Raw genomic sequence first — 57,671 nt, 5'->3', positions numbered from 1 at the left:
CGTGGTGACCGATGACAATCCGCGCAACGAAGATCCATTGCAGATCCTCGACGAGATTCGTGCCGGCTTCAGCGATCCCGAACGCGCCACCTTTATTCCCGGTCGCGCCGAAGCGATTGCCAAGTGCATTGCTCACAGTGCAATGGACGACGTCGTGCTGCTGGCCGGCAAGGGGCATGAGGATTATCAGGAGATCAAGGGTGAGCGCCTGCCGTTCTCCGATCTCGACCAGGCCTCGATTGCCTTGGCTGCCTGGAGGGGGTCCGATGCTTGAAGCCATGCGCCTGAGTGACCTGATCGAGCCGCTATCGGCCAAATTGATCGATGCCAATGTGGCGTTCAGTTCGGTTAGCACCGACAGCCGCGCCATTGAGCCGGGACAGTTGTTCGTGGCCTTGACCGGTCCTCGTTTCGACGGTCATGCCTACCTGGCCGAAGTCGCGGCCAAAGGGGCCGTTGCCGCCTTGGTCGAGCGGCATGTGGAGAGTGTTGCATTGCCCCAGTTGGTCGTCGCGGATAGCCGCATAGCGTTGGGCCAATTAGGCGCACTGAACCGTGCCGGGTTTGCTGGCCCGGTCGCCGCGATCACCGGTTCCAGTGGCAAGACCAGCGTCAAGGAGCTGCTCGCCAGCATTCTGCGCGCGGCCTTTGGTGCCGATGCGGTATTGGCCACCCGCGGCAATCTCAACAACGATCTTGGCGCTCCGCTGACGCTGCTGGAACTGGCTCCCCAGCACAAGGCTGCGGTTATCGAACTGGGTGCGTCGCGTGTTGGAGAGATCGCCTATACCGTCAGCCTGACGCAGCCGGATGTCAGCTTGATTACCAATGCCGGCACTGCGCATGTGGGCGAGTTCGGCGGGCCTGAGAAAATCATCGAGGCCAAGGGCGAGATACTCGACGGGCTCGACGTCAATGGCGTCGCGGTGCTCAATCGCGACGATCGCGCCTATCCGACCTGGGAGCGGAGGGCGGCGGGCAAGCGTGTGGTGAGTTTCGCGATACAGAGTCCGCTGGCTGATTTCCATCCCGCTTCGATTGCCTATGATCAGCGTGGTTGCCCGAACTTCGTCCTGGCCGGCCCATCCGGGTCCGTGCGTATCCAGCTCAACTTGCTCGGCCGCCACAGTGTGGCCAATGCGCTTGCCGCTGCAGCCGCGGCGCATGCGCTGGGGGTCACGTGCGAGCACATCGTTGAAGGACTCGAAAATCTGCAGCCAGTCAAAGGCCGAGGCGTCGCGCAGATGCTCGGCAATGGCGTACGCCTCATCGATGACACCTATAACGCCAATCCGGCCTCCATTTGCGCGGCCATCGACGTGCTGGCCGGCTTTGCCGGACGCACCGTGCTGGCGCTGGGCGACATGGGCGAGCTGGGTGATTGGGCTGAACAGGGGCATCGCGAGGTGGGCAGTTACGCCGTCGGCAAGGTCAGCGCCTTGTTTGCGGTTGGGCCGTTGATGACGCACGCCGTCACTGCCTTTGGAGCCGGAGGCCGTCACTTCGCCGATCAGCAAAGCCTGATCGAAGCGCTGCGGCTGGAGCAGGGCAACGCCACCACCATTTTGATCAAGGGATCACGGAGCGCCGCGATGGACAAGGTCGTCGCAGCGCTTTCCGCGTCCGGCATGGAGAAACACTGATGCTGCTGCTACTCGCCGAGTATCTGCAACGATTCCACACGGGCTTCGCGGTCTTCCAGTACCTGTCGCTGCGTGGAATTCTCGGCGTACTGACGGCGCTGGTCCTCTCGCTGTGGATGGGACCGTGGCTGATCCGCACGCTGCAGCTGCGCCAGATCGGCCAGGCCGTACGGACTGACGGTCCGCAAACGCACCTGTCCAAATCCGGAACGCCAACCATGGGCGGTGCTCTGATCCTCAGCGCCATTGCCATCAGCACTTTGCTCTGGGCCGATCTGGCTAACCGCTATGTATGGGTGGTACTTGCCGTCACGCTGCTGTTCGGCGCGATCGGTTGGGTTGATGACTACCGCAAGGTGATCGAGAAGAACTCGCGTGGTCTGCCGAGCCGCTGGAAGTATTTCTGGCAATCGGTATTCGGTCTCGGCGCCGCAATCTTCCTTTATCTGACAGCGCAGACGCCGGTCGAGACCACTTTGATCCTGCCGCTGCTGAAAAACATTGAGATTCCGTTGGGAATCGGCTTCGTGGTGCTGACCTACTTCGTCATAGTCGGCTCCAGCAACGCGGTCAATCTCACCGATGGGCTCGACGGCCTGGCGATCATGCCTACGGTGATGGTCGGAGGCGCGCTCGGCATCTTCTGCTATCTGTCCGGCAACGTGAACTTCGCCGACTATCTGCTGATTCCCTACATCCCCGGCGCGGGTGAGCTGATCGTGTTCTGTGGGGCGCTGATCGGTGCCGGACTCGGCTTTCTCTGGTTCAACACCTACCCGGCGCAAGTATTCATGGGCGATGTCGGCGCTTTGGCGCTCGGTGCCGCGCTGGGAACCATTGCGGTGGTCGTTCGACAGGAAGTCGTGCTGTTCATCATGGGTGGCGTATTCGTGATGGAAACCCTGTCAGTGATCATCCAGGTGGCCTCTTTCAAGCTGACCGGTAAGCGGGTCTTCCGCATGGCGCCGATCCATCACCATTTCGAACTCAAAGGCTGGCCCGAACCTCGGGTAATCGTGCGCTTCTGGATCATTACGGTGATCTTGGTGCTGGTCGGTCTCGCTACGCTGAAATTGAGGTAATACAGAGTGCTCATCGCTTCCGATCAGTTCCGCATCGTCGTAGGTCTCGGCAAGAGCGGTATGTCCCTGGTTCGCTACCTGGCGAGCCGTGGGGTACCGTTTGCCGTTGCCGATACGCGCGCGAACCCACCGGAGCTGACCACTCTGCAGGCGCAATACCCGACCGTTGAAGTTCGTTGCGGCGAGCTCGATCCACAGTTTCTCTGCCGGGCCAGCGAACTGTTGGTCAGTCCCGGGTTGCCGATCAGCACACCGGCTCTGCAGGTCGCCGCATCGAAAGGCGTGAAGCTGGCCGGTGATATCGAGTTGTTCGCCCGCGAAGCCAAGGCGCCGATCATCGCGATCACTGGTTCGAACGCGAAAAGTACGGTGACCAGCCTTGTCGGTGAAATGGCAGCAGCTGCCGGTCGCAAGGTGGCCGTGGGGGGCAATCTGGGCACGCCGGCATTGGATCTGCTCGATGATGACGTCGAACTTTACGTGCTCGAGCTTTCTAGCTTCCAGCTGGAAACGACCGACCGCTTGAATGCTGAAGTCGCAACCTGCCTGAACGTCAGCGAAGATCACATGGATCGCTATGACGGATTGCCGGCCTATCACCAGGCCAAGCACCGAATTTTCCGCGGTGCGCGGCAGGTTGTGATCAACCGCGACGATCGCCTCAGCCGTCCTCTGATTGCTGATGATGTCCCAGCATGGTCGTTCGGCCTAGGCAAGCCCGACTTCAAGGGCTTCGGGTTGTTCGAGGAGAACGGCGAAAAATACCTCGCCTTCCAGTTCGACGCGTTAATGCCAGTTAATCAGTTGAAGATTCGCGGCGCCCACAATCAGTCCAACGCCCTGGCGGCCTTGGCTTTGGGGCACGCGGTGGGGCTGCCGTTCGAGCCGATGCTCGCTACTCTCCGTAATTTCGCCGGGCTCGCCCATCGCTGCCAGTGGGTCGGTGAACGCAAGGGCGTCAGTTATTACGACGACTCCAAGGCGACCAACGTCGGTGCTGCGCTCGCCGCCATTGATGGCTTGGGTAGCGATATCGGCGGCGAGTTGGTCCTGATCGCTGGAGGCGACGGCAAAGGCGCCGATTTTTCGGCATTACACAGCGCGGTCGCGCGTCATTGCCGGGAAGTCGTGCTGCTGGGACGCGATGCCGATCAGCTCGCAGCGGCACTTGACGGGGCTGCGCCGATTCATCGTGTCCAGACCCTTCAGCAAGCCGTGCAACTGGCATCCAAGCTGGCACAACACGGTGATGCGGTGCTGCTTTCGCCGGCCTGCGCCAGCTTTGACATGTTCGAAAACTTCGAAGATCGCGGACGCCAGTTCGCCGCTGCGGTGGGGGCGCTCAGCTGATGCTCTCGTTCCTGCGCAACGCACCATCGCCGCTGTTCGGCCGTCGAGGTGTGGATCTTGATTTTCCGATGCTCGCCGGCTGCTTGGCTCTTCTGGGCTTGGGTCTGGTCATGATCACCTCGGCATCTTCCGAAGTCGCCGCTGTAAATACCGGCAACTCGATGTATCACATGGTCCGTCATCTGGTGTATCTGCTGCTTGGTCTGGTCGCAGCCGCTGCTGTGCTGCTGGTGCCGCTGTCAGCCTGGCAACGGCTGGATTGGATGCTACTGCTGGGCGCTTTCGCGCTACTGATCCTTGTATTGATTCCGGGCATCGGCCGCGAGGTCAACGGCTCCATGCGCTGGATCGGCTTCGGCGCCTTCAACGTGCAGCCTTCCGAGCTGGCCAAGCTCTTCGTCGTGGTTTACCTCGCCGGCTACCTTGTGCGCCGACAACAGGAAGTGCGCGAGAGTATGTGGGGCTTCCTCAAGCCGTTTCTGGTGTTGCTGCCGATGGCAATGCTGCTTCTGCTCGAGCCAGATTTCGGTGCGACCGTTGTGATGATGGGCGCGGCGGTGGCGATGCTCTTTCTCGGCGGGGTCGGTTTGATCCGGTTCAGCCTGTTGGTCCTGCTGGCTGTCGGCGCGGTATTCATTCTGGTGCAGACTCAGGAATACCGCCTGCAGCGGCTGATTACCTTCACCGATCCCTGGGCCGACCAGTACGGCTCCGGCTATCAATTGACCCAGGCCCTGATCGCGTTCGGCCGTGGCGAATGGCTGGGCGTCGGGCTGGGCAACAGCGTCCAGAAGCAGTTCTATCTGCCCGAAGCCCATACCGATTTCGTCTTTTCCGTCCTGGCCGAGGAGCTGGGTATGGTTGGGGCGCTCCTGACCGTTCTGCTGTTCGCCTTTGTGGGGGTGCGCGCCTTGTACATCGGGCTGGCGGCCGAGCGAGCACGGCAGTTCTTCGCGGCTTATATCGCCTGGGGTGTGGCGTTCCTCTGGCTCGGACAGTTTCTGATCAATGTCGGTGTGAACATCGGTTTGTTGCCGACCAAGGGGCTCACCTTGCCGTTCCTCAGCTATGGCGGCAGCTCGCTGGTTGTCACCTGCGCCAGCGTGGCGTTGCTGCTGCGCATCGAGTGGGAGAGCCGCACCGTACTGGGCAGCGAAGACGCTGAGTTCAGCGAAGATGATTTTGCCGAAGTGCCTGTGCTGAAGGGCAAGGAGGCCATCCATGGGCGCTAATGTGCTGATCATGGCTGGCGGAACTGGTGGACACGTGTTCCCGGCTCTGGCCTGCGCCCACGAATTTCAAAGTCGCGGCTACAGCGTGCACTGGCTGGGAACGCCTCGCGGCATCGAAAACGAAGTGGTTCCCGCAGCAGGTTTGCCGTTGCATCTGATTCAAGTGAGTGGTCTGCGCGGCAAAGGCTTGGTTTCTCTACTCAAGGCGCCGTTCCAGCTGCTGCGTTCGCTCGGTCAGGCACGGCGCATCATGCGCGACATCAAGCCGGTCTGCGTGCTGGGGCTCGGTGGTTACGTGACCGGTCCCGGTGGCCTGGCAGCGAAGCTTGCCGGGGTGCCGCTGATCATCCATGAGCAGAACGCCGTCGCTGGAACCGCCAACCGTAGCCTGGTGCCTTTTGCGCAGCGGGTCTGCGAGGCTTTCCCGAATACCTTCAGCGAGAGCGCCAAGCGGCGTACGACCGGCAATCCGGTGCGTCACGAGCTGTTTCTCGAAACGCCCAGGCAGACGCTGCTCGGCCGTAGGCCTCGACTGTTGGTGCTGGGGGGCAGCCTGGGTGCCGAACCCTTGAACAAACTACTGCCGGAAGCGCTCGGCCAGATGCCAGAGGAGTTGCGTCCCGAAGTGTTCCATCAGGCCGGCAAGCAGCACGCCGATCTCACACGGGAGCGCTATGTCGCTGCGGGGATCGAGGCCGAAGTTGCCCCCTTCATCAAGGACATGGCACGTGCCTACGCCTGGGCCGATCTGGTGATCTGCCGCGCTGGCGCCCTGACCGTATGTGAACTGGCGGCGGCCGGATTGCCGGCTTTTCTGGTGCCGCTGCCGCATGCGATCGACGATCACCAGACCCGCAACGCCGAGTACCTGGCGAAGGAGGGCGCAGCCGTTCTTCTCCCCCAAGCAAAAACCGATGCTGCCGTGCTGGCCGCGCAGCTGACCGAGGTAATGATGCAGCCGGAAAAACTCAAAGCCATGGGAGCCACGGCACGTCGCCTGGCTCGACCGGATGCCACCCGCACTGTCGTCGATATCTGCCTGGAGGTGGCGCATGGCTAAGTCCCCAGCAGCGGTCAAGGCTGAAGTCCGGCGCATGCGCCGTATTCGCCGGATTCATTTCGTCGGGGTTGGCGGCGTCGGCATGTGCGGTATCGCCGAAGTGCTGCTCAACCTTGGATACGATGTCTCAGGTTCTGATCTGAAAGCCTCCGCGAGCACTGAGCGCCTGCAGAATTTCGGTGCGCAGATCTTTATCGGCCATCAGGCCGGCAACGTAGCCGGGGCTGATGTACTGGTGGTCTCCAGTGCGGTAAACGCGGCCAATCCCGAGGTAGCGTTCGCCCTTGAGCAGCGGGTTCCTGTGGTGCCTCGCGCCGAGATGCTCGCCGAATTGATGCGCTATCGTCACGGCATCGCTGTCGCCGGCACCCACGGCAAAACCACGACCACCAGCCTGCTGGCTTCGGTGTTCGCCGCCGGCGGGCTGGATCCGACGTTCGTCATTGGCGGTCGTCTGACCGCAGCGGGTACCAATGCCCAGCTTGGCACCAGCCGCTACCTGATTGCCGAAGCCGATGAGAGCGACGCCAGCTTCTTGCATCTACAGCCGATGGTCGCGGTCGTGACCAACATCGATGCCGACCACATGAGCACCTACGGCGGTGACTTCGGCAAGCTGAAGCGGACCTTTGTCGAATTCCTGCACAACTTGCCGTTCTACGGACTGGCTGTGCTTTGCGTGGATGATCCGGTGGTGCGCGAGATCATTCCTCAGGTGGGTCGACCCATCACCACCTACGGTACCCGTGAAGATGCTGACGTACGGGCCATCAATATCCGCCAGGAAGGGATGCGCACCTACTTCACCGTACTGCGCGATGGTTTCGATGCGCTCGATGTCTCGGTCAACATGCCAGGCAACCACAACGTGCTCAATGCCCTTGCCACCATCGCCATCGCAACCGATGAAGGCATCGACGACGAGGCCATCGTTCAAGGGTTGTCGCAGTTTGGTGGCGTCGGCCGGCGCTTCCAGGTTTATGGCGAGCTGCCGGTGGACGGCGGCAGCGTGATGCTGGTCGATGACTATGGCCATCACCCGCGTGAAGTGGCTGCCGTGATCCAGGCGGTTCGTGGCGGTTGGCCCGAGCGCCGACTGGTCATGGTCTATCAACCCCATCGCTTTAGCCGGACCCGCGATCTGTACGACGACTTCGTGCAAGTGCTGAACGACGCCAACGTGCTGCTGCTGATGGAGGTTTATCCGGCCGGCGAAGAGCCCATTCCGGGCGCCGACAGTCGTCATCTGGCGCACAGCATCCGTCAGCGCGGGCAACTCGACCCGATCTATATCGAGCGGGGTATCGAGCTCGCCCCGTTGGTCAAACCGCTGTTGCGCCCGGGCGACATCCTGCTTTGCCAGGGCGCTGGCGATATCGGCGGATTGGCCCCCCAACTCATCAAAAGCCCCCTGTTTGCTGGCGATACAAGCGCCACGAGGAAAAGCGAATGACTGCCCTGCAATCGACTCGTGATCCCCAGGCATTCGGCCGGGTTGCCGTGCTCTTCGGCGGCAAGAGCGCCGAGCGCGAGGTGTCCTTGAAATCTGGCGCCGCGGTGCTAGCTGCGTTGCAGGCTGCGGGCGTCGATGCGTTCGGCATCGATGTCGGTGAAGACCTGCTGACGCGCCTGAGCAGTGAGCACATCGACCGTGCATTCATCGTACTGCACGGGCGCGGCGGTGAGGACGGCAGCATGCAGGGCCTGCTCGAATGCGCCGGGATTCCCTATACCGGTAGCGGCATCCTCGCCTCGGCGCTGGCCATGGACAAACTGCGTACCAAGCAGGTTTGGCAGAGCCTCGGCCTGCCCACGCCGCGGCATGCCGTGCTGGCGAGCGAGGCTGATTGCCAAGCCGCAGCAGAAACGCTGGGCTTTCCATTGATCGTAAAGCCGGCGCATGAAGGCTCCAGCATCGGTATGGCGAAGGTTGGCGGCATCGCTGAGCTGATCGCTGCCTGGCGCGCAGCGAGTGCCTACGATGCTCAGGTGCTGGTCGAGCAATGGATCCAGGGGCCTGAATTTACCATCGCCACGCTGCGCGGCGCAGTACTTCCACCGATTGGTCTGGGCACCCCTCACACCTTCTACGACTACGACGCCAAGTACGTGGCCAACGATACCCAGTACCGCATTCCCTGCGGTTTGGACGTGGTCAAAGAGCAGGAACTCAAAGATCTCTCCGCGCGTGCCTGCGAAGCCGTAGGGGTCCAGGGCTGGGCCCGTGTCGATGTCATGCAGGACAGTGCCGGCGCTTTCTGGCTGCTGGAAGTGAACACCGTGCCGGGGATGACCGATCACAGCCTGGTGCCGATGGCGGCGCGTGCTGCGGGGCTGGATTTCCAGCAGCTGGTGCTGGCCATTCTTGATGCCAGCCTGACGGTAGGGAACTGAGCCATGATCACCACGCTGCGTCACTCGCAACCCACCACCGGCCGTGCGTCACGCAAGCCGGCGCAGCGGGGCGCGAGCCGCCTGGTGCAACGTGAGCCGCTTTCGGCGCGCTTGCCACGGCCCAGCCTGAGTTCCTTCAAGCGTGTCCTGTGGCCGGTATTGCTGGTGACCCTGGTCGTGGGGCTTTACGAGCTGGGTCAGCGTCTCGCGCCCTATGCTGATCGGCCGATCGCCAAGGTCAGTGTTCGGGGCGAACTGACCTATGTCGATCAGCAGGCTGTGCAGGCGCGCATGGCACCGTTCGTCGAGGCCAGTTTCTTCAAGGTTGATCTCGACGCATTGCGTCACGACCTTGAGCAGATGCCGTGGATTGCCCATGTCGAGGTGCGTCGGATTTGGCCGGATGAGGTCCTGGTGCGTCTCGACGAACAGCTACCGGTCGCTCGCTGGGGCGATGAGTCATTGTTGAACAACAATGGCCAGGCCTTTGCACCCAATGATCTGACTCAGTATGAACACTTGCCGCAATTGCATGGTCCGAAGCGGGCCCAGCAGCGGGTCATGCAGCAGTACCAGATGCTCAGCCAGATGCTGCGGCCGCTCGGTTTTTCCATCGCTCGCCTGGAGTTGCGAGCACGGGGCAGCTGGTTCGTGACGACCAAGCAGGGCGTCGAGCTGTTGCTGGGAAGAGACCAGATAATCGAAAAAATGCGGCGCTTCACTGCCATTTACCAGCAAGAGCTGGCGCAGGAGAGCGACAGAATTGCGCGGATCGACCTCCGCTACGCCAACGGCCTGGCTGTGGCATGGCGCGAGCCGAGTCCGACCACGACGGATGAACCCGTCGTTGCGAAGAATTGAGGAATGAAACACATGTCTAGCGTGCAAAGCGGCAAGATGATCGTCGGTCTCGATATCGGCACCTCCAAGGTGGTGGCGCTGGTGGGCGAAGTGACGCCGGACGGCGAGCTCGAGATCGTCGGGATCGGCACCCATCCATCGCGCGGGTTGAAGAAAGGCGTGGTGGTCAATATCGAATCGACCGTTCAGTCGATCCAGCGCGCTGTCGAGGAAGCCCAGCTGATGGCAGGCTGTCGTATCCATTCCGCGTTCGTCGGTCTGGCTGGCAATCACATACGCAGCCTCAATTCTCACGGAATCGTTGCCATCCGCGACCGCGAAGTCAGCAGCGCCGACCTCGAACGCGTGCTGGACGCCGCGCAAGCCGTGGCCATCCCGGCGGACCAACGGGTGCTACACACTCTGCCGCAGGATTATGTGATCGATAACCAGGAAGGCGTTCGCGAGCCGCTGGGCATGTCCGGCGTGCGTTTGGAAGCCAAGGTTCATGTGGTGACCTGCGCCGTCAATGCGGCACAGAACATCGAGAAATGCGTGCGTCGCTGTGGGCTCGAAGTGGATGACATCATCCTCGAGCAATTGGCCTCGGCGCATGCCGTGCTGACCGACGACGAGAAGGAGCTGGGCGTCTGCCTGGTGGATATCGGCGGCGGCACCACCGACATCTGCATCTTCACCGAAGGCGCGATCCGGCATACCGCGGTCATCCCAATTGCCGGTGACCAGGTCACCAATGACATCGCCATGGCGCTGCGTACGCCGACGCAGTACGCCGAGGAAATCAAGATCCGTTATGCCTGCGCACTGGCGAAGCTGGCCGGGCCAGGCGAAACCATCAAGGTACCGAGCGTCGGTGATCGTCCGCCTCGGGAACTCTCGCGCCAGGCACTAGCCGAAGTCGTGGAACCGCGTTACGACGAGCTCTTCACACTGATCCAGGCTGAACTGCGTCGCAGCGGCTACGAGGATCTGGTCCCGGCAGGGATCGTTCTCACCGGCGGCACAGCGAAGATGGAAGGTGCCGTCGAGCTGGCCGAGGAAATCTTTCACATGCCGGTGCGCCTGGGCGTACCGCACAGCGTCAATGGACTCACCGATGTAGTCCGCAACCCCATCTATTCAACGGGCGTGGGCCTGTTGCTGTACGGGATGCGTAAGCAGACCGATGGCGTCTCCATGTCCGGTCTCGGCCATTTCGCCGAAGAACCCAAAACATCTGTCGTGGACCGGCTCAAGAGCTGGATCCAGGGCAATTTCTGAGCAGTGCGGCTGTACCTAAAACTAGAAAGCTGGAAGGAGAGAGGGAAATGTTCGAACTCGTAGATCATACCCCGCAAAGTGCAGTGATTAAGGTCATTGGCGTAGGCGGAGGCGGCGGCAATGCCGTCAATCACATGGTGCGCAACAACGTTGAAGGCGTGGAATTCATCTGCGCCAACACCGATGCCCAGGCGCTGAAGAAAATCGAAGCACGAACCGTGCTGCAGTTGGGTTCCGCCATTACCAAGGGTTTGGGTGCAGGCACCAATCCCGACATCGGTCGTCAGGCCGCGATGGATGACCGCGAGCGCATCGCCGAGGTGCTGCAGGGCGCCGATATGGTGTTCATCACCACTGGCATGGGTGGCGGCACCGGCACCGGCGCCGCGCCGGTCATCGCTTCGGTTGCCAAGGAAATGGGCATTCTCACCGTTGCAGTCGTGACCCGTCCGTTCCCGTTCGAAGGCCGTCGTCGCATGCAGGTCGCCGACGAAGGCATCCGCCAGCTGTCGGAGTGCGTCGACTCGCTGATCACTATCCCCAACGAGAAGCTACTGACCATCCTGGGCAAGGATGCGAGCCTGCTGGCCGCCTTCGCCAAGGCGGACGACGTGCTCACCGGTGCTGTACGCGGCATCTCCGACATCATGCAGCGCCCCGGCCTGATGAACGTCGACTTTGCCGACGTGAAGACCGTTATGGGCGAGATGGGCATGGCCATGATGGGCACCGGCTGCGCAACCGGACCCAATCGCGCTCGCGAAGCGACCGAGGCGGCGATTCGCAACCCGCTGCTGGAAGACGTCAACCTGCAGGGCGCCCGCGGCATCCTCGTCAATATTACCGCCGGTCTGGATTTGTCCCTCGGTGAGTACGCTGCGGTGGGCGAGATCATCGAAGCCTTCGCGTCCGACGAGGCGACCGTCAAGGTCGGTGCCGTTATCGATCCGGATATGCTCGACGAGTTGCACGTTACCGTGGTCGCGACTGGCCTTGGTCCGCGCAACGAAAAGCCGGTCAAGGTCGTCGACAACACGTTGCAGACCGCTGCCGTAGCCCCTCAGGCCGCGCCCGCGCCGCGTCAGGATCAAGCAGCGGTGAACTACCGTGATCTGGATCGCCCGACCGTCATGCGCAATCAGGCTCATGCAGCGGCCACGGCGGCGAAAATGAACCCACAGGAGGACCTGGACTATCTCGATATTCCGGCTTTCCTGCGTCGTCAGGCTGATTGATTGAATGCATCGGCAGTATTGGGGTGATTGGTATTCAGCAAACAGGGGTTCTGCTATGATCGCCACCTTTGTTGGAAACCATTCGCAACAGCGCAATAGCGAAACCAAGCCATGATCAGACAACGCACCTTAAAGAACATCATTCGCGCCACTGGCGTCGGCCTGCATTCGGGGGAGAAGGTATACCTGACCCTGAAGCCGGCACCCGTGGACACCGGAATCGTGTTCTGTCGCACCGATCTCAACCCGCCGGTACAAATCGCCGCCCGGGCCGAGAACGTTGGCGAAACGACCATGTCGACAACGCTGGTCAGCGGCGAGGTCAAGGTCGACACGGTGGAGCATTTGCTGTCGGCGATGGCTGGACTTGGCATTGACAATGCTTATGTCGAGCTTTCAGCGTCGGAAGTGCCGATCATGGACGGTAGCGCTGGCCCCTTCGTATTCTTGATTCAATCGGCCGGCCTGCAGGAGCAGGACGCCCCCAAGAAGTTCATCCGTATCATTCGCGAAGTCTCGGTGGAGGATGGCGACAAGCGCGCTACGTTCCTGCCGTTCGAAGGTTTCAAGGTGAGTTTCGAGATCGATTTCGACCATCCGGTATTCCGTGGTCGCACCCAGACCGCCAGTGTGGACTTCTCCAGTACTTCCTTCGTCAAGGAAGTCAGCCGTGCGCGAACCTTCGGCTTCATGCGCGACATCGAATTCCTCCGCTCGCACAACCTGGCCTTGGGTGGCAGTGTCGAAAATGCGATCGTGGTCGATGAAGACCATGTGCTTAACGAAGACGGTCTGCGGTATGAGGACGAATTCGTGAAGCACAAGATTCTCGATGCAATCGGTGATCTCTACTTGTTGGGTACCAGCTTGATCGGCGAATTCCGCGGCTTTAAATCCGGACATGCATTGAACAATCGTTTGCTACGCGCCTTGATGGAACAGAAGGACGCGTGGGAAATGGTCACGTTCACTGACTCCCAGACCGCACCGATCTCCTACATGCGCCCGGCAGCTGCCGGCTGAGCAGTACTCTCTTTCCTTTTTAAGGCCACCCCAGGGTGGCCTTTTTTTTATCCAGTGTCCGCCGCGCTTGTGAACATGTCGAAGCGCTCAGTTCATGCCATCGAGCAGGCTGGCCATATCGTCGGCGTGCTCTTCTTCCTGGGCGAGGATATCTTCGAAGATCCGTCGCGTGGTTGGATCCTTGTCGCCAAGGTATTGAACGATTTCACGATAGCTGTCGATGGCGATGCGCTCGGAAACCAGATTTTCAAAGACCATGTCGCGTAGGCCGTTGCCCTCGGCATATTGGGCATGCGCGCGCTCGGATAGGCTGTCCGGGTTGAAGTCCGGTGCGCCGCCTAGCTGCACGATGCGTTCGGCGAGCCGGTCGGCATGCTCCTGCTCTTCATTGGCGTGCTCGAGAAACTCATCGGCGGCAACGCTTGATTTCAGGCCGGTGGCCATATAGTAGTGGCGTTTGTAGCGCAGGTAGCAGACCAGCTCGGTGGCCAGTGCCTCGTTGAGCAGATTGATCACGGTGTCGCGATCAGCCGAGTAGCTTTCAGTCACCGCACCATTTTCGACATGCTGGCGGGCGCGCTCGCGCAGAGTCTGTTTGTCGCTCAGTTGAACGTAGCTCATCACGGTCTCCTTAAAATATATAGGTAGTTATTGTCCAGCCACGCTGGTCGTTGCGCCTGTCGGCGTCTCGCTGGACCTAGAGCTCTATCCAATAGGAGTGGAGGTGGAGAGTTTTAGCCAGCCTCGCTTTTCTCCGGGCGCTCCGGCTTACCGGGTTCTTCGATGGGAACCGGCTCGCCAGGTTCCTTGCGCTCGGGTTCGGGAATCGGACTTGGCGTTCCGTCATCCCCTGGATCAGGATCTTGCATAGGAATTCCTTCAGCTGAGCGCCTTGATTAGCTCGTCCTTGCGCATTTTCGAACGACCGTGAACGTCACGCTCACGCGCTTTCTGCATCAGCTCGTCGCGGGTGAGGTCGGCGAGCGAAGTGCTGCCTGAGCGGTTACTGCGTGCCGAGCCTTTGTTCGGTGACTCGCCGGAACGAGCTTTAGCTGCCCGATGCGCCGAATCCTTGCGGTCGGCACGCTTGGTTGTCTCGCTTTTCTTTTGGCCAGAACCTCCCTTGCGCTCGCCACCGCCTGATTGCTTGTTGACCGTGGCCCAGGCTCGGGCTTCGGCTTCTTTCTCCGGTACCCCACGCTCCTCATAGCTCTCTTCGATATGTTCGGCTTTGCGTTGCTGTTTGTCGGTGTATTTGGACTTTTCACCTCTGGGCATGATGGCTTTCCTCGTGCCGGTAGAACGATGCGGGCCCGCAAGATCTCGCGCCGAGATGTTCTGCGCGACGACGCCTGTCCTGTTTGGTCCTCGTAGCAGGCCCTGAGTTTCACCCGTGCTAGCATTGCGCGTTTTGATCGCCACTGATGATGTCCGGCCCGCCAATAATTCTTAGTTTCACTTTGGCGGAACAAAATTCGTTTATGCTGGCCTGAACGAAGCATGGACCGCGCTATCTCGGTAGTTCTGGCGCGATTCACTGTGTTGAATCTGTTTTACAATCCATGCTTGCCGTTACCGATAAGCTTTGAATGAGGCGATAACCAGATGCGAATCCTTGTATGCGGAGCCGGTGGCCAGGTTGGTCACGAGTTGGTAGACCGTGCTCATGCGTATGGTCTCGAGGCGCTTGGCATGACTCGTGCGCAACTGGACATCACCGATGCTGATCAGATTGCGGGCGTTGTCGACCAGCTCAAGCCGGGGTTGATCATCAACGCGGCTGCCTACACCCACGTGGACAACGCCGAGACACACAGCGAGCAGGCTTACGCGGTCAACCGTGACGGTGCCGCGAGGCTTGCTGAAGCCGCCCGGCGACTCGCTATTCCCTTGCTGCATATTTCCACCGATTACGTGTTTTCCGGCGAAGCCCGTGAGCCTTATCGCGAAGAAGATCAGGTCTCACCAACAGGCGTTTACGGCGCCAGCAAGCTGGCAGGCGAAGCCGCCATCCAGGCTGTGTTGAATGAACATTTGATCCTGCGGACCAGTTGGGTATATGGCGCGCATGGCCACAACTTTGTCAAAACGATGCTGCGCCTGGCGCACCAACGCGACTCGCTCTCGGTCGTCGCTGATCAGTTTGGTTGTCCTACACAGGCCGGCGGTATTGCGGATGTACTACTGCAACTGGCCCAACGTTATTCACGGGAAGGCACGCTTGCTTGGGGGCTTTATCACTACAGCGGCCGATCACCTTGCACGTGGTTCGATTTCGCGGTGGAGATTTTTCGTCAGGCTGAGGCCAAAGGCATGCTGGCCAAGCAGCCGCAGGTGTCCTCGATCACGACGGCACAGTACCCGACGCCCGCGCGCCGACCCGCGTGGTCGGTGCTCGACTGCGGCAAGTTCGAAGCTACCTTCGGTATCGATACGCACGATTGGCGTGACGATCTGTCGGTTGTGCTCGATGTACTGGCGGCAGGAGAGACAGGTACCGCCGCTGGCACCGTGCAGCATTCTCAAGCCTGACTGGCAGAGGCCCTAAGGCCGATTGGCCTATGGCGCGATGGTCGCGCGCTATTGGGTGATCTGGATTGCGACTCGGAGTATTCTTTGCGGCCTTTTTTCGGGGCGGCATGACGTCGCGCCGGTTGCTGGAGAAGCCGCGTGGTCGTGTTCCAGGCAATTCTGCCGATCTTTGGCTTGATCATGCTCGGCTATCTGCTGGGCTGGCGACGCTGGCTCGCTGGCGAAGCGGCGACCGGGCTTGCCAATATCACCTTCAAACTTTTCATGCCGGCGGTCCTGTTCTCCGGTATCGCTCGGGCGCAGCTGAGCGACGGGATGTCGCCCATGCTGTTGCTGGGATATTTCGGGCCAGTGCTGGCCATCTTCGTACTCGTAGGGCTAGTTGCACACCGCCTGCTCGGGCGCGCATCACCGCTTGGACTGACGGCAGCCTACTCCAATAACGTGCTGGTCGGGATCCCACTGGTGACTACGCTGCTCGGGTCGGAAAGCCTGGTGTACGTGTTTGCCATTTTGGTGTTCCATAGCCTGATTTTGTTTTCACTGCAAAGCTTCTACAACGCTTTCGGCTCAGGTCAGAAAGTCAATGGCGCTGCGCTGCTGAAAAATCTTGCCAACCCGCTTATTGTGGGCCTCTCATTGGGCGCCTTGCTGAGCGTCTCGGGCCTCGAGTTGCCGCAACCGTTGTGGCGCGTGGCTGACTGGCTGGCCCAGGCGGCCTTGCCCTGTGCATTGATCGTGCTGGGCATCAGTCTGTCACGTTATCGCCTGCGCCCCAGCGGTACGGCATTGGCGCTCACCCTGGTCAAGTTAGGCCTGTTTCCGTTACTGGTGTGGTATCTGGGAGGACTGTTGCCCGGTCTGAACCACGAGGCGCGCAGCGTGCTGGTGCTGCTCGCGGCCTGCCCAAGTGGGGTCAATGTATTGGCCTTCGTGATCAATCAGGAAGATACCCGCGCGGTCAGCTCGACCGTGTTTCTCTCGACCCTGCTCGCGGCGATCAGCCTGCCATTGTGGATGCTGCTGATGTCGAGGTGAGCGGTCAGATATCTTTGTCAGGCCGATCGGCATGCGTATGGGCTGCGATGATGTCCTCGAGGCGCAGTCCGGTCAGACCATGGATGGTACGCCAGAGGTAGTAGAAGATGGCCATCATCATCGCCATACTCGGGATCGCGATCATCGGATAGCTGAGCAAGGTCATGCGTCCGAGCTCGGCATTGAACGCCTCGCTACCGGCCGGGCTGTTTACGATCCATTTGGCCAGCACGTAGTTCATGAAGGACGAAAAGAAAAAAGTGCCGCTAAGAAAGTAGGTGGCACGCAGCAGCCGTGTTTCGAAGTGAGCGGTCTGCCCGTTGCGTTCGAGCTGTTCGTGAACTTTCTCGACGTTGAGCACCTTGGGGTTGTAAAGCAGCGTGCGGATCAATGGAAAGCGAGTTCGGGTCGACGCTAACACGACGATGCCGATGACGCCGGGAATCATCGCCTCCTTGATGGCCAGCCATTGAGGGTCGAGCTGTAGCAGGCCGATGCCTCCGGTCAGCAGCACGCTGACCAGGCCCAGGAGCGCGATCCAGTTGAACTTGCGGTATTTCGCCAGCTCGAACAACCCCCAGCCGAGCGGAAAGGCCAGCGCCAGCAAGAGAGCACCGTCTGCGCCGAGACGATGTTCGCCGCTCAGTTTCATCAGAATCAATGACGGAATGACGATGCTTATAGCCAGGTCGATCAAGGGCCGAGGTTTGTGCTCGGCCGGCTGCTCGGGGCCGGGTGGGTTGGTACGGGTATCGGTCATGTGCTCGGTTTCGTTTCGGAAGAGGCCGAATGATCGCTCGGCAACGCACGCATAGCCATAGTGCAATGGTGGTGTTCGCGACAGCAGGTTATTGACCGACGGTAGCTTTGCGCCGTCGCTGCGACCATTGCGTCGTTTCGAATATCGCTACCACCATAATCGCAAGGGCAAATGGCACCAACAAGTAGAACGCCCTGAATACGATCAGCGCCGCCAGTACATCCGCGGTGGGCAGTTCCGGCAGGGCGGCGAGAAACGTCACCTCGAGCACGCCGAGCCCTCCAGGTGCGTGGGATAGCAACGCGAGCGAGAAGGAACCGAGAAACACCCCGAACACTACCAGGTAACCGGGGTTCTGCGCCTCGGGAAGGGCGAAGTAGATTATGGCAGCAGCGCAGGCGAGCTCCAGCGGTGCGGCGATCAACTGGCGACCGACGATTGGCAGGCGCGGATAAGTGATTCGCCACTTGCCTATGTGCATCGGCGCGAAGTGTCGCCAGGCGCCAATCACATAAAGGCCAACCAGGCACAACAGCGACGCGCCAATCGAGGTCGATAGCCATGGATCGGCCTCGATGAGCCTGTTCAGCAAGTCCGGCCGTAGGATCAATACAATCCCGCCCGCAATCAGAATGCCGAGGAGAAACGTCAGCGAACAGAACACGATCAGCACGCCGATTTCGTGGGGGGTAAGCCCTTTACTGCGGTACGCGCGGTAGCGCACGACCGCACCGGAAAACACCGATGCCCCTACGTTGTGCGCCAGGGCGTAGGTGGTGAACGAGCAGAGCGTGATGAACCACCATGAGATGCTCTTGCCGAGATGAGCGATGGCGATTCGGTCGTACCAGGCTAATGCACTGTAGGCGCCAAGTGTTGCAAGTCCTGCCAGCAGCCAGTTGCGATGACTGATGGCCTCAAGGCTGTCGGTGAGTTCAGCCAGCGAAAGATTACGTATCTCCTGATAGAGCAAATAGCCGGAAAGCAGTACCGCCATGATGCCGACAAGAGTCCAGGCGACATCGCTCCTCTTCATCATTGCATGGGCTCCTTGGCGACGGCATTTGCCTCGAAGCGAAGGTTCGGACAATTGGATGAAACACCCGTCGCGGAATAATTCGGCCGGTCTTTTATCGGCAGCGGACCGCGCGATTTGTTCATTCTCTTTCAATTGCGGGGCGCAAGGGCACCTGGGCAACCGTATGAGGTCCACCGACAAATCCAATCCATAGGGGTGTACTTATGCCGGATATCCCGCGCGACTCACAGGCGGAAAGTTCGCTGTCGTTGCTTGGCGAAGGTTACTCGTTCATTTCCAGCCGCTGCCAGCGGCTCGGATCGGACCTGTTCCAGGTTCGTCTACTGATGCAGAACACCATATGTATGCGAGGCGAGGAGGCGGCGAAACTGTTCTATGACGAGCAGCTTTTTCAACGTGAGCGCGCAGCGCCACGCATGCTGCAGAAAACGCTGTTCGGCCAGGGTGGCGTGCAGGGGCTCGATGACCAGGCTCATCGGCATCGCAAGCAGCTTTTCCTCTCGCTACTGACCGAGGCGGCGGTGGCCGATCTGGTGCGGCTGAGCGAGGCCAATTGGCAGGCAGCCATCGAGACTTGGCAACAGTGTGATCGCGTGGTGCTCATGCCCGAGGTGCAGGCGATTTTCACGCATGCTGCGTGCGACTGGGCAGGGGTGCCACTTGCGCAAGGCGAGCTAACGCATCGTCGTGATCAACTGGCTGCAATGATAGATGGGGCCGGTGGAGTCGGTGCGCGTCATTGGCGTGCGCGCAAGGCCCGTAAGGAGGCCGAAAGCTGGATGATTGATCTGGTCAGCCGTGTGCGCGCCGGAACGCTGGTGGTTGATGAGACCCGGCCGCTGGCAGTGGTCGCTCGGTACCTCGATCTTGACGGGGTGGCGCTGGAAGAGCGGGTCGCTGCAGTGGAAATGCTCAATCTCCTGCGTCCGATCGTGGCGGTGACACGATTCGTCATCTATGCGGCGCTGGAACTACTGGCACACCCTCAATGGCGTCAACGGCTTCAGCAAGAAAACGCTGCGCTGGAGCTCTTTGCACAGGAAGTCCGGCGGCTTCACGCCTTCTTCCCCTTCACGGCGGCGCGTGTGCGGAGGGATTTCGAATGGAAGGGCTACCATTTTCCGAAAGGCACGCGGGTGTTGCTGGATCTCTACGGTACCAATCGAGACGCACGACTCTGGGCGCAACCCGAGGCATTTCAACCCGAGCGCTTCGCCAATTGGGATGGCGGTGCATTCAATTTCATTACTCAGGGTGGCGGCGATGCCGCGAACGGGCATCGTTGCCCTGGGGAGCCTCTGGCAATCGCGTTGCTGACGAGTGCGCTGCGCATGCTGACCCGTCGAATGAGTTATGCGGTACCTGCTCAGGACTTGCGCCTGGATGTCTCACGAATGCCTGAGCAACCGGAAAGCCTGCTGATCATCAGCGACGTCCGGTCCATACCGTCGGGCAACTAGGGTTGCAATCATGAAGCGGCGCGCGTGGTTAGCGTTGGTACGGACTATCGATCTGCTGTCGCCTCCCTGATGCGGACCCAGTACTCGATCAGCTCGCGCAACTGGGACATCTCGACAGGTTTGGCCATGTGACCGTCCATCCCTGCATCGCGGGCACGCTCACGGTGTTCGCTGAGAATATGGGCGGTAAGAGCCACCACTGGCGTTCGCGGCCGGCCCTCGGACGCCTCCCAGGCACGTAGCCGCGCGGTGGCCTCGAAGCCGTCCATGATCGGCATTTCGCAATCCATCAGCACCAGATCATAGGGTTGCTCCTTGATCGCTGCGAGTGCCTCTTCTCCATTGCTGGCCGTATCCGGATTGAGGTTGAGCTTGCTCAACATGCCTCGAATGACCTTGGTGGAAATACTGTTGTCCTCTGCGACCAGGATGCGGAAGTCGTCCGGCACGGAAAGTGGCGTGCTGGCTTGGGTCGTCGCGGATCGCGCGATGGCGCTGGTGCGACGAGCCAGCTCATCCGCCAGGGTGGTCTTCAGAGTATAGCCGGCAACGGGTTTGGCCAGGATGCGCTTGATCCCGGCGTTACGCGCGATGATCTTGCTCGGCGCGTTGCTCATGCCGGTCAGCATGATCAGTAGAATGTCATGATTGAGGCTGAAGTCTTCCTTGATTCTGCTCGCCAGTTGCATGCCGGTCATGCCGGGCATGTCCTGATCGAGCAGGACCACGTCGAAATATTCGCGCAGATGCGCCTTGGTGCGCAGAAGCGCCAGCGCCTCCTTGCCCGAGGCCACCGCACTGACTTCGAATCCCCAGCTGCTGCACTGCTGACTGAGCACCTTTCGGCAGGTATCGTTGTCATCGACTACCAAGAGCCGCGAGCCTTTCAGCTGATTGTCCAGATCACTGCCGGGTTGCTCCGAAATGTCTGCGCCCAACGGCAGGCTGATCCATAACGTATTGCCGGCGATGCCACCGGTCTGGATGCCGAACTCGCCATCCATCAGGTGGACAAGCTGTCTGGCGATAATCAAGCCGAGGCGGCCACCGTGGCGGGTCGCGGCAAGGAAGTCGCGGCTATCCAGGGCGGCATTGAGCAGGGCATCGCGTTCTTGTGTTTCCAGCGGTCGTCCGCTGTCCTGTACGGTGATACGCAGCCGCGGCGCCTCCTCATGACCATCCACCGCCGCTATCAACAGCACCTCGCCTTCTTCGGTCTGCTTGAAGGCATTTTCCAACAGGTTCAGCAGGGCCTGGCGCAAGCGGGTTGGGTCGCCTTCAACGACGTGCGGCATCTGCGGCTGGACGAAGCTGATCAGCTCGACTTTCTGCTGCTCGGCCTTGGCGCGGAAGATGCTCAGGCAGTCTTCGATCAATGCGTTGAGGTCGAATTGCACGTCGTCCAGTTCGATCTGCCCGGACTCCAGTTTAGAGATGTCGAGAATCTCGTTGATCAGGTTGAGCAATTCGTTGCCGGAGCTATGAATCGTCTGCACATAGTCGCGCTGCTTGGCCGACAGCGAGGTGCTGAGCAATAGCTCGCTCATGCCGAGTACCCCGTTCATCGGGGTACGAATTTCATGGCTGATCTTTGCCAGGAAATCCGCCTTGGTCCGTAGCTCGGCACTGGTGACCGCTTCGGCAGTGTGCTGATTGCGGCTGTCGGATTGGATCTGACGCTGCCGCTCGAGCAGTGCGAAGCTGAGAATCAATCCGGAGCACGTGGCCACGCTGAACATGATGCCGGTCAGCCAATCCGGATCGAATTGATTGAAACCCAGCAGGATCGGCAGAACGAAGACGAAGCCGCCATTGAACAACAGCATCCCGGCGACGAGCAGGCGGGCTGGGTCATAGCGCTGCCGCCAATGGTGGATAGCCACCGCGGTGACGCTGACGGCGGTGGCCAGCACCATGGCGTAGATCAGCCAGCTGAACCAGAGCTGACCGGTAAGCAGTATGGTCGCCGCCAACGCGCTGACGAGACCCGCTTGCAATGCGAGCAGCCAGGTAATCCAGGGTGTCCTGCGATGATGAAAGAAGCCGAACGTGAAGGCCAGCAGCGAAAGACTGGTCGCCAATGCCGCGATGTCGGCAATCAGGGGTTGGCTGTAGATCAGTTTTGGCGACCACACCGCCAGCAGTCCGAGGTTCGCCACGGCACAGGTCAGCAGCGCCCCGTGCAGCAGGGCGAGCCACACATGGCAGTAATTGAAGGTATAGGCGAAGCGCAGCAGGTTGTAGATCATCAGCAAGGCGAGGGCGCCGAACAGCGCCCCGAACAGGTAGGCCGGGCGCGTCTGCTTGACCAGCCCAATCTCATCTACCGTGTGGAACCAGGCCATGATTGGGTGTGACGACTGCAACCGGATATAGGCTTCGCGAGGCACGTTGTCGTTGGGCAGGGAAAACAGGTACGCGCGGGTAGGCAAGGGGCGGGATTCCAGCGGCCGCAACTCGCCGGTTTCCACATGGCGCTCGACCTGGCCGTCACGTAGTAGATAAAAATCGAGATATTGCACGCGTGGGGCAAAAATCCACAGCCAGTTCGGCTGGGCGAAGGCGGGCAAACTCACCTGTAGCCAGACGGCGTTGTCGCTCGCCGGAGCGGCGTACGAGCGTTGGTCGATTCGCTGGAACAGAGTGCGTTGTTCCAGGATTTCCGCAAGGGTGAGCCGGTTTGATTGGTCGATGAGCAATCGCCAGTTGGGCTCTGTCCCCTGCGTGGCGTCAATGACTGCCGAAGGCGAGGATGGCTCGGTGATCGCGGCGGATGCGCTCAACGCAGCCAGTAATAGACTGAAGGTAAAAGCAATGGCGACCCAGAGTCGACGCACGATTGAAGTCCCTTCATCTGTGTGACGATGGATTATAGCCATCGCAAAGACCCCCGGTAATGTGCGCAACGAAAGATAAGCTCGACCGTTGCGCGCATTGCGGCGATCTTCTCGCTCAGCTCTCGCCTTGTTCGCGCGCAATGGCACGATATCCGATGTCGTGGCGATAGAAGTGGCCGTCCCACTCAATGCGAGCGGCCAGCGCATAGGCATTCTGCTGGGCTGCTGACACGGTGTCGCCCATGGCCGTTGCGCAGAGCACGCGGCCGCCGGAGGTGGTGACCGCTCCGTCTTTCAGAGCCGTACCGGCATGGAAGACCTTGCCTTGCAACTGGGCGGCGGATTCAAGGCCGCGAATCGCTGCGCCTTTGCCGTAGTCACCAGGATAGCCACCTGCGGCAAGTACGACGCCCAGGCTCGGGCGCGGATCCCACTGCGCTTCAATCTTGTCCAGCGCCTTGGCCAGCGCTGCTTCGACCAGCAGCACCAGGCTGGATTGCAGGCGCAACATGATCGGCTGGGTTTCAGGATCACCGAAGCGGCAATTGAACTCGATTACCTTGGGCGCGCCATGGCGGTCGATCATCAGGCCTGCATAGAGAAAGCCCGTGTAGACATTGCCCTCTGCCGCCATGCCCTCGACGGTTGGCCAGATGACCTCGTCCATGACGCGCTGATGAATCTCATCGGTAACCACCGGGGCCGGAGAATAGGCGCCCATGCCGCCAGTGTTCGGGCCGGTGTCGCCGTCCCCTACGCGTTTGTGGTCCTGGCTGGTGGCCATTGGCAGCACATTGGCGCCGTCGACCATGACGATAAAGCTGGCTTCCTCGCCGTCGAGGAATTCTTCGATTACCACCCGTGCACCCGCATCGCCAAAGGCATTGCCGGAGAGCATATCGCGCACGGCGTCCTCGGCTTCTGCCAGCGTCATGGCGACGATCACACCTTTGCCAGCCGCCAGGCCGTCGGCCTTGATCACGATCGGCGCGCCTTTCTCCTGGAGATAGGCGAGAGCCGGTTCGATCTCGGTGAAGTTCTGGTAGTCCGCCGTGGGAATCTTGTGGCGGGCCAGAAAATCTTTGGTGAAGGCCTTGGAACCTTCCAGCTGCGCGGCAGCGGCGGTCGGCCCGAAGCAGTCGAGACCGCGTGCGCGGAACAGGTCGACCACGCCTTTGACCAGCGGGGCTTCGGGGCCGACGATCGTCAGTTGTACGTTTTGCTCGGCGAAGTCTGCCAGCTGTTCGATGGCAAGCACGTCGATGGCGACGTTTTCGCACTTCGCTTCGGTTGCGGTGCCGGCATTACCCGGGGCAACGAAAACTTTCTCGACGCGTGGATCCTGTGCAACTTTCCACGCCAGCGCATGCTCCCGGCCGCCGCTGCCGATGATCAGTACGTTCATTTCTCTCTCCCAATGGAGGCGGGCCGGTAGCCCGCTTGGTGGATAAGCGAAGCGTTATCCACCCTACGAATACCGAGGTCGCGATCGGGCTGGTAGATGCAAGGCGCCCGATTCTTCACCCAGCGGAGTTGCCTTCTGGCAATGAGCATGGGGGAAGAATTGGGCAACGCCGCAGATGCCTGTCCGAGTGCGGCCGATTTTAGTGCCTAAAGTGGCGCATGCCGGTGAATACCATGGCAATGCCGGCTTCGTCTGCAGCGGCGATCACTTCGGCGTCGCGCATCGAACCGCCGGGCTGGATCACCGCGGTGACGCCGGCCTTGGCAGCGTTGTCGATGCCATCGCGGAAGGGGAAAAAGGCATCGCTGGCCATTACCGCGCCCGGAACCGGCAGCCCGGCATGCTCAGCTTTGATCGCGGCAATACGGGCGGAGTTGACACGGCTCATCTGGCCAGCACCAACGCCTACGGTCTGACGGTTCTTGGCATAAACGATAGCGTTGGATTTGACGAACTTGGCTACTTTCCAGGCGAAGATCAGATCATGAATTTCCTGCTCGCTGGGTGTGCGCTTGGTCACGACCTTGAGGTCGGCTTCGCTGATCATTCCGATGTCTCGGCTCTGTACCAACAGCCCACCATTGACGCGCTTGAAGTCCCAGCCAGGCGCGCGCTCGGCTGGCCATTGACCGCATGCAAGCAAACGTATATTCGCTTTGCTCGCGACCACGTCGCGGGCCTCGGCAGAAATGCTCGGTGCGATGATCACCTCGACGAACTGACGCTCGACGATGGCCTTGGCTGTTTCACCGTCCAGCTCTCGGTTGAACGCGATGATGCCGCCGAAAGCCGATTCGCTGTCGGTGGCGTAGGCCAGTTCGTAAGCTTGGCGAATGCCGCCTTCGTCGTCCGGTACCACGGCAACGCCGCAGGGATTGGCGTGCTTGACGATGACACAGGCCGGCTTGACGAAACTCTTCACGCATTCCAGGGCGGCGTCGGTGTCGGCGACGTTGTTGAAGGACAGCTCCTTGCCCTGCAACTGGCGGGCCGTGGCGACACAGGCTTCATCGGCCGTTTCGACGTAGAACGCCGCGATTTGATGCGGATTCTCCCCATAGCGCATGTCCTGCGCCTTGACGAACTGGGTGGTGAAAGTGCGCGGCAGGAGACTACGGCCTTCGGTGGAAAGCGTTTCGGCGCTTTGGTCGACGGTGCCCAGGTAGTTGGCAATCATGCCGTCGTAGGATGCGGTGTGCTCGAAGGCCTTGAGCGCCAGGTCGAAGCGCTGGGCATAGGTCAGGCCGCCGCTCTGCAGGTTCTCGATGACATTGGCGTAGTCATCGGCATTGACCACGATGGCGACGTCCTTGTGGTTCTTCGCGGCGCTGCGCACCATGGTCGGCCCGCCAATGTCGATGTTCTCGATGGCATCTGGCAGGGAGCAACCAGGCTTGGCGACGGTAGCAGCGAAGGGGTAGAGATTGACTGCGACCAGGTCGATGGGGTTGATGCCATGCTCGGCCATGACCGCCCCGTCCATATCGCGCCGGCCAAGAATTCCGCCGTGGATTTTGGGGTGCAGGGTCTTCACCCGGCCATCCATCATTTCCGGGAAGCCGGTGTAGTCGGCGACTTCTACCGCAGCGATGTCGTTCTCACGCAGCAGCTTGAAGGTGCCGCCGGTGGACAGGATCTCGACGCCGAGCGCGACGAGCTCGCGGGCGAATTCAACGACGCCGGTCTTGTCGGACACGCTGATCAGCGCGCGGCGGACGGGGAGGCGAGTGCTTTGGTCGGTCATAGACATTTCCTAGGAGCTACAGGCTGCTGCGGGAAGCCCCAGGTGGAACGGCTTGCTACCGTTCCTTCGGAGCTTGCCGCTGTGTCAGAGAAGATCGTACTGCTTGAGTTTCTTGCGCAGGGTGCCGCGGTTCAGGCCCAGCAGCTCGGAGGCTTTGGTCTGGTTGCCTTTTACGTAATTCATCACGGTTTCGAGCAGCGGCGCCTCTACTTCGGAAAGCACCAGGTTGTAAACGTCTGTGACGTCTGCGCCTTCAAGGTGGGCGAAATAGTTGTGCAACGCCTTTTCCACACTACCGCGCAGGGTCTGGCCTGCTTCGCTCGGTGTGTTGAGGTGTTGCTTGAGGTTCACGTTGTCGCTCACGGATGATGTTCCAGTTACCAGTGTTTCGTTCAACAGCGTCATGCAGCCACCCCTTTTCCATCCCCTGAATCAGGGCCTGTTCGGCGTTCGGCCAGAAATGCCCGAACACTGGCGCATTGCGCGTCCCTGTCTTCCAAACCATTGAACCGGCCACGGTATTCGCGCGCGCCGGGTTGTGTTGCGAGGTACCAACTGACGTGCTTGCGCGCGATCCGCACGCCCATGACCTCGCCGTAGAACGTGTGAAGCGCACCCAGGTGCTCCAGCAGGATGCTTTCGACTTCGGCCAGATCCGGCGGAGCCAACAGCTCTCCGGTGGCGAGGTAGTGATTGATCTCGCGGAATATCCAGGGCCGCCCCTGGGCCGCACGACCAATCAGCAGTGCGTCGGCACCTGTGGCTTTAAGAACCTGACTTGCCTTAAAGGGTGTATCGATATCGCCATTGGCGAACACCGGAATCGATACCGCCTGTTTGATCGCCGCGATGGTGTCGTATTCCGCGTCGCCCGTATAAAGATCGGCACGTGTACGGCCATGCACCGCCAACGCTGCGATTCCGCATTGCTCGGCGATCTTTGCCACCGTAAGTCCATTCTTGTTTTGCCTGTCCCACCCGGTGCGGATCTTCAGCGTCACCGGTACATCAACCGCTTCGACCACGGCCTCGAGTATCTCGCGGACCAGTCGCTCATCTTTCATCAGCGCCGATCCAGCGGCCTTGTTGCAGACCTTCTTCGCTGGGCATCCCATGTTGATGTCGATGATCTGCGCACCCAGCTCGACGTTACGAACGGCAGCCTCGGCCAGCATCTGAGGATCACCCCCGGCGATCTGCACCGACCGCGGCTCAGGATCGCCCTCGTGCAGCAAGCGTAGACGCGACTTGCGACTGTTCCACAGGCGTACATCACTGGTCACCATTTCCGAAACCACCATGCCGGCACCGAGGCGCCGGCACAACTGGCGGAACGGCTGATCGGTCACGCCAGCCATGGGCGCTAGTATCAACCGATTTGGAAGGGTGTAGGGGCCGATGCGTACCGCTGACATGAAGATTCCCTGCTTGGAGCCTGCTTGTTAGGTCGATCGGGACAGCAAAAAAGGGTGTGCATAATACCCGCTCCGGATGACGGGTTAAAGGCTGTTCTGAACAAATTCTGAACAGCCTCTGGCATATAACCCGCCGTGATAGAGGCGCCGATGCGACCGGTGGCAGCGTGCGACATGGCGTTTTGGAGGAAGGGATGGTTAGTCGGGCGAGCGGAAACTCAGGCTGTAATTTACCGCTTTGGTACCTGGATCGAGAATATCCAGCGCGATGTGGATGGGAATCTGCGAGGGCATTTCTCGCTGGCCGGCGAGCTCTCCGGAGAGGTACTCGCCGGGTTTGAAGGTGCGCTGTGCCAGCGTCTGCCCCTGGATATCGGCGAAGCGGACTTCCAGCAGCGGGAATGGTTGAGTGAAAGACGCGCGGTTGTAGATGATCGCATCGACAACCAGCGCTCCAGCGAAATCTGGATGGCTGCGCACCACCAGATTGCTGCTCTTTATCTGGCTGATATCGACCCTGGGCGGCAATTCACAACCCAATGCAGGGCAGAGGCGCTCGAGCCACGGGCGGTATTCGTTTTGCCGCGCTATCTCGTCGAAGTTGTAGGCCACGTACTGGCTCGCGAGCGCAAGCAGGGCGATCAGGTTCAAGAGCCCCCACCCCAGCCAGCGTCCCCAGGGATGCTTATGCTCTTCCCAGTCGAGCTGCAATGGCTCGTCGTCGAGTTCGAATAAAGGTTCTTCGCGCTCTTTATCTGACGAGCGTCTCGGTTCGGACTCGTGTTCAGCCTTGGCGTGGTTCGCAAACGTAGGGCTCAGTGTCTCCTCGTCGGGCTCGATTAGACCGTCGAGGACGGGCTCGACGCGTTCCTGTGAATCGAGTCGCTCGTTTAGCGGGCCGCGAGGGGCCGCGAGCGGGCTTGGCGGAGCAGGTCGCTCATCGCTAACGGGAGTGAACCGCAAATCCGCTGCATAAGAGCTCGGCTTGACGGAGGGCGGCTCCGTCTGCGTCCGGTGGTTCGCCGTCGGTGTGTCGGTTTCCGCGCTCAACAGCCGCTCAGCCCAGACCTCGTCGTCGGCGGCTGATGGGCCTTGGCGTCGCAGGTCGTTGCCGGTTTGCGGCTGAAGCTCGAGGAACTCGCGCGACAGCTCCAGCTCCTGCCGTTCGAGCTTTGCCAATTCCTCATCCAGATCCAGGCTGTCCAAGTCCAGATCATCGTGGATCCACAGCGTGCTCTCGTCTGCCGTGGAACTTGTCAGTGGCGTTTGGGCTCGCAGGGGCTGATGCTCAGCGACCGCTGAGCCTGAGTTCAGGTCACTGGCCGTATCGCCCCCCTGTAGATGGCGAGCAGCATTGAAGAGCTCCATGCATGCTCCGCAACGCACCACGCCACGGGCGGCGGCGAGCTGGGCGCGGCTGACGCGGAAGCTGGTGCGACAATGCGGGCACTGGGTGACGAAGCTGGTCATGCGTTGGTCCGGCGGAAATGCCGGTATTCTAGCGCATGCGCACCGATGAGCGGCAGTGGCGACACGCGTCGCACATCGAGGCATCGCGGTAATGCTAGCGCGATGCCTCCTTTGTCTCAGGGGCGGCGGATACCGGTGATGCGTACCCAGCCGTCCTTCTCCGCGGTTGGGTCGAGGTCGAACTGGTCCGAGTAGGCGGCACGGACTTCTTCGGCCTGTTCGGCCAGAATTCCGGACAAGGCCAGCCGGCCACCGGGTTTGACCCGCTCGATGATCCGTGGTGCCAGCGCCACCAGGGGGCCGGCGAGGATATTGGCGACAACCACGTCGGCCTGGCCCTCCGGTAACTGCTCGGGTAGATACAGTGGAAAGCGTGCCGGGTCGATAGCGTTGCGCCCGGCGTTGTCACGTGAAGCCTCGATGGCCTGTACGTCGATGTCGGTGCCCACCGCCTGCTTGGCGCCCAGCAGCAGAGCGGCGATGGCTAGAATCCCCGAACCACAACCGAAATCCAGGACCTGCGCGCCTTCAAGCGACTGTGCATCCAGCCACTCCAGGCAAAGCGCGGTGGTGGGGTGGGTGCCGGTGCCGAAGGCCAGCCCAGGGTCGAGCAGCAGATTCACCGCGTCCGGCTCGGGCGCGGCGTGCCAGCTGGGTACGATCCACAGCCGGCGGCCAAAACGCATCGGATGGAAGTTGTCCATCCAGCTGCGCTCCCAGTCCTGGTCTTCGATGCGCTCCAGCTGGTGCGCGGGCAATTCGCCTTCGATCAATAGCTGTAGGTGGGCGAGTAGGTTGACTTCGTCGACATCGCCTTCAAACAACGCCAGCAGGTGGGTATGCGACCACAACGGCGTGGTGCCGAGATCAGGCTCGAATATAGGCTGGTCTTCAGCATCCATGAAGGTGACCGAGACCGCGCCGACGCCCAACAGCGCGTCTTCGAGAGCTTGCGCCTGTTCCGGAGAGATGGCGAGACGAAGTTGTAACCAGGACATGAAAGACCTCATGGAGTAGCGACCGCCATTGCGCTGCGGTCCGAAAAAGTGGGCGAGCTTACTGCGTAGCTGCGCCGGCATCCAATATTGAGCGTGGCAGAAACGACAAGGGCTGCCATTGGCAGCCCTTGTCGACGCAGCACCGAATCAGTGCTTGTCCATTCCCAGCTTCTTTTCCAGGTAATGGATGTTCACGCCGCCCTTGCAGAAACCAGGGTCGCGAACCAGATCCCGGTGCAGCGGGATATTGGTCTTGATGCCATCGACCACAATTTCGTCCAATGCGTTGCGCATTCTCGCCATGGCCTCGTCCCGCGTGGCCCCGTAGGTGATCAGCTTGCCGATCAGCGAGTCGTAGTTCGGTGGTACCGAATAGCCGCTGTACAGATGCGAGTCGACCCGTACGCCATTGCCGCCTGGTGCATGGAAATGCTTGACCTTACCCGGGCTGGGTAGGAAGTTCGACGGATCTTCGGCATTGATTCGGCATTCCAGCGAATGGCCGCGAATGACAACGTCTTCTTGGCGAATCGACAGTTTGTTGCCGGCGGCGATGCTGAGCATTTCCTTGACAATGTCCACTCCAGTGACCATTTCGGTTACCGGGTGTTCGACCTGCACGCGGGTGTTCATTTCGATGAAGTAAAACCGGCCATCTTCATAGAGGAACTCGAAGGTGCCGGCTCCACGGTAGCCGATTTCGACGCACGCATCGGTACACCGCTTGAGCACTTCCGCGCGTGCCTTTTCGTCGATGTAAGGGGCTGGCGCCTCTTCCAAGACCTTCTGATGGCGGCGCTGCAGCGAACAGTCCCGGTCGCCCAGATGAATGGCGTTACCCTGGCCATCGGAGAGTACCTGGACTTCCACGTGACGAGGATTGCCGAGGAACTTCTCCAGATAGACCATCGGGTTGCCGAATGCCGCGCCCGCTTCGGTGCGGGTCAGCTTCGCCGACTTGATCAGGTCTTCTTCTTCGTAGACAACGCGCATGCCGCGCCCACCGCCGCCTCCGGCTGCCTTGATGATGACCGGGTAACCCACCTCACGGGCAATCGCCAGTGCCTTTTGCTCGTCTTCTGGCAGTGGCCCGTCAGAGCCGGGCACCACGGGCACGCCAGCTTTGATCATGGCGTCCTTGGCTGACACCTTGTCACCCATCAGGCGAATGGTTTCGGCTCTCGGCCCGACGAAGGCAAAGCCAGAGTTTTCCACCTGCTCGGCGAAGTCGGCGTTCTCGGCGAGAAATCCATAGCCTGGATGAATCGCTGTCGCGCCGGTCACTTCCGCCGCGGCGATGATCGCTGGAATGTGCAGATAGGAGTTGGTCGCAATGGCCGGGCCGATGCAGACGGACTCATCCGCCAGGGCCAGGTGCATCAGCTCGCGATCGGCGGTGGAGTGCACCGCGACGGTCTTGATACCCAGCTCTTTGCAGGCTCGCAAAATCCGCAGAGCGATTTCACCGCGGTTGGCGATTAGTACTTTTTCCAACATCGCTGGCTCTCCGCGGTTCAAACGATGGTGAACAGCGGCTGGTCGTATTCGACCGGCTGACCATTCTCCACCAGGATGGATTCGATGGTGCCGCTGGTTTCGGCCTCGATGTGGTTCATCATCTTCATGGCTTCGACGATGCAGAGAATGTCGCCCTTCTTAACGCTCTGGCCGACTTCAACGAAGCTGGCCGACTCCGGCGAGGAGGCGCGGTAGAAGGTGCCGACCATCGGCGAGCGAACCACGGTGCCGTTGAGCTTAGGTTGCGCCGGCGCGGCGTCGGCGGCTGCGGGGGCAGCTGCCGGAGCAGCGGCAGCAGGAGCGGCCATCGGTGCTTGAGCGTAGTAGGGCTGCTGCATCGCCACTTGCTTGCTGTGGCGGCTGATGCGGACGGATTCCTCGCCCTCGTGAATTTCCAGCTCGTCGATCCCGGACTCCTCCAGCAGTTCGATCAGTTTCTTGACTTTGCGAATATCCATGAAGCGGTGACTCCCAAGTAAGTTCAAAGGGCATTGCTGCTCGCTCTTCGGGGCCGGGCGCGTGACGCGCGTGGTCCTGTCAGGAAGCAGCGAGTTGTTCCAGGGCGGCCTCCAATGCCAGGCGGTAGCCGCTGGCGCCAAGACCGCAGATCACTCCTACCGCGACGTCCGAGAAGTAGGAGTGATGGCGGAAAGGTTCACGCTTGTGCACGTTTGAGAGGTGCACTTCGATGAATGGGATGCTCACCGCCAGCAACGCGTCACGTAACGCAACGCTGGTATGCGTAAAAGCGGCGGGATTGATCAGAATGAAATCCACGCCTTCGCTGCGGGCGGCATGGATACGTTCGATAAGCTCGTACTCGGCATTGGATTGAAGGTGCAACAGGTGATGCCCCGCATCGCGGGCCCGCTGTTCCAGATCCTGGTTGATCTGCGCCAGCGTGACTGCACCATAGACGCCGGGTTCGCGGGTGCCGAGCATATTCAGATTCGGGCCGTGGAGGACCAGAAGCGTCGCCATGAGTATTCCTTGTTGTTCTGTCCGATCAGCGTCCTCGACGGCCGCAGATGGGTGAAGGGAAAAACTATGCACGAAGCGAGGGCTGACTGTCCAGTCATGTCTCAATCGGCGTAAATGCCGGCATTATGACTGGAGATTGCCGCAATGATCCTTTGTCAGAGCGACGCCTCGGCGCGGTTGAGTCGTTCAGCGAACTGACTCGCGTCGATTTCGCCGACGACCCTTATGTCGGCCAGTTCCTGCCCGCTTCGACCAAAGAACAGAATCGCAGGAGGGCCGAAAAGAGAATAGCGGTCGAGCAGCGCGCGCTGTTCCGGATTGCTGTCGGTGATATCGAAGCGAATCAGGCGGTAGTTCGCCAGGCGGGGAGCGATCTGCGGATCGGCGAATACCTCACGCTCGATCACTTTGCAGCTGATACACCAATCGGCATACCAGTCGAGCATCAAGGGTTGCCCTGCTACACGAGCCGCGGCGAGTTGGGCGTCGAGCTCAGCAGGTGTGGAGACCGTGTGCCAGCCTTCGGTTGCGCGGGTCATGCTGTCATCGGCCATTGATGGCATGCGTGGCAGCGGCCGCAGCGGATCGGAGCCTCCTTGCAACGCGCCGATCCAGGCGGCCAGCGCATAGACCAGCAAGGCCAGGCCAAGCAACTGAGCAAGTTTTTGCCGCGGCGCCTTCTGGGTGAACTCCAGCGTGCCGAGAAACAACGCCGTACCGGCGGCCAGCAAGCCCCACAGTGCAAGGGCCGCAGAGCCAGGCAGGACGCGCTCGAGCATCCACACTGCAACCGCCAGCAGCAAGACGCCGAAGACGTTGCGCACGGTAACCATCCAGGGACCGCTCTTGGGCAGTAAAGCGCCACCGCCGACCGCGAACAGGATCAGGGGCGTGCCCATGCCGAGGCCGAGCGCGAACAGCTTCAGGCCGCCGCCCAGGGCGTCGCCGCTAGCGCTGATGTACAACAGTGCCCCCGCCAGAGGCGCCGAGACGCATGGCGAGACAAGCAGGCTGGACACGGTGCCCAGTAGCGCCGCGCCCATGAAGGAGCCGCCCTTGGCGCTGCTGGCAATGCGCTCCAGGCGCGAGCTCATGACCTGGGGCAGACGAAATTCGAACAGACCGAACATTGCCAAGGCAAAAGCGACGAAGAACAGTGCGAAGGGCACCAGAATCCAGGGAGATTGCAGCCGTGCCTGCAGATTCAGCTCCGCTCCGAACACGCCCATCAGCGCGCCCAGCAGGGCGAAGCCGGCGGCCATGGGCAGCACGTAGGCGAGTGACAGGAAGAAACTACGGGTACCGCCGATCTGCCCGCGAAGGACCACCCCAGAGAGGATTGGCAACATCGGCAGCACACAAGGCGTGAAAGTCAGACCCAGACCGGCGAGGAAGAACAATGCCACCGAGCGCCAGGACAACGGGGCGCTGCCATCAGCCTCCCCATTGAGAGCGGGAGGTGCGGAAGCGGTAGGCGTTGAGGTGCCGCCAACCGTGAGTGACTCCGTTTCCGGCGGATAACACAGGCCTTTGTCGGCGCACCCCTGGTAGGTGATCTGCAGCGTAAAAGGGTGGCTCCCGGAGTTCTGCACCGGGAGTTCGACGTCGAGCACGCCGTAATAGACCTCGACCTCACCGAAGTAGTCGTCGGTCTTCTGCTTGCCGGCCGGTAGTTTCGCCTCTCCAATGGTTATGCTGGGGTCATTGGCTTTGAATTGAAATCGGTGCCGGTAGAGGTAATAGCCCTCCGCGGCGACGAATCGGAGCTTGACCTGCTCGGGCGTCGCGTCCACTAGGCTCAGGCGAAAGGCCTCGCGGACCGGAAGAAAATCCGCGCTGTTGTTCAGTCCGCCCAGAGTGGAGCTGGGGCGGCTATCGAACAGGCCTGCAGCGGCAGGAAGGGCGAACAACAGGGTCAGCAGACTCAGCAAACGGCGCATGGTCATCTCACAGGGTGCAGTGGCGCCATGATACCCAACGCGGCGGATCGTCGCTCGGGCGCAACGTCGCACTAGTGCTCGTTTTGCAACCAGATAATGCCGTCGCGTTCAACGCTTGTCAGAGCGCGCAGGGCTTGCCCGGCGCAGGGGCCGGCCACACATTCGCCGCTATCGATGAGAAACAGCGCGCCATGAGTGGCGCACTGGATCAGGCTGCCACTGCTGTCCAGAAATTGATCTGGAAGCCATTCCAGCGGTATGCCGCGGTGTGGGCAACGATTCTCGTAGAGATGCAAGACTCCATCCTTGCGCACGGCGAGCAGGCGCTGGCCCTGTATTTCGAAGCCCTTACTCTGACCTTCTTTAATGTCGCCCGTGGCGCACAATCGAATCATATTCCCCCCTTGAACGCTCGGATTATCGCCCAGGCGTCCTGTTTAGCGTAGAGCTGGGGCCGATTAGAACTGGCGGACTGATTGGCTGGCTTTTATCCTTCGCGTCGAACCTCGACTGGCGGCATTTCGATGAGCCCAGTGCTATCTGCACGCTCCCTTTTTCTTTCGCTGGGCCTGTTATGGCTGATTGCGTTCTGGCTGGCACTGGCGCTGGGGCCGGTCAGTCTGTCATTCGGCGAGACGTTGAACGCCATGCTTCGCCTGCTTGGCGTTCCGTTGGGCGGCGAAGACATCGGCCAAGCCGAACTCATCCTGGGGCAGATACGCTTACCGCGTGCGTTGCTAGGAGTGAGCGTGGGTGCGGTGCTGGCTCTGTCCGGGGCCGCCATGCAGGGCTTGTTTCGCAATCCGCTGGCGGATCCTGGCTTGATCGGCGTATCCAGCGGCGCCGCGCTGGGCGCGGCGGTGACAATTGTTGGCAGCGAACTGATGGGCGGCGTCCCCTCATCGCTTGAGCCTTATCTGTTGTCGCTGAGCGCATTCGTCGGCGGTCTCGGCGTTACCGCTCTGGTCTATCGCCTCGGCCGACGCGATGGCCGCACCCATGTGGCCACGATGCTGCTCGCCGGTATCGCGCTGACAGCCTTGGCGGGCGCCGCGATCGGACTCTTTACCTATATCGCCGACGACAGCACGCTGCGCACCCTGACGTTCTGGAACCTCGGCAGCCTCAATGGCGCCAGCTATGCGCGGCTCTGGCCGCTGCTGCTGGTGACCTTAATGGTCAGTTTCTGGTTGCCGCGCCGCGCTCGCGCGCTGAATGCGCTACTGCTCGGCGAGTCGGAAGCACGGCACCTGGGGTTCGATGTCGAACGGCTCAAGCGTGAGCTGGTGTTCTGCACCGCGCTGGGGGTGGGGGTGGCGGTGGCGGCGGCCGGCATGATCGGTTTCGTAGGATTGGTGGTCCCGCATCTGGTGCGGCTGCTGGTCGGGCCCGATCATCGCCTGCTGCTCCCTGCCTCGGCCCTGGCCGGAGGAAGCCTGTTGTTGCTGGCCGATTTGCTGGCGCGGCTCATGCTGGCACCTGCGGAGTTGCCTATCGGAATCGTCACTGCGCTGCTGGGCGCGCCTTTCTTTCTTTACCTGCTGCAGCGAGGGCGCCGGTGATGTTGCGAGCCCAAGGGATTACGGTGCGCCGTGGTGCTAAGACAGTGCTCGCCGAGATCGATTTGCAGCTGGCGTCTGGCGAGGTGTTGGGGGTGCTGGGCCCCAACGGGGCGGGCAAGAGCACTTTGCTAGGAGCACTGAGTGGCGAGCTGCCGGTCAGCGCTGGAGCGGTGTTGCTACATCAGAAGCCGTTGCACAACTGGAGCGGCCCTGAGCGCGCGCGTTGCCTAGCGGTGCTGCCACAGCATTCGACGCTGAGTTTTGGTTTCCGAGTCGATGAAGTGGTAAGCCTGGGCCGCCTTCCTCACGCCAGCGGTCATGTGCACGACACGGCGATCGTCACGGCTGCGCTGCAGGCTGCCGATGTAGCGCATTTGGCCCCGCGCAGCTATTTAGCCCTGTCTGGAGGCGAGCAGCAGCGCGTGCATCTGGCTCGGGTTCTTGCGCAGCTGTGGCCGGGCAGCACAGGGCAAGTACTATTGCTCGACGAGCCCACGGCGATGCTCGACCCGTTGCATCAGCACGGTATCTTGCAAGCGGTTCGGCTGTTCGCGGGGCAGGGCGGCGCGGTGCTAGTGATCCTTCATGATCTGAATCTTGCGGCACGCTATTGTGATCGCCTGTTGTTGCTCTCCGATGGACGCGCCCGCCTGACCGGCACGCCAGCACAGGTGTTACGCGCTGAGCCGCTGAAGTCCGTGTTCGGTCTCGACGTGCTGATTCAGCAGCACCCTGATCGGGGCCATCCGCTGGTCATTGCCCGCTGAGGAACTACTGATGCGATGTCTGCTATTTATCACTGCGGTCCTGCTCGCTGCCTGTCAAGCGGTGCCCCCCGTACCGCCATGGCAGAGCCCAGAGGGTCTGAAACATCCTGATCTAGGGCAGATCATCGACCTCCGTCACGGTACGAGGATTTCGGTTCGACAGCTGATTCAGGAACTGGCCGGCGCGGATCGCGTACTGGTGGGTGAACGCCATGACAATCCCGACCATCATGCCCTGCAGCTCTGGCTTCTAGAGGCGCTGGCCCAGCGACGAGAGCAGGGCAGCTTGCTCTTCGAGATGCTCGACCCCGTTCAGCAGCAAAAGGTGGCCAGCGTGCAGGCGTCGATCGATCGGGGGCAATGGCCGTCGGATCTGCCGGCTACGCTTGACTGGCAACAAGGGTGGGATTGGAAGCTGTACGGGCCGCTGGTCGAGTATGCGCTAGCACAACCCTATCCAGTGCTTGCGGCGAATCTGGATCGCGCCGAGATCAGCGACATTTACCGTCGCGCACCGACAGTGACCGGTGCCGCGGCGACTGAACATGTACGCAAAGAGTTGTTGACGCAAATTCGGATTTCCCACTGCGACCTACTGCCCGAAGCACAACTGCCAGCAATGCTTGCCGTGCAACAGCAACGTGACCGGCGAATGGCCGAGCGGCTGGATGCAGCGCCGAAGCCGGCGATACTAATGGCTGGTGCTTTTCACGTGCGGCGTGACTTGGGGATCCCCCTGTATCTGGCAGATCAGGGCGATATCCGCAGTACCAGTGTGTTGATCCTTGCGGAAGTGGGCGAGGATCTACAGGCAGAGCAGGCCGATTTCGTCTGGTTTACTCCAGCTCAGCCGCAGCAAGATTATTGTGCCGGGCTCCGCGGAACGGCTGAATGACGGTCAAGCGGCGCCTATATCGAATCGTGCGAAGCAGCTGTGCTCGATCATTCTGCGCTTTCGCAAGATCTGATCCGCCAGGCTTTATGCGAGACAAAAAAAGACCCGGCAAGAGCCGGGTCAAAACCGTGATTAGCCTGATGAGGAGATAACCTGAAAGTCCAACTGCCTGGCCTTCCAGCTTACCGGCTGATCTTGCGACCAGTGGTGCTAATAATAACAATTCTCATTCAGTCGTCAATAGCTGATGCGAAATAAATTCGCATCGCTCAGTGCTGCCCCTTTCGTGGGTTATGCAGTGAGCGGCAAGCGCAGCTGGGTGACTTCCTTGTTGAGCAAGTCGATACGCCGGGCCATGCTTTCTATCAGGCTGTGAGCAATTTTCGGATTGCTCTGCATCAGGCTGAGGAACTGGTCCTTGGGAATCAGCATGACGGTGCAGGCCGAGGTAGCAACAACGGTGGCGCTGCGCTTTTCCTGGGTGAATACCGCCATGGCGCCAAAAATTTCATCGCGCTGGACGTCGCCGACTTTCTGTCCGTCGACAATCGCTTCTGCATGCCCTTCGATGATGATGAAGACGTTGTCCGCGTCATCGCCTTGGCGAATCAGTTCTTCGCCAGCGGCGAAATGCTGGAATCCGGTGGTGGGGTGGATTTCGGGTTGTTTGAGTCGCGCCAGCGCATCGGATAACAGCGCCGTCTGGCCAATGAGGTACTGGGTAAAGAGCTCCTGACGGCGTTGATCGGCATGGATATGTTGAAATACAGCGCTGCGCGAATAGGGAATCAGGCGAATCGATTCGTCGCTGCGATAGCGGCAGACCGGCAGTTCGATACCCTGGCGCAGCCCGAGAAGATCCCCTTCCTGCATGTAGAACAGTGGTTTTTCATCCACAAGCGCATGTAGAAGTCCGCTTTCGATGATGAAAAGTTGCTGCTCGGGTAGCGCGGCTGTCAGATCATCGGAGCCTTTGACCTCGATAGGCGGAGCAGAAGGTGTCAGGCCTTCTAGCAGTTGCGCGGGGATCCCCTGCAGACGGTTGATCAGCTGATCGGCGTAAGCCGGTTGTTCCCCGAGTAGATACATGACGGCAGTCCTTGGACAAGCGGGCTCACAAAGGTAGAGCGATGCGCGTGCTCACAATAAGATCGCAGCAGCCTAGAGTAAATCATGCCGCGCAGAGGTTGTGAGCTAGCTCTTGTCTCGGTGATCGCAACTTGCCAGGTGCTGGTTTAGTTCGCTCTTCAGTGCATCTGGCAGTTCCTTCCAGTTGATGTCCCGCAGTGCACCTTCAATGGCATAAAGCAGCACGCGCGATGCGCTGAACCCTCGCGACTTGACCGCCTGGTAAGCGCTGACCGCGCCGAGTCGGCGCAGGTCCTCGGCTGTGTGGATGCCGGAGGCGTGCAGCCATTGTGCGGATGTCTTGCCGAGATTTCTCAGGGTCAGCAACTCGTCGTGCATGCTCGCTCCTATCGGCCCGGATAGCCGGCGAGAAAATGAAGCGGCCAGCGAATCCTGCGTTGCCGCTCCGGGTCGCCCCATCGCTGCGCAAGGTCGGGTTCCAACTGAGCCACCGGATCCATGTCGTAGGCTTGCTGCCATTGTTTGACGGCCGACCAGGTGCGCAGATAGCCAAGCAACTGGGGCAGGTTCCAATGGACTTCGATGGCGAATTCCGGGGGCTCGATCGTTTCGAACGGAGCCCGGATGTCCTGATAGCCCGCATCGACGCTTTCACGGCCTCGTGGCCAGTAACCCTGTAACGTTTCGCCATGCAGGCGACTGATGACCTCGTCCAGTGCGGGATCGATGCGAAGTAGGCTGTAGCACCACGCGCAGAACAGGCCGTTCGAGTCGAGCACTCGCTTCGCCTCGGCAAAAAATGCAGGGGTTGCAAACCAGTGCAGCGCTTGTGCGACGACCATCAGATCGACTCGTCCATCGCGCAGCGGCAGCCGCTCGGCCTGGGCGGCGAAGCGCTGCACCGATTGCCAGTCGGCGCTGCCGCTCAGTTGATCGGGGCTGGCATCGCAGCTAAGAACATGGTCGAAATGCCCTAACAGAGGGAGCGTCGCCTGACCGCTACCCGCGGCCACGTCGAGAGCACAGCGTGTGCGCGGGCACTGCTCGGCGAGCCAACTGAACAGGCTCTCTGGATAAGACGGGCGGAATTGAGCGTAATCGACGGATCGAATCGAGAAAAGCCGGACGCTGTCACTCATGGTGGCGGTCCGGCAAAACAGGCGGCAGAACGCGATGCGGCATGGTCGACTTCCATAGACAGACCTGTCGAAGTATAGAACCACCGCCGGGTTCTGCCCTCGGCGGTGCTTGGACACTGCTGGTTACGTCCGACGCGATTGCGTCAACCCAAGCGCTAGAGCCCTGGCAGCCGTTGGCGAATCGCACTGACCAGCGCGTCGAGACTGCCGGCCTCGGGCGTATCGATTTGTCGGTTGAGCAGTTGCTCGCTTTCGCTCAGCGGGTCGCGCGATGCCTGCTGCGCCTTGATCACAGCCATGGTCGCATCGGAGGGATCGCCGCCTTGGGCTTGCCGTTGGGCGAGCCATTGTTCGATAACCGCATTCGGCGCCTCGCAGGTCAGGATCATGAAAGGCACGCCGGTCGATTCAGCGACCTGCCAGCCCGCCTGGCGATATTGTTGCTTGAGGTAGGTCGCATCGATGACCACCGAAAAGCCTGCGTTGAGGGCCGTCTCGGCCAGCATATGCAGGCGATGATAGGTAGCGTCGCCAGCTTCCGTGCTGTAAATACCAGCATCCAGTTCGGCTGCGAGGGCTTCTGGTTGCGCGCCATGCAATCGCTTGCGTTCGACATCCGAGCGTAACCTGATCGCCCCCAGCGCCTCGACCAGGCGCAGCGCGACCTGGCTCTTGCCTACTGCCGACACGCCGTGAGTGATGGCGAGGAAGCGAGACGGAATGGCGCTATAGCTCTCTGCCAGATTGGCGTAGCCACGGTACTGACGCAGGATCACCCGGCGCTGTACCGCATCTTCTTCCTGATGCAGTCGGAACAGGTTGACCTTCGCGCGGACCAGTGCCCGATAGGCTTTGTAGAGGTTGAGCAATTCGAGCGCGGCGTAATCACCGGTACGTTCCAGCCAACCGTTAATGAAGCGTCGCGCCTGGCATTTCAGTCCGCGGTCCTCCAGGTCCATCGCCAGGAAGGCCGCGTCGGAGGCGATGTCGATCAGGCGGAAGGGTTCGTTGAACTCAATGCAATCGAACAACACCACCCGATCATCGATGAGGGTGGCGTTGCCCAGATGCAGGTCACCGTGGCATTCGCGGATAAAGCCCTGCTGGGTGCGCTGTGCCAGCAGTGGCTGCAAACGGGCGATACTCGTTTCGGTCCAGTCGAACAGCGCGTCGAGCTGTTGCAGATCGGATTGCTCGGTCAGCAACGGACGGATCTGCTCGAAGTTCTGCCGCATTGGCGCCACGATCGCCTCGGCACTGTTCAGAGGGTGCTCGGCCGGCACCTGCGGAATGCTCAGGTGGAACTGGGCGATTTGTTCGGCGAGAGCGTCTATATGCGCGTCGGTCAGTTCGCCCCGAGCCTGCACTTCGGCCATCAACTGTGTCTGTGGGAATTCCCGCATTTGCAGGAGGTACTCGATCGGCTCGCCGTCCCCGTCGATCACCGGGGCGTCGATGCTGCCGGTAATGGGCAGGACACGCAGATACAAGTCCGGTGCCATGCGTTGGTTCAGGCGCAGTTCTTCTTCGCAGAAATGCTTGCGATCCGCCAGGTTGGTGAAGTTGAGAAAGCCGAAATCCACCGGCTTTTTCATCTTATAGGCATAGGCTCCGGTGAGGATGACCCAGGAGATGTGGGTTTCGATGATCCTGAAACCGTCGACCGGGTGGGGATAGAGGGCCGGATTTTGCAACGCGGCGATCAATGCTTGGCTCACGGTCATTCCTTGCAGATTGTTGGGCGGGGCGTGTGAGCAATCGCGACGCGGATCACACACTCGGAAAACGGTCCATTATGTCTTTACGCGCGGTGCCTGCAAACCGCCAAGAGGCCGTCTGCCGAGTAAATCAAAGTGCGTATAATGCGCCGCCATGACTAAAGCACGCTCCTCTCGTTCCCGTTCCAAACGCCGTTCCGGTGGCGCCCGTCCCTGGCTGGGCTGGATGATCAAGCTCTCCATCGTGGGCCTGGTGGTATTAGCCGGCGTGGCCGTATACCTCGATGCCGTGGTGCAGGAGAAGTTTTCCGGCAAGCGCTGGACCATTCCCGCTACGGTTTATGCAAGGCCTCTCGAGCTCTTCGTTGGGCAGAAGCTCGCCAAGGAAGATTTCCTGACCGAACTCGACGCGTTGGGGTATCGCCGCGAAAAGGCTGTTAATGGTCCTGGAAGCATGTCGGTGGCCGCCAACGCGGTGGAAATGCATACCCGCGGATTCCGGTTTTACGAAGGGGCCGAAGAGTCACAGCGTATTCGGGTGCGTTTTTCCGGCGACTTCGTGGCCGGACTAACACGCAGCGACGGGGGAGCGCTTCCGGTGGCGCGGCTTGAGCCTGTCACCATCGGCGGGCTGTATCCTGCGCACAACGAGGACCGAATTCTCATCAGGCTCGACCAGGCACCGCCTTACCTTGCTGAAACGCTGGTTGCCGTCGAGGATAGAGAATTTTTTGATCACTTCGGCGTGTCGCCTAAGGCCGTCGCACGGGCTGTCTGGGTCAATCTCACTGCCGGCGAAGTGCGCCAGGGTGGCAGTACGCTGACCCAGCAGTTGGTCAAAAATTTCTATTTGACCAACGAGCGCAGCCTCAGCCGCAAAGCCACCGAGGCGATGATGGCAGTGCTACTGGAGCTGCATTACGACAAGAATGAGATTCTCGAGGCCTACCTCAATGAGGTGTTTCTCGGTCAGGACGGCCGACGGTCCATTCATGGGTTTGGATTGGCCAGCCAGTATTTCTTCGGTCGTCCGCTCGCCGAATTGAAAGTGCAGCACATCGCGCTGCTGGTCGGCATGGTGAAGGGGCCGACCTACTACAACCCGCGACGTCATCCGGAGCGAGCCTTAGAGCGTCGGAATCTTGTGCTCGACCTATTGGAAGAACAGCAGGTTTTGACACCAGAAGAAGCTGCAGCGGCTCGGCAGACGCCACTTGGCGTCACGCAGCGGGGTAGCCTTGCCGACAGCTCCTATCCGGCGTTCCTCGATCTGGTCAAACGCCAGCTGCGCGAGGATTACCGCGACGAGGATTTGACCGAGGAAGGATTGAGGGTGTTTACCAGCTTCGATCCGATCCTCCAGCGCAAGGCCGAGCAGGCCATGACGGAAACATTGAAGCGTCTTGGCAAAGCGGCAGAGGGCGTCGAAGGAGCGATGCTGGTGACCAATCCGGAAACCGGAGAACTTCAGGCGATGCTGGGCAGTCGTCAGCCGGGCTTCGCCGGGTTCAATCGGGCGCTGGATGCGTCGCGACCCATCGGATCGCTGATCAAACCGGCTATCTATCTCGCGGCGCTGGAAAAGCCTAGTCAGTACACCCTGACCACTCTGTTGGATGACGAACCGTTCTCGGTCAAGGGCGCCGACGGCCAAGTCTGGAAGCCTCAGAATTATGGGCGCACCGCTCACGGCACGGTTTATCTCTACCAGGCGCTGGCCAACTCCTACAATCTGTCCACCGCGCGCTTGGGGCTCGATCTCGGAGTCCCTCATGTGTTGAAAACACTTGAGCGATTGGGCGCTTCGCCGCAGTGGCCGGCTTATCCGTCGATGCTGCTGGGGGCCGGTGGTCTGCGACCGATCGAGGTCGCCGGCATGTACCAGACGCTCGCCAATGGCGGCTTCAATACGCCGCTGCGCGGTATTCGCAGCGTTGTGGCGGCTGACGGTGAGCCGCTCAGTCGCTATCCGTTCAAGATCGAGCAGCGTTTCGATGCCGGTGCGATCTATCTGACACAATACGCCATGCGACGCGTCATGCTCGAAGGTACAGGGCGCTCGGCCTACAATTACGTGCCGAAGTCGTTGGCGCTGGCAGGTAAGACGGGTACCACCAACGACTCACGTGATAGCTGGTTCGCCGGGTTCAGTCAGGACCTTTTGGCAGTGGTTTGGCTAGGTCGTGATGATAACGGCAAGACTTCGCTGACCGGCGCAACCGGGGCATTGCAGATCTGGGCGGATTTCATGCGTCGGGCTGATCCATTACCGCTGCAGATGCCGTTGCCCGAGAACGTCGAGCTGGCCTGGGTGGATGCGCAAACCGGGCAGGGTACGTTGGAAAATTGCCCTGACGCCGTACAGATTCCCTATATCCGCGGCAGCGAGCCCGCGCCGGGGCCTGGTTGCGGTATTCGAGCCCCAGCTGAATCGGTCATGGATTGGGTTCGCGGTTGGTTGCCCTGAGTGGTCCCAGCTTAATGGAATTTCAAGAGGTTCGAGTATTGAGCAAGCAATGGATGATGGTTGTGGCGGTCGCGGTACTGGTGCAGGGGTGCGCGACGGTTAAGCGAGGGGCGATACCCGTCGTCGATTCGGGTGCGCCGGTGTCGGAGGAGGTCTCGGCACGGCAGCCTTATCGCACTCCTGGTCCGTCTGTTTCCGCAGCGCAACCTACGCAAGATTCAAGCGTCATGGTCATGGTGCCGCAGCAGAATTCGGAGCCGTTGCAGGTCTTCGCGGCGCCGGATGCTGCATTCTCCAGAAGCACGGAGCCGGTACCTGGTGCGCCTGGGCAGTGGACCGCGCCGCAACCGGCCCCGACACCTGCACCAAGCCAGTCCATGCCCAGCGGCATCCCCTCGAATAGCGGAACGCTGTCGGCTGACGAACGGCTTGATGGGCCGGTATTGGCATTGCTTACGACGGCTCAGCAGCAACAAGGCGGGGGTGACCTGAACGGTGCCGCCTCCAGTCTTGAGCGCGCTCAGCGGATTGCTCCGCGGGAGCCTCAGGTGCTTTATCGTCTGGCTCAGGTACGCCTGGCCCAAGGCGACGCCGTGCAAGCCGAACAGCTTTCTCGACGGGGACTGAGCTATGCCAGCGGCCGGCCCGCGTTGCAGGCGAGTCTATGGGAGCTAATCGCCCAGGCCCGTGAGCGCCAGGGTAATACAGCGGGTGCCGCGCAGGCCCGCGAGCGGGCCAAGGTGGCGATGTGATGGATCGCCGCGTTGCCGAGCTGGCCGATCAGTTGCTGCTTATCGAACGTGAATTGCGCGTGCATGACTTATGGGCCTCGTCGCCGCCGGATGCCCAGGCGCTCGCCAGCCAGGAGCCGTTCTGCGTCGATACCTTGTCGTTCGAGCAGTGGTTGCAGTGGATTTTTCTGCCCAGGATGAAAGTGATCCTGGAACGCGATGAGGGGCTACCGACGGTTTCGGGGATTCTGGCGATGGCTGAGGTGGTCTATCGGGGCCGGTCGCAGCAAATGGCCGGCCTGCTGCAGGCGCTGGAAACCTTCGATTTGCTGATCAGTCGCGGCGATAAATGACGAACGCCAGCCGAAGAGCTGGCGTTCGATCCGTTGCCTTAATTGCAGGTCTCGGTGATCTTTTGCCGGGTCTCGCTGATGCGCGCCTGACGTTCCTCTTCATTTAGCCGGCGCACTTCACCTTTCTCTTCGACGCGTACACGCGGATTGTTCTGCAATTGCGCTAGATTGGTCCGCAACGTTGTGCAGTAGCGCTGCCGCTCCGCTTCCTGTTCGGCTACCTGCTGCTTCACCTGTCGATCGATCTTGCGCTGTTCCGATTCGCCCGCCGGCTCGGATTCTACAGGCGCAGCGGCCTCTGCCGCGGCAGGTCTGGGGGGCGGTGTCGCTGTGTTGAGTGTTTCGGCGGATTGGCCCTGCGGTGGCTGCGCGCCGAAATGGGTGACGCCTTGAGCATCCACCCACTTGTAAACCTGGCCAGCCATGACACTGCTGCTCAATGCAAGCAGCAGGCCGCCCGCGAGAATCGTCAAACGCATGCTAATCCCTTCTGTGGATGCAGAACCAAGCCGCTACTATACGCAAAACCCGAGCGACTCCATTCTGCGCTGGATCACAGCTGAAACAGCCCGAAGACCAACAGTGGGCTTGACTTGGCTGAGCCTAATCCGAACAATTCCATGCTTGCTGTTCTGATCGACCGGTTAAACGGGTCGTTCAGTCAATCATGAGGTGCACACCCGCGCCGACTTGTAACACCCGCAACGCGTTACCTCGCGCTGGGAGGAGCGCCCCGCAACACTTTGGGGCTCTCCTAATACTTGCTAGTCAGCAGCTGACGTAGTCGGCGACCACCGTCGCTCATGCGCTGTCTCGCAGTAAACCTATTTCTGGCCGGTCCGACGCGGGGCGGCTATCTGGCGTTCTAGAGGTGAACAACGTGGAACTTTTATCCGGCGCTGAAATGGTCGTCCGCTTCTTGCGTGACGAAGGCGTTAAGTACATCTACGGTTATCCGGGCGGCGCCTTGCTGCACATCTACGATGCGCTGTTCAAGGAAAAGGAAGTCACGCACATCCTCGTTCGCCATGAACAAGCCGCTACTCACATGGCAGACGGCTATGCGCGCGCGACCGGCAAGGCGGGCGTCGTCCTGGTGACCTCCGGCCCAGGCGCTACCAATGCCATCACCGGCATCGCTACTGCCTATATGGATTCGATTCCAATGGTGGTGATCTCGGGGCAGGTTGCCAGCAACATGGTCGGCACCGATGCGTTCCAGGAAACCGACATGATCGGTATTTCCCGGCCAATCGTTAAACACAGCTTCATGATCAAGCATCCTTCGGAAATTCCCGAGGTGATGAAGAAAGCGTTCTATCTCGCTCAGTCTGGACGTCCCGGCCCGGTTGTCGTGGACATTCCGAAGGACATGACCAACCCCGCCGAGAAGTTCGAGTACGCCTATCCGAAAAAGGCCAAGCTGCGCTCCTACAGCCCGGCGGTACGCGGCCACTCCGGGCAGATTCGCAAGGCGGCGGAACTGCTGCTCTCCGCCAAACGGCCGATCATCTACGCTGGCGGTGGCGTGATCATGGGCGGGGCATCATCACAGCTCACCGAGCTGGCGAAGATGCTCAATCTGCCGGTAACCAATACTCTGATGGGCCTGGGCTGCTATCCGGGTAGCGATCGTCAGTTCGTCGGCATGCTCGGCATGCATGGTAGCTACACCGCGAACCTTGCGATGCATCATTCCGATGTGATTCTGGCGGTCGGCGCGCGCTTCGATGATCGCGTGATCAACGGCGCGACCAAGTTCTGCCCGAATGCCAAAATCATCCATATCGATATCGATCCGGCCTCCATCTCCAAGACCATCAAGGCCGACATCCCGATCGTCGGCCCGGTGGACAGCGTGCTTACCGAAATGGTCGCCATCGTCAAGGAAATCGGCCAGACGCCAAACGCCGATACCGTTGCCAGCTGGTGGAAGCAGATCGAGGAGTGGCGCGGCAACCGCGGCCTGTTCCCCTATGACAAGGGCGACGGCACCATCATCAAGCCGCAAGCGGTCATCGAAACCCTGTGCGAGGTGACCCGCGGCGAGGCCTATGTCGCCTCCGATGTCGGCCAGCACCAGATGTTCGCGTCCCAATACTACCGGTTCGACAAGCCCAACCGCTGGCTCAACTCGGGTGGTCTCGGCACCATGGGCTTCGGCTTCCCCGCCGCCATGGGGGCCAAGCTCAACTTCCCCGAAGCCGACGTCGCCTGCGTGACTGGCGAGGGCAGCATCCAGATGAACATCCAGGAGCTGTCGACCTGCCTGCAATACGACCTGCCGGTGAAGATTGTCAATCTCAACAACGGTGCGCTGGGCATGGTTCGCCAATGGCAAGACATGCAGTACAACAGCCGCTACTCGCACTCCTACATGGAATCCCTGCCGGACTTCGTCAAACTGGTCGAGGCCTATGGGCACGTGGGGATGCGCATTACCGACCTCAAAGATCTCAAGCCGAAGATGGAAGAGGCCTTCGCCATGAAGGACCGCCTGGTCTTCCTCGATATCGCCGTCGACACCAGTGAGCATGTGTACCCGATGCAAATCAAAGACGGCGCGATGCGCGACATGTGGCTCAGCAAGACGGAGCGGACCTGATCATGAGACACATCATTTCCCTGCTGATGGAAAACGAACCGGGTGCATTGTCCCGTGTGGTTGGACTGTTCTCGCAGCGCAACTACAACATCGAAAGCCTGACCGTCGCGCCGACCGAAGACCCAACCCTTTCGCGCCTGACGCTGACCACCGCTGGTCACGAAGAGGTGATCGAGCAGATCACCAAGAACCTCAACAAGCTGATCGAGGTGGTCAAGTTGGTGGATCTGTCGGAAAGCGCTCACATCGAGCGTGAGCTGATGCTGATCAAAGTGAAGGCCACCGGCGCGCAACGCGCTGAGGTCAAGCGCACCACGGACATCTTCCGCGGCCAGATCGTCGATGTGACGGCCAATGTGTACACCATCCAGCTGGCCGGTACGACCGACAAGCTGGACAGTTTCATCCAGGCGGTCGGTACCGCGTCGATCCTGGAAGTCGTGCGCAGCGGTGTTACCGGGATTTCCCGTGGCGACAAAGTGCTGAGCATCTAATTAGTTTAATGAATGGCCCGACCGGCCAGTAACAGGGGTAATTCCATGAAAGTTTTCTACGATAAAGATTGCGACCTCTCCATCATCCAGGGCAAGAAGGTTGCGATCATCGGTTACGGCTCCCAGGGTCATGCGCATGCCTGCAACCTGAAGGATTCAGGCGTTGATGTCACTGTAGGTCTACGTGCGGGCTCGCCATCGGTTGCCAAGGCCGAAGCTCACGGTCTGAAGGTCGACAATGTTGCAGCTGCTGTTGCCGCTGCCGATGTGGTGATGATCCTTACCCCGGACGAGTTCCAGGGCCGCCTGTACCGTGACGAGATCGAGCCAAACCTGAAGAAGGGCGCTACCCTGGCCTTCGCTCACGGCTTCTCGATCCATTACAACCAGGTCGTGCCGCGTGCTGACCTCGACGTGATCATGATCGCGCCGAAGGCTCCAGGCCACACCGTGCGTTCCGAGTTCGTCAAGGGCGGCGGCATCCCCGATCTGATCGCCATCTACCAGGATGCCTCCGGTAATGCCAAGAACGTTGCGCTGTCCTACGCCTCGGGTGTTGGCGGTGGCCGTACCGGCATCATCGAGACGACCTTCAAGGACGAAACCGAAACCGACCTGTTCGGCGAGCAAGCCGTTCTCTGCGGTGGTTGTGTCGAGCTGGTCAAGGCCGGCTTCGAAACACTGGTCGAAGCGGGCTACGCGCCGGAAATGGCCTATTTCGAGTGCTTGCACGAGCTGAAGCTGATCGTCGACCTGATGTTCGAAGGTGGCATCGCCAACATGAATTACTCGATCTCCAACAACGCCGAGTACGGTGAGTACGTGACCGGCCCGGAGGTCATCAACGCCGAATCCCGTGCCGCGATGCGCAACGCACTTAAGCGCATTCAGGACGGTGAATACGCCAAGATGTTCATCACCGAAGGCGCTGCCAACTACCCGTCGATGACTGCCTACCGCCGCAACAATGCCGCTCACGGCATCGAAGTGGTTGGTGAGAAGCTGCGTTCCATGATGCCGTGGATCGCTGCCAACAAGATCGTGGACAAGAGCAAGAACTGATAGCGATCCTGCTTGAAAAAAGAACGCGGCCTCGGCCGCGTTTTTTCATTGGATCTGCTGGCTTCTGGTATAAAACCGCTGCCGGCGCTTGGCTGAACCCGCAGTGCTGGGGTCTGTCGAAATCATTCACACCTGCTGTAAGGTAAAAACTACATGAGTGAGCATCCCGAAGAGCCGAACAAGCCAGTCGAGCCGGAGAGCTTGCTGCCGATCGACGAGCATGTCGAAGAAATCCAGGATTCCGAAGGGCGCAAAGTGCGTCATCGCGGCATTTACTTGCTCCCCAACCTGTTCACCACGGCCAACCTCTTCGCCGGTTTCTTCTGCATTATCACGGCGATCAACGGCAACTTTTATGTCGCTGCCGCCACGGTATTCGTGGCGATGGTGCTCGATAGTCTGGATGGCCGGGTGGCGCGCTTGACCAACACCCAGAGTGCTTTCGGTGCCGAATACGATTCGCTGTCGGACATGGTCGCCTTCGGTCTCGCACCCGCCGTACTGGCTTATGAATGGGCGTTGTCGGGATTGGGCAATGTCGGGCTTACCGTCGCGTTCATTTATGTGGCATGCGCGGCGCTGCGTCTTGCACGGTTCAACACGCAGATCGGGAAAGTCGACAAGCGCTGGTTCATCGGCCTGGCCAGCCCGGCTGCCGCCGGTGTAGTTGCCGGCTCGGTGTGGGCGGTGTGGGCGCTGGACGAGCCGGGCATCCGCGGCGCGGATCTGCCGATCGCCGTGGTGATGCTGTTTGCTCTGTTGGTCGCCCTGGCCGGCCTGTTGATGGTCAGCAACATCAAGTACTACAGCTTCAAGGACCTGGATCTCAAAGGGCGGGTGCCCTTCGTGGCGATCCTGGTGGTGGTCCTGGTCTTCGCCGTAGTGTTCAGCGATCCGCCGCGTATCCTGCTATTGGTCTTCCTTGCCTATGCCGCTTCCGGGCCTGTGCAATTCCTGATGCGTCGTCGCAAACGCGTCGAGAGTTGATTTCCAGAGTGATCCGCTGTCTATTGAATGGCCCAGGCCTAAGGCAGCGGAGCACATCATGCTTATCAAGATCCCTCGTCGCAGCGATTGCCATGAATCCGAGGTGACCCCAGAAGCGCTTTATCTGAATCGCCGGCAGGTCATGCAAGGGGCTGCGCTGTCTGTCACCTGCGCGGGCTTGCCGCTGATGGCCGGCGCGCAGGAAGGGCGGTACGAAGGTGTCGACGCGGACGATGCGCCTGCTTGGTTCGATGCCAAGCGCGGTGAGGCGCGTTGGGAAGCCGTTGTCGCCAAAGGCGAGGCCATCACGCCCTATCGCGATGCGACGCACTACAACAACTTCTATGAATTCGGCCCGGACAAGGGCGATCCGGCAGCTCATGCGCCCAAGCTCGTCACCGAGCCCTGGACGGTCATGGTCGATGGTGAAGTAGCGAACCCGGGGGCCTACTCCGTCGAAGACCTGTTTGCGGCGCCCCGGCTCGAGGAGCGTATCTATCGCTTGCGTTGCGTCGAGGCGTGGTCGATGGTCATCCCGTGGCTGGGCTTTCCGCTAGCTGAACTGGTCCGCCGCCTCGAGCCCACCTCCAACGCTAAGTTCGTGCGTTTCGAGACCCTGGCCAGGCCCGAGCAAATGCCAGGAATGCGTACGGGTTTTTCGCTGATCGACTGGCCCTACGTCGAGGGGTTGAGGATGGACGAAGCGATGCATCCGCTGAGTTTGATGGTGGTCGGCATGTATGGTCGCGTACTGCCCAACCAGAATGGCGCGCCCCTGCGCCTGATTGTTCCATGGAAGTATGGTTTCAAGAGCGTCAAGTCCATTGTGCGCATCAGCTTCGTTCGGGAGCAGCCGGCAACCACTTGGCAGACAATGGCGCCTCAGGAATATGGCTTCTATGCGAACGTAAATCCCGACGTCTCCCATCCTCGATGGTCTCAGGCGAGGGAGCGACGACTGCCCGGTAGTTTGTTCAGTCCCAACGTCAGGGCAACGCTTGCATTCAATGGATATGCCGATGAAGTTTCGAGCCTGTACGCCGGAATGGATCTGAGCAAGGACTATTGATGCGCTGCCCATGGTGGCGGCTGCTGTTGTTCCTGGCCGCGGCGAGCGTGCCTTGCTATTGGCTGTACTTGGGGGCTATCGCGGCACTGGGCCCCGACCCTGGCAAGGTGCTGGTGGACAACTTGGGGCAAGGCGCTCTGGTGATGCTGCTGTGCTCGCTCGCAATGACGCCGTTGCAGCGACTCACAGGCTGGTCCGGATGGATCGCATTCCGTCGCCAGCTGGGGCTGTGGTCGTTTGCCTATGCAGTGCTGCACGTCTCGGCCTATCTGTATTTTTTGCTGGGGCTCGACTTCACCGGCTTCACGGCTGAACTCGTCGAGCGGCCCTATATCGCCGTGGGCGCGATTGCGCTGCTGGGGTTGTCGGCACTCGCCGCTACGTCCAACCGTGGGAGCATGCGCAAGCTGGGCAAGCGCTGGAAGAAACTGCATCGGATCGTTTATCCGATTGTCCTGATTGTGCTGCTGCACATGCTGTGGGTCGTGCGAGCTGACGCTGGGCGCTGGGCGCTTTACGCCACGGTTGCTGCTGTCCTGCTGCTGGCACGGTTGCCATCGGTAGAAAGAAAGCTCGCTGGCCGCGGCAGGGCGAAGCGAGTGCGGTCTATTGATTGAAATAAAACTGAAAACAACCGTTGACGTGGTTTTGTGAGTGCCTATAATGCGCACCTTCTCCGGCGCAGGCCTTTGGCGAAACTTCTTGTAAATCAAGAAGTTAGATAAAATAAAGGCTTGCACGGAAGGCGGATTCGAGTAGAATGCGCCGGGCTGGCAGGGTGGAGGTTGAGTCCTGTTGGCGCTTCGGTCGGGTTGATCGGAGGCGGTTGAAAGAGGTGGTTGACAGCGGTTTTGGACGCTGTATGATTCGCCTCCCGCTGACGAGAGACGCGAGATTGATCGGAAGCGCAAGCGGTTGAGAAGAAAGAAAAACTTCTTCAAAAACAGCTTGACGAGAAACAAGGCTGCTGTAGAATGCGCGGCCTCGGTTGAGACGAAAGACTTGATCGAAACGCTCTTTAACAACTGAATCAAGCAATTCGTGTGGGTGCTTGTGAGGTAAGACTGATGGTCAGCAAGATTATCAGCATCACAATGTACTCAACGAGAAATCATTGAGTGCTCTTCTTTTAGGAGAAGAGATTTGCGATTGCTGAGCCAAGTTTAGGGTTTTCTCAAAACCCAAGCAGTATTGAACTGAAGAGTTTGATCATGGCTCAGATTGAACGCTGGCGGCAGGCCTAACACATGCAAGTCGAGCGGATGAAGGGAGCTTGCTCCCTGATTCAGCGGCGGACGGGTGAGTAATGCCTAGGAATCTGCCTGGTAGTGGGGGACAACGTTTCGAAAGGAACGCTAATACCGCATACGTCCTACGGGAGAAAGCAGGGGACCTTCGGGCCTTGCGCTATCAGATGAGCCTAGGTCGGATTAGCTAGTTGGTGAGGTAATGGCTCACCAAGGCGACGATCCGTAACTGGTCTGAGAGGATGATCAGTCACACTGGAACTGAGACACGGTCCAGACTCCTACGGGAGGCAGCAGTGGGGAATATTGGACAATGGGCGAAAGCCTGATCCAGCCATGCCGCGTGTGTGAAGAAGGTCTTCGGATTGTAAAGCACTTTAAGTTGGGAGGAAGGGCAGTAAGCTAATACCTTGCTGTTTTGACGTTACCGACAGAATAAGCACCGGCTAACTTCGTGCCAGCAGCCGCGGTAATACGAAGGGTGCAAGCGTTAATCGGAATTACTGGGCGTAAAGCGCGCGTAGGTGGTTTGTTAAGTTGGATGTGAAAGCCCCGGGCTCAACCTGGGAACTGCATCCAAAACTGGCAAGCTAGAGTATGGCAGAGGGTGGTGGAATTTCCTGTGTAGCGGTGAAATGCGTAGATATAGGAAGGAACACCAGTGGCGAAGGCGACCACCTGGGCTAATACTGACACTGAGGTGCGAAAGCGTGGGGAGCAAACAGGATTAGATACCCTGGTAGTCCACGCCGTAAACGATGTCGACTAGCCGTTGGGATCCTTGAGATCTTAGTGGCGCAGCTAACGCATTAAGTCGACCGCCTGGGGAGTACGGCCGCAAGGTTAAAACTCAAATGAATTGACGGGGGCCCGCACAAGCGGTGGAGCATGTGGTTTAATTCGAAGCAACGCGAAGAACCTTACCAGGCCTTGACATGCAGAGAACCTTCCAGAGATGGAGGGGTGCCTTCGGGAGCTCTGACACAGGTGCTGCATGGCTGTCGTCAGCTCGTGTCGTGAGATGTTGGGTTAAGTCCCGTAACGAGCGCAACCCTTGTCCTTAGTTACCAGCACGTAATGGTGGGCACTCTAAGGAGACTGCCGGTGACAAACCGGAGGAAGGTGGGGATGACGTCAAGTCATCATGGCCCTTACGGCCTGGGCTACACACGTGCTACAATGGTCGGTACAAAGGGTTGCCAAGCCGCGAGGTGGAGCTAATCCCATAAAACCGATCGTAGTCCGGATCGCAGTCTGCAACTCGACTGCGTGAAGTCGGAATCGCTAGTAATCGTGAATCAGAATGTCACGGTGAATACGTTCCCGGGCCTTGTACACACCGCCCGTCACACCATGGGAGTGGGTTGCTCCAGAAGTAGCTAGTCTAACCTTCGGGGGGACGGTTACCACGGAGTGATTCATGACTGGGGTGAAGTCGTAACAAGGTAGCCGTAGGGGAACCTGCGGCTGGATCACCTCCTTAATCGAAGACTTCAGCTTCTTCATAAGTTCCCACACGAATTGCTTGATTCACTAGCGAAAAGCGATTGGGTTTCGACCCGAGAGAGACGATTGGGTCTGTAGCTCAGTTGGTTAGAGCGCACCCCTGATAAGGGTGAGGTCGGCAGTTCGAATCTGCCCAGACCCACCAATTGTCATGGGATGTGGCCGATCTGTAGATGGGGCCATAGCTCAGCTGGGAGAGCGCCTGCTTTGCACGCAGGAGGTCAGCGGTTCGATCCCGCTTGGCTCCACCATTAACTCGATAATCGCTGAAAGCACAGAAATGAATGCGCTCTTTGAGTGTATTGATTTCTGGTCTTTGCGCCAGTAACTGTTCTTTAAAAATTTGGGTATGTGATAGAAGTAGATTTGGGTAATTACTTTCACTGGTGATTATTCAAGTCAAGGTAAAATTTGCGAGTTGCTCGAGAGAGCGAAATGCGGATTTTCGGCGAATGTCGTCTTCACGTTATAGACAGTAACCAGATTGCTTGGGGTTATATGGTCAAGTGAAGAAGCGCATACGGTGGATGCCTTGGCAGTCAGAGGCGATGAAAGACGTGGTAGCCTGCGAAAAGCTTCGGGGAGTCGGCAAACAGACTGTGATCCGGAGATGTCTGAATGGGGGAACCCAGCCATCATAAGATGGTTATCACACACTGAATACATAGGTGTGTGAGGCGAACCAGGGGAACTGAAACATCTAAGTACCCTGAGGAAAAGAAATCAACCGAGATTCCCTTAGTAGTGGCGAGCGAACGGGGACTAGCCCTTAAGCTTCTTTGATTTTAGCGGAACGCTCTGGAAAGTGCGGCCATAGTGGGTGATAGCCCTGTACGCGAAAGGATCTTAGAAGTGAAATCGAGTAGGACGGAGCACGAGAAACTTTGTCTGAATATGGGGGGACCATCCTCCAAGGCTAAATACTACTGACTGACCGATAGTGAACTAGTACCGTGAGGGAAAGGCGAAAAGAACCCCGGAGAGGGGAGTGAAATAGATCCTGAAACCGTATGCGTACAAGCAGTGGGAGCCTACTTTGTTAGGTGACTGCGTACCTTTTGTATAATGGGTCAGCGACTTATTTTCAGTGGCGAGCTTAACCGAATAGGGGAGGCGTAGCGAAAGCGAGTCTTAATAGGGCGTCTAGTCGCTGGGAATAGACCCGAAACCGGGCGATCTATCCATGGGCAGGTTGAAGGTTGGGTAACACTAACTGGAGGACCGAACCGACTACCGTTGAAAAGTTAGCGGATGACCTGTGGATCGGAGTGAAAGGCTAATCAAGCTCGGAGATAGCTGGTTCTCCTCGAAAGCTATTTAGGTAGCGCCTCGTGTATCACTGCTGGGGGTAGAGCACTGTTTCGGCTAGGGGGTCATCCCGACTTACCAAACCGATGCAAACTCCGAATACCAGCAAGTGTCAGCACGGGAGACACACGGCGGGTGCTAACGTCCGTCGTGAAAAGGGAAACAACCCAGACCGTCAGCTAAGGTCCCAAAATCCTGGTTAAGTGGGAAACGATGTGGGAAGGCTCAGACAGCTAGGAGGTTGGCTTAGAAGCAGCCACCCTTTAAAGAAAGCGTAATAGCTCACTAGTCGAGTCGGCCTGCGCGGAAGATGTAACGGGGCTCAAACCAGGTACCGAAGCTACGGGTTCAACGTAAGTTGAGCGGTAGAGGAGCGTTCTGTAAGCCTGTGAAGGTGAGTTGAGAAGCTTGCTGGAGGTATCAGAAGTGCGAATGCTGACATGAGTAACGACAATGCGAGTGAAAAACTCGCACGCCGAAAGACCAAGGGTTCCTGCGCAACGTTAATCGACGCAGGGTGAGTCGGTCCCTAAGGCGAGGCTGAAGAGCGTAGTCGATGGGAAACGGGTTAATATTCCCGTACTTCTAGTTACTGCGATGGGGGGACGGAGAAGGCTAGGCCAGCTTGGCGTTGGTTGTCCAAGTTTAAGGTGGTAGGCAGAGGTCTTAGGTAAATCCGGGATCTTAATGCCGAGAACTGATGACGATCCTTCTTTTAGAAGGAGAAGTGGTTGATGCCATGCTTCCAGGAAAAGCCTCTAAGCTTCAGGTAACTAGGAACCGTACCCCAAACCGACACAGGTGGTTGGGTAGAGAATACCAAGGCGCTTGAGAGAACTCGGGTGAAGGAACTAGGCAAAATGGCACCGTAACTTCGGGAGAAGGTGCGCCGGTGAGGGTGAAGGGTTTACCCCGTAAGCTCATGCCGGTCGAAGATACCAGGCCGCTGCGACTGTTTATTAAAAACACAGCACTCTGCAAACACGAAAGTGGACGTATAGGGTGTGACGCCTGCCCGGTGCCGGAAGGTTAATTGATGGGGTTAGCGCAAGCGAAGCTCTTGATCGAAGCCCCGGTAAACGGCGGCCGTAACTATAACGGTCCTAAGGTAGCGAAATTCCTTGTCGGGTAAGTTCCGACCTGCACGAATGGCGTAACGATGGCGGCGCTGTCTCCACCCGAGACTCAGTGAAATTGAAATCGCTGTGAAGATGCAGTGTATCCGCGGCTAGACGGAAAGACCCCGTGAACCTTTACTATAGCTTTGCACTGGACTTTGAATTTGCTTGTGTAGGATAGGTGGGAGGCTTTGAAGCGTGGACGCCAGTTCGCGTGGAGCCAACCTTGAAATACCACCCTGGCAACTTTGAGGTTCTAACTCTGGTCCGTTATCCGGATCGAGGACAGTGTATGGTGGGTAGTTTGACTGGGGCGGTCTCCTCCTAAAGAGTAACGGAGGAGTACGAAGGTGCGCTCAGACCGGTCGGAAATCGGTCGTAGAGTATAAAGGCAAAAGCGCGCTTGACTGCGAGACAGACACGTCGAGCAGGTACGAAAGTAGGTCTTAGTGATCCGGTGGTTCTGTATGGAAGGGCCATCGCTCAACGGATAAAAGGTACTCCGGGGATAACAGGCTGATACCGCCCAAGAGTTCATATCGACGGCGGTGTTTGGCACCTCGATGTCGGCTCATCACATCCTGGGGCTGAAGCCGGTCCCAAGGGTATGGCTGTTCGCCATTTAAAGTGGTACGCGAGCTGGGTTTAGAACGTCGTGAGACAGTTCGGTCCCTATCTGCCGTGGACGTTTGAGATTTGAGAGGGGCTGCTCCTAGTACGAGAGGACCGGAGTGGACGAACCTCTGGTGTTCCGGTTGTCACGCCAGTGGCATTGCCGGGTAGCTATGTTCGGAAGAGATAACCGCTGAAAGCATCTAAGCGGGAAACTTGCCTCAAGATGAGATCTCACTGGAGCCTTGAGCTCCCTGAAGGGCCGTCGAAGACTACGACGTTGATAGGTGGGGTGTGTAAGCGCTGTGAGGCGTTGAGCTAACCCATACTAATTGCCCGTGAGGCTTGACCATATAACACCCAAACAATTTGATGTTTGCGTGTCAGACGGTTGAAGTCGACAAACAAACCGAAAAGACGCATCGCTCGCAAGCGAAACCAATACAGCAACACCATCACATACCCAATTAGGGGAAGCGACTGAACACCGACTCCCCAACCGAATTGCTTGACGACCATAGAGCGTTGGAACCACCTGATCCCATCCCGAACTCAGAAGTGAAACGACGCATCGCCGATGGTAGTGTGGGGTCTCCCCATGTGAG

49 protein-coding genes, 2 tRNA genes and 3 rRNA genes (1 of these 54 running past the window's edge) are annotated in these 57,671 nt (G+C 59.7%); 32 read left to right on the top strand and 22 right to left on the bottom strand.

Annotated elements, in window-relative coordinates; genetic code table 11:
* The 12 genes from UF78_RS17315 to lpxC all read left to right on the top strand — a co-directional run.
* Positions 1–274, top strand: the end of a protein-coding gene (locus tag UF78_RS17315) for a UDP-N-acetylmuramoyl-L-alanyl-D-glutamate--2,6-diaminopimelate ligase (protein WP_045163466.1). Its footprint begins 1,190 nt before the window's first position; the window shows 274 of its 1,464 coding nt (coding positions 1,191–1,464); the start codon falls outside the window, past its left edge; its stop codon occupies positions 272–274.
* Positions 267–1,643, top strand: a complete 1,377-nt coding sequence (locus tag UF78_RS17310; RefSeq protein ID WP_045163465.1) for a UDP-N-acetylmuramoyl-tripeptide--D-alanyl-D-alanine ligase — start codon at positions 267–269, stop codon at positions 1,641–1,643. The genes UF78_RS17315 and UF78_RS17310 overlap by 8 nt, the downstream gene beginning before the upstream one ends.
* Complete coding sequence (gene mraY, locus UF78_RS17305) at positions 1,643–2,725, top strand: phospho-N-acetylmuramoyl-pentapeptide-transferase (protein ID WP_045163464.1); 1,083 nt, start codon at positions 1,643–1,645, stop codon at positions 2,723–2,725. Before UF78_RS17310 ends, mraY begins: the two co-directional genes overlap by 1 nt.
* Positions 2,726–2,731: 6 nt before the next feature.
* Entirely contained in the window at positions 2,732–4,075 is a 1,344-nt protein-coding gene (gene murD / locus UF78_RS17300) for a UDP-N-acetylmuramoyl-L-alanine--D-glutamate ligase (protein ID WP_045163463.1), read from the top strand.
* Positions 4,075–5,307, top strand: coding sequence for a putative lipid II flippase FtsW (ftsW, locus tag UF78_RS17295; protein WP_045163462.1), 1,233 nt, complete (start codon positions 4,075–4,077; stop codon positions 5,305–5,307). The genes murD and ftsW overlap by 1 nt, the downstream gene beginning before the upstream one ends.
* Positions 5,297–6,367 carry an undecaprenyldiphospho-muramoylpentapeptide beta-N-acetylglucosaminyltransferase gene (murG, locus tag UF78_RS17290; protein ID WP_045163461.1) on the top strand — a complete coding sequence of 357 codons (1,071 nt, stop codon included), beginning with the start codon at positions 5,297–5,299 and terminating at the stop codon, positions 6,365–6,367. The genes ftsW and murG overlap by 11 nt, the downstream gene beginning before the upstream one ends.
* On the top strand, positions 6,360–7,820 hold the full coding sequence (gene murC / locus UF78_RS17285) for a UDP-N-acetylmuramate--L-alanine ligase (protein ID WP_045163460.1): 1,461 nt from the start codon (positions 6,360–6,362) through the stop codon (positions 7,818–7,820). The genes murG and murC overlap by 8 nt, the downstream gene beginning before the upstream one ends.
* Positions 7,817–8,761, top strand: coding sequence for a D-alanine--D-alanine ligase (locus tag UF78_RS17280; RefSeq protein WP_045163459.1), 945 nt, complete (start codon positions 7,817–7,819; stop codon positions 8,759–8,761). The genes murC and UF78_RS17280 overlap by 4 nt, the downstream gene beginning before the upstream one ends.
* A gap of 3 nt (positions 8,762–8,764) precedes the next feature.
* Positions 8,765–9,622: a cell division protein FtsQ/DivIB gene (locus UF78_RS17275; RefSeq protein ID WP_045163458.1), complete on the top strand. Its 858-nt coding sequence runs from the start codon at positions 8,765–8,767 to the stop codon at positions 9,620–9,622.
* A 12-nt stretch (positions 9,623–9,634) separates the two neighbouring features.
* Positions 9,635–10,882: a cell division protein FtsA gene (gene ftsA, locus UF78_RS17270; RefSeq protein WP_045163457.1), complete on the top strand. Its 1,248-nt coding sequence runs from the start codon at positions 9,635–9,637 to the stop codon at positions 10,880–10,882.
* A 47-nt stretch (positions 10,883–10,929) separates the two neighbouring features.
* Complete coding sequence (ftsZ, locus tag UF78_RS17265; protein ID WP_045163456.1) at positions 10,930–12,117, top strand: cell division protein FtsZ; 1,188 nt, start codon at positions 10,930–10,932, stop codon at positions 12,115–12,117.
* A gap of 111 nt (positions 12,118–12,228) precedes the next feature.
* Entirely contained in the window at positions 12,229–13,140 is a 912-nt protein-coding gene (lpxC, locus tag UF78_RS17260; RefSeq protein ID WP_045163455.1) for a UDP-3-O-acyl-N-acetylglucosamine deacetylase, read from the top strand.
* Between the two features lie 87 nt (positions 13,141–13,227).
* On the opposite strand, the gene UF78_RS17255 is transcribed toward lpxC, so the two are convergent.
* The 3 genes from UF78_RS17255 to UF78_RS17250 form a co-directional block, all read right to left on the bottom strand.
* Positions 13,228–13,761 (bottom strand): ferritin-like domain-containing protein, encoded by a 534-nt coding sequence (locus UF78_RS17255; protein WP_045163454.1) that lies wholly within the window; start codon positions 13,759–13,761, stop codon positions 13,228–13,230.
* A 113-nt stretch (positions 13,762–13,874) separates the two neighbouring features.
* Positions 13,875–14,009, bottom strand: coding sequence for a hypothetical protein (locus tag UF78_RS23200; RefSeq protein WP_268988830.1), 135 nt, complete (start codon positions 14,007–14,009; stop codon positions 13,875–13,877).
* A 10-nt stretch (positions 14,010–14,019) separates the two neighbouring features.
* The gene (locus tag UF78_RS17250) at positions 14,020–14,418 is read right to left on the bottom strand and encodes a Rho termination factor N-terminal domain-containing protein (protein WP_045163453.1); all 399 of its coding nucleotides are present in this window, start codon (positions 14,416–14,418) and stop codon (positions 14,020–14,022) included.
* 327 nt (positions 14,419–14,745) lie between these two features.
* On the opposite strand from UF78_RS17250, the gene rfbD reads away from it, so the two are divergent.
* Positions 14,746–15,672, top strand: coding sequence for a dTDP-4-dehydrorhamnose reductase (gene rfbD, locus UF78_RS17245; protein ID WP_045163452.1), 927 nt, complete (start codon positions 14,746–14,748; stop codon positions 15,670–15,672).
* Between the two features lie 138 nt (positions 15,673–15,810).
* Complete coding sequence (locus tag UF78_RS17240) at positions 15,811–16,710, top strand: AEC family transporter (protein ID WP_045163451.1); 900 nt, start codon at positions 15,811–15,813, stop codon at positions 16,708–16,710.
* A gap of 4 nt (positions 16,711–16,714) precedes the next feature.
* Here UF78_RS17240 and UF78_RS17235 read toward each other — a convergent pair whose 3' ends face one another.
* Entirely contained in the window at positions 16,715–17,470 is a 756-nt protein-coding gene (locus tag UF78_RS17235; RefSeq protein WP_045163450.1) for a VC0807 family protein, read from the bottom strand.
* Between the two features lie 88 nt (positions 17,471–17,558).
* The gene (locus UF78_RS17230) at positions 17,559–18,509 is read right to left on the bottom strand and encodes a lysylphosphatidylglycerol synthase transmembrane domain-containing protein (RefSeq protein ID WP_045163449.1); all 951 of its coding nucleotides are present in this window, start codon (positions 18,507–18,509) and stop codon (positions 17,559–17,561) included.
* A 203-nt stretch (positions 18,510–18,712) separates the two neighbouring features.
* On the opposite strand from UF78_RS17230, the gene UF78_RS17225 reads away from it, so the two are divergent.
* Positions 18,713–19,969: a cytochrome P450 gene (locus UF78_RS17225; RefSeq protein WP_045163448.1), complete on the top strand. Its 1,257-nt coding sequence runs from the start codon at positions 18,713–18,715 to the stop codon at positions 19,967–19,969.
* A gap of 44 nt (positions 19,970–20,013) precedes the next feature.
* On the opposite strand, the gene UF78_RS17220 is transcribed toward UF78_RS17225, so the two are convergent.
* From UF78_RS17220 to UF78_RS17165, 12 genes are all read right to left on the bottom strand, one after another.
* A complete protein-coding gene (locus UF78_RS17220) occupies positions 20,014–22,806 on the bottom strand; it encodes a hybrid sensor histidine kinase/response regulator (protein WP_045163447.1) in 2,793 nt (930 codons plus the stop codon).
* A 115-nt stretch (positions 22,807–22,921) separates the two neighbouring features.
* Positions 22,922–24,211, bottom strand: a complete 1,290-nt coding sequence (gene purD / locus UF78_RS17215; RefSeq protein ID WP_045163446.1) for a phosphoribosylamine--glycine ligase — start codon at positions 24,209–24,211, stop codon at positions 22,922–22,924.
* 199 nt (positions 24,212–24,410) lie between these two features.
* The gene (purH, locus tag UF78_RS17210) at positions 24,411–26,015 is read right to left on the bottom strand and encodes a bifunctional phosphoribosylaminoimidazolecarboxamide formyltransferase/IMP cyclohydrolase (protein WP_045163445.1); all 1,605 of its coding nucleotides are present in this window, start codon (positions 26,013–26,015) and stop codon (positions 24,411–24,413) included.
* Positions 26,016–26,099: 84 nt separating this feature from the next.
* A complete protein-coding gene (gene fis / locus UF78_RS17205) occupies positions 26,100–26,420 on the bottom strand; it encodes a DNA-binding transcriptional regulator Fis (protein WP_045163444.1) in 321 nt (106 codons plus the stop codon).
* Positions 26,417–27,430, bottom strand: coding sequence for a tRNA dihydrouridine synthase DusB (dusB, locus tag UF78_RS17200; protein ID WP_045163443.1), 1,014 nt, complete (start codon positions 27,428–27,430; stop codon positions 26,417–26,419). Before dusB ends, fis begins: the two co-directional genes overlap by 4 nt.
* Before the next feature lie 198 nt (positions 27,431–27,628).
* Positions 27,629–28,900: a DUF3426 domain-containing protein gene (locus UF78_RS17195; protein WP_045163442.1), complete on the bottom strand. Its 1,272-nt coding sequence runs from the start codon at positions 28,898–28,900 to the stop codon at positions 27,629–27,631.
* A 116-nt stretch (positions 28,901–29,016) separates the two neighbouring features.
* Positions 29,017–29,898 (bottom strand): 50S ribosomal protein L11 methyltransferase, encoded by an 882-nt coding sequence (prmA, locus tag UF78_RS17190; protein WP_045163441.1) that lies wholly within the window; start codon positions 29,896–29,898, stop codon positions 29,017–29,019.
* A gap of 147 nt (positions 29,899–30,045) precedes the next feature.
* Entirely contained in the window at positions 30,046–31,395 is a 1,350-nt protein-coding gene (gene accC, locus UF78_RS17185) for an acetyl-CoA carboxylase biotin carboxylase subunit (protein ID WP_045163440.1), read from the bottom strand.
* 17 nt (positions 31,396–31,412) lie between these two features.
* On the bottom strand, positions 31,413–31,874 hold the full coding sequence (accB, locus tag UF78_RS17180) for an acetyl-CoA carboxylase biotin carboxyl carrier protein (RefSeq protein ID WP_045163439.1): 462 nt from the start codon (positions 31,872–31,874) through the stop codon (positions 31,413–31,415).
* A 79-nt stretch (positions 31,875–31,953) separates the two neighbouring features.
* Positions 31,954–32,397 (bottom strand): type II 3-dehydroquinate dehydratase, encoded by a 444-nt coding sequence (gene aroQ, locus UF78_RS17175; protein WP_045163438.1) that lies wholly within the window; start codon positions 32,395–32,397, stop codon positions 31,954–31,956.
* A 155-nt stretch (positions 32,398–32,552) separates the two neighbouring features.
* The gene (locus tag UF78_RS17170; protein WP_045163638.1) at positions 32,553–34,337 is read right to left on the bottom strand and encodes a protein-disulfide reductase DsbD; all 1,785 of its coding nucleotides are present in this window, start codon (positions 34,335–34,337) and stop codon (positions 32,553–32,555) included.
* A 71-nt stretch (positions 34,338–34,408) separates the two neighbouring features.
* Complete coding sequence (locus UF78_RS17165) at positions 34,409–34,732, bottom strand: Rieske (2Fe-2S) protein (protein ID WP_045163437.1); 324 nt, start codon at positions 34,730–34,732, stop codon at positions 34,409–34,411.
* Between the two features lie 129 nt (positions 34,733–34,861).
* Here UF78_RS17165 and UF78_RS17160 point away from each other — a divergent pair, with 129 nt between their 5' ends.
* Genes UF78_RS17160 through UF78_RS17150 form a run of 3 tightly spaced genes read left to right on the top strand, consistent with a single transcriptional unit; the run spans position 34,862 to position 37,561 of the window.
* A complete protein-coding gene (locus UF78_RS17160) occupies positions 34,862–35,899 on the top strand; it encodes a FecCD family ABC transporter permease (protein WP_045163436.1) in 1,038 nt (345 codons plus the stop codon).
* On the top strand, positions 35,899–36,666 hold the full coding sequence (locus UF78_RS17155; protein ID WP_045163435.1) for a heme ABC transporter ATP-binding protein: 768 nt from the start codon (positions 35,899–35,901) through the stop codon (positions 36,664–36,666). Before UF78_RS17160 ends, UF78_RS17155 begins: the two co-directional genes overlap by 1 nt.
* Before the next feature lie 10 nt (positions 36,667–36,676).
* Positions 36,677–37,561 carry a ChaN family lipoprotein gene (locus UF78_RS17150; protein WP_045163434.1) on the top strand — a complete coding sequence of 295 codons (885 nt, stop codon included), beginning with the start codon at positions 36,677–36,679 and terminating at the stop codon, positions 37,559–37,561.
* 291 nt (positions 37,562–37,852) lie between these two features.
* On the opposite strand, the gene UF78_RS17145 is transcribed toward UF78_RS17150, so the two are convergent.
* From UF78_RS17145 to UF78_RS17130, 4 genes are all read right to left on the bottom strand, one after another.
* Entirely contained in the window at positions 37,853–38,650 is a 798-nt protein-coding gene (locus UF78_RS17145; protein ID WP_045163433.1) for a cyclic nucleotide-binding domain-containing protein, read from the bottom strand.
* A gap of 105 nt (positions 38,651–38,755) precedes the next feature.
* Positions 38,756–39,028: a TfoX/Sxy family protein gene (locus UF78_RS17140; protein WP_045163432.1), complete on the bottom strand. Its 273-nt coding sequence runs from the start codon at positions 39,026–39,028 to the stop codon at positions 38,756–38,758.
* A gap of 8 nt (positions 39,029–39,036) precedes the next feature.
* A complete protein-coding gene (locus UF78_RS17135; RefSeq protein ID WP_045163431.1) occupies positions 39,037–39,789 on the bottom strand; it encodes a class I SAM-dependent methyltransferase in 753 nt (250 codons plus the stop codon).
* Between the two features lie 155 nt (positions 39,790–39,944).
* On the bottom strand, positions 39,945–41,507 hold the full coding sequence (locus UF78_RS17130; protein WP_045163430.1) for an AAA family ATPase: 1,563 nt from the start codon (positions 41,505–41,507) through the stop codon (positions 39,945–39,947).
* A 154-nt stretch (positions 41,508–41,661) separates the two neighbouring features.
* On the opposite strand from UF78_RS17130, the gene mrcB reads away from it, so the two are divergent.
* The 3 genes from mrcB to UF78_RS17115 are packed head-to-tail and all read left to right on the top strand — an operon-like array spanning position 41,662 to position 45,058.
* Positions 41,662–43,974: a penicillin-binding protein 1B gene (gene mrcB, locus UF78_RS17125; protein ID WP_045163429.1), complete on the top strand. Its 2,313-nt coding sequence runs from the start codon at positions 41,662–41,664 to the stop codon at positions 43,972–43,974.
* A gap of 53 nt (positions 43,975–44,027) precedes the next feature.
* Positions 44,028–44,726, top strand: coding sequence for a tetratricopeptide repeat protein (locus tag UF78_RS17120; RefSeq protein WP_045163428.1), 699 nt, complete (start codon positions 44,028–44,030; stop codon positions 44,724–44,726).
* Positions 44,726–45,058, top strand: a complete 333-nt coding sequence (locus UF78_RS17115) for a YqcC family protein (RefSeq protein WP_045163427.1) — start codon at positions 44,726–44,728, stop codon at positions 45,056–45,058. Before UF78_RS17120 ends, UF78_RS17115 begins: the two co-directional genes overlap by 1 nt.
* A gap of 38 nt (positions 45,059–45,096) precedes the next feature.
* Here UF78_RS17115 and UF78_RS17110 read toward each other — a convergent pair whose 3' ends face one another.
* On the bottom strand, positions 45,097–45,537 hold the full coding sequence (locus UF78_RS17110; protein WP_045163426.1) for a DUF4124 domain-containing protein: 441 nt from the start codon (positions 45,535–45,537) through the stop codon (positions 45,097–45,099).
* Between the two features lie 401 nt (positions 45,538–45,938).
* Between UF78_RS17110 and UF78_RS17105 the strand changes: the two genes are divergently transcribed.
* From UF78_RS17105 to rrf, 11 genes are all read left to right on the top strand, one after another.
* Positions 45,939–47,663 carry an acetolactate synthase 3 large subunit gene (locus tag UF78_RS17105; RefSeq protein ID WP_045163637.1) on the top strand — a complete coding sequence of 575 codons (1,725 nt, stop codon included), beginning with the start codon at positions 45,939–45,941 and terminating at the stop codon, positions 47,661–47,663.
* A gap of 2 nt (positions 47,664–47,665) precedes the next feature.
* Positions 47,666–48,157 (top strand): acetolactate synthase small subunit, encoded by a 492-nt coding sequence (ilvN, locus tag UF78_RS17100; protein ID WP_045163424.1) that lies wholly within the window; start codon positions 47,666–47,668, stop codon positions 48,155–48,157.
* Between the two features lie 45 nt (positions 48,158–48,202).
* A complete protein-coding gene (gene ilvC, locus UF78_RS17095; protein ID WP_045163423.1) occupies positions 48,203–49,219 on the top strand; it encodes a ketol-acid reductoisomerase in 1,017 nt (338 codons plus the stop codon).
* A 153-nt stretch (positions 49,220–49,372) separates the two neighbouring features.
* Positions 49,373–50,206, top strand: a complete 834-nt coding sequence (gene pssA, locus UF78_RS17090) for a CDP-diacylglycerol--serine O-phosphatidyltransferase (RefSeq protein WP_045163422.1) — start codon at positions 49,373–49,375, stop codon at positions 50,204–50,206.
* A 58-nt stretch (positions 50,207–50,264) separates the two neighbouring features.
* Positions 50,265–51,275, top strand: a complete 1,011-nt coding sequence (gene msrP, locus UF78_RS17085; protein WP_045163421.1) for a protein-methionine-sulfoxide reductase catalytic subunit MsrP — start codon at positions 50,265–50,267, stop codon at positions 51,273–51,275.
* Positions 51,275–51,892, top strand: a complete 618-nt coding sequence (gene msrQ, locus UF78_RS17080) for a protein-methionine-sulfoxide reductase heme-binding subunit MsrQ (RefSeq protein WP_045163420.1) — start codon at positions 51,275–51,277, stop codon at positions 51,890–51,892. The genes msrP and msrQ overlap by 1 nt, the downstream gene beginning before the upstream one ends.
* Before the next feature lie 576 nt (positions 51,893–52,468).
* Positions 52,469–54,005: ribosomal RNA gene (locus UF78_RS17075) — 16S ribosomal RNA — on the top strand.
* A 91-nt stretch (positions 54,006–54,096) separates the two neighbouring features.
* Positions 54,097–54,173 (top strand) — tRNA-Ile (locus UF78_RS17070).
* Positions 54,174–54,203: 30 nt separating this feature from the next.
* Positions 54,204–54,279: transfer RNA gene (locus tag UF78_RS17065), tRNA-Ala, on the top strand.
* Positions 54,280–54,528: 249 nt separating this feature from the next.
* Positions 54,529–57,419 (top strand): 23S ribosomal RNA (locus tag UF78_RS17060).
* 154 nt (positions 57,420–57,573) lie between these two features.
* Positions 57,574–57,671: ribosomal RNA gene (gene rrf, locus UF78_RS17055) — 5S ribosomal RNA — on the top strand; the annotation flags it as partial.

Source organism: Stutzerimonas stutzeri, assembly GCF_000952685.1.
GTDB classification, from domain to species: Bacteria; Pseudomonadota; Gammaproteobacteria; order Pseudomonadales; family Pseudomonadaceae; genus Stutzerimonas; species Stutzerimonas stutzeri_E.
The sequence above is the reverse complement of the archived record's forward strand: the minus strand, read 5'-3'. Positions and strand labels throughout refer to the sequence as shown.

Bases quoted from the DNA above. Each gene is read 5' to 3' on its own strand.
- UF78_RS17310 (WP_045163465.1), top strand. From the start codon at position 267: ATGCTTGAAGCCATGCGCCTGAGTGACCTGATCGAGCCGCTATCGGCC.
- mraY (WP_045163464.1), top strand. From the start codon at position 1,643: ATGCTGCTGCTACTCGCCGAGTATCTGCAACGATTCCACACGGGCTTC.
- ftsW (WP_045163462.1), top strand. From the start codon at position 4,075: ATGCTCTCGTTCCTGCGCAACGCACCATCGCCGCTGTTCGGCCGTCGA.
- murG (WP_045163461.1), top strand. From the start codon at position 5,297: ATGGGCGCTAATGTGCTGATCATGGCTGGCGGAACTGGTGGACACGTG.
- murC (WP_045163460.1), top strand. From the start codon at position 6,360: ATGGCTAAGTCCCCAGCAGCGGTCAAGGCTGAAGTCCGGCGCATGCGC.
- UF78_RS17280 (WP_045163459.1), top strand. From the start codon at position 7,817: ATGACTGCCCTGCAATCGACTCGTGATCCCCAGGCATTCGGCCGGGTT.
- UF78_RS17275 (WP_045163458.1), top strand. From the start codon at position 8,765: ATGATCACCACGCTGCGTCACTCGCAACCCACCACCGGCCGTGCGTCA.
- ftsA (WP_045163457.1), top strand. From the start codon at position 9,635: ATGTCTAGCGTGCAAAGCGGCAAGATGATCGTCGGTCTCGATATCGGC.
- ftsZ (WP_045163456.1), top strand. From the start codon at position 10,930: ATGTTCGAACTCGTAGATCATACCCCGCAAAGTGCAGTGATTAAGGTC.
- lpxC (WP_045163455.1), top strand. From the start codon at position 12,229: ATGATCAGACAACGCACCTTAAAGAACATCATTCGCGCCACTGGCGTC.
- UF78_RS17255 (WP_045163454.1), bottom strand. From the start codon at position 13,761: ATGAGCTACGTTCAACTGAGCGACAAACAGACTCTGCGCGAGCGCGCC.
- UF78_RS23200 (WP_268988830.1), bottom strand. From the start codon at position 14,009: ATGCAAGATCCTGATCCAGGGGATGACGGAACGCCAAGTCCGATTCCC.
- UF78_RS17250 (WP_045163453.1), bottom strand. From the start codon at position 14,418: ATGCCCAGAGGTGAAAAGTCCAAATACACCGACAAACAGCAACGCAAA.
- rfbD (WP_045163452.1), top strand. From the start codon at position 14,746: ATGCGAATCCTTGTATGCGGAGCCGGTGGCCAGGTTGGTCACGAGTTG.
- UF78_RS17235 (WP_045163450.1), bottom strand. From the start codon at position 17,470: ATGACCGATACCCGTACCAACCCACCCGGCCCCGAGCAGCCGGCCGAG.
- UF78_RS17230 (WP_045163449.1), bottom strand. From the start codon at position 18,509: ATGATGAAGAGGAGCGATGTCGCCTGGACTCTTGTCGGCATCATGGCG.
- UF78_RS17225 (WP_045163448.1), top strand. From the start codon at position 18,713: ATGCCGGATATCCCGCGCGACTCACAGGCGGAAAGTTCGCTGTCGTTG.
- purD (WP_045163446.1), bottom strand. From the start codon at position 24,211: ATGAACGTACTGATCATCGGCAGCGGCGGCCGGGAGCATGCGCTGGCG.
- purH (WP_045163445.1), bottom strand. From the start codon at position 26,015: ATGACCGACCAAAGCACTCGCCTCCCCGTCCGCCGCGCGCTGATCAGC.
- fis (WP_045163444.1), bottom strand. From the start codon at position 26,420: ATGACGCTGTTGAACGAAACACTGGTAACTGGAACATCATCCGTGAGC.
- dusB (WP_045163443.1), bottom strand. From the start codon at position 27,430: ATGTCAGCGGTACGCATCGGCCCCTACACCCTTCCAAATCGGTTGATA.
- UF78_RS17195 (WP_045163442.1), bottom strand. From the start codon at position 28,900: ATGACCAGCTTCGTCACCCAGTGCCCGCATTGTCGCACCAGCTTCCGC.
- prmA (WP_045163441.1), bottom strand. From the start codon at position 29,898: ATGTCCTGGTTACAACTTCGTCTCGCCATCTCTCCGGAACAGGCGCAA.
- accC (WP_045163440.1), bottom strand. From the start codon at position 31,395: ATGTTGGAAAAAGTACTAATCGCCAACCGCGGTGAAATCGCTCTGCGG.
- accB (WP_045163439.1), bottom strand. From the start codon at position 31,874: ATGGATATTCGCAAAGTCAAGAAACTGATCGAACTGCTGGAGGAGTCC.
- aroQ (WP_045163438.1), bottom strand. From the start codon at position 32,397: ATGGCGACGCTTCTGGTCCTCCACGGCCCGAATCTGAATATGCTCGGC.
- UF78_RS17170 (WP_045163638.1), bottom strand. From the start codon at position 34,337: ATGCGCCGTTTGCTGAGTCTGCTGACCCTGTTGTTCGCCCTTCCTGCC.
- UF78_RS17165 (WP_045163437.1), bottom strand. From the start codon at position 34,732: ATGATTCGATTGTGCGCCACGGGCGACATTAAAGAAGGTCAGAGTAAG.
- UF78_RS17160 (WP_045163436.1), top strand. From the start codon at position 34,862: ATGAGCCCAGTGCTATCTGCACGCTCCCTTTTTCTTTCGCTGGGCCTG.
- UF78_RS17155 (WP_045163435.1), top strand. From the start codon at position 35,899: ATGTTGCGAGCCCAAGGGATTACGGTGCGCCGTGGTGCTAAGACAGTG.
- UF78_RS17150 (WP_045163434.1), top strand. From the start codon at position 36,677: ATGCGATGTCTGCTATTTATCACTGCGGTCCTGCTCGCTGCCTGTCAA.
- UF78_RS17145 (WP_045163433.1), bottom strand. From the start codon at position 38,650: ATGTATCTACTCGGGGAACAACCGGCTTACGCCGATCAGCTGATCAAC.
- UF78_RS17140 (WP_045163432.1), bottom strand. From the start codon at position 39,028: ATGCACGACGAGTTGCTGACCCTGAGAAATCTCGGCAAGACATCCGCA.
- UF78_RS17135 (WP_045163431.1), bottom strand. From the start codon at position 39,789: ATGAGTGACAGCGTCCGGCTTTTCTCGATTCGATCCGTCGATTACGCT.
- mrcB (WP_045163429.1), top strand. From the start codon at position 41,662: ATGACTAAAGCACGCTCCTCTCGTTCCCGTTCCAAACGCCGTTCCGGT.
- UF78_RS17120 (WP_045163428.1), top strand. From the start codon at position 44,028: ATGATGGTTGTGGCGGTCGCGGTACTGGTGCAGGGGTGCGCGACGGTT.
- UF78_RS17115 (WP_045163427.1), top strand. From the start codon at position 44,726: ATGGATCGCCGCGTTGCCGAGCTGGCCGATCAGTTGCTGCTTATCGAA.
- UF78_RS17110 (WP_045163426.1), bottom strand. From the start codon at position 45,537: ATGCGTTTGACGATTCTCGCGGGCGGCCTGCTGCTTGCATTGAGCAGC.
- ilvN (WP_045163424.1), top strand. From the start codon at position 47,666: ATGAGACACATCATTTCCCTGCTGATGGAAAACGAACCGGGTGCATTG.
- ilvC (WP_045163423.1), top strand. From the start codon at position 48,203: ATGAAAGTTTTCTACGATAAAGATTGCGACCTCTCCATCATCCAGGGC.
- pssA (WP_045163422.1), top strand. From the start codon at position 49,373: ATGAGTGAGCATCCCGAAGAGCCGAACAAGCCAGTCGAGCCGGAGAGC.
- msrP (WP_045163421.1), top strand. From the start codon at position 50,265: ATGCTTATCAAGATCCCTCGTCGCAGCGATTGCCATGAATCCGAGGTG.
- msrQ (WP_045163420.1), top strand. From the start codon at position 51,275: ATGCGCTGCCCATGGTGGCGGCTGCTGTTGTTCCTGGCCGCGGCGAGC.